Origin of the sequence: Nocardia sp. A7 (genome assembly GCF_046549215.1) — a bacterium.
In the GTDB taxonomy this organism is placed as follows: domain Bacteria; phylum Actinomycetota; class Actinomycetes; order Mycobacteriales; family Mycobacteriaceae; genus Nocardia.
In genome coordinates, this window is record NZ_JAJPWE010000003.1 from 799,679 (window position 1) to 857,349 (window position 57,671).

Sequence of the window (57,671 nt, forward strand, 5' to 3'; positions counted from 1 at the left end):
GGCTCCGGGCGTAACTCTGGGCCTGGTCAGCATGGTCGCCATCGTCGGAGGGCACTTCGCCGGATACACCTATGTCCGGCCCGCCCTGGCCGAACTACTCGGCGCGGGTCCGGCGATGATCCCGGTGCTGCTCGCCCTGTTCGGCGTCGGTGGCCTGGTCGGCAACTTCGTCCTCGGCGCACTCGCCGACCGCCACCTCGGGGCCCTGCTGCTGGCGGTGCCGACGGCGATCGGCCTTTCACTGCTCGCGATCATCGCCTCCGCGACATTCGCCCCGCTCGCCTACCTGGCGGTGGTGGTCTGGGGCGCCGCGTTCGGCGGCATCCTCAACCTCGTGCAGGTGTGGGTGTCGCGGGTGCTGCCCGATCGGATGGAAGCGGGCAGCGGGCTGATCGTCGGCGGTTTCCAACTGGCGATCATCCTCGGCTCGGCGGTCGGTGGCCGGGGTGTGGACGGCATCGGCCTGGCCGCTACCTACGCTCTCGGTGCCGTCGCCGCGGTGCTCGGTGGTGTGCTGATCCGACGCTCACTCACCCGAGCGGGGCACTGACATCTGCCGACGCGCTGGTCGCACGCCGCCAATCCGTCGGCGTGCGGCCCGTGTGCCGCCGGAAGGCCCGCCCGAATGCGGTCTCCGAGCGATAGCCGAGGCGGCGGGCCACCGCACCGACCGGCACAGCGCGGTCGGTCAGCAGCAGTTGCGCCCGCTCGATCCGTAATTTCGTCAGGTACCGGCCCGGCGTGAGACCGGTCGCCGCCTGGAATCGGGTGGCGAACCCGGACCGCGAGGCCAACGCGATCTTCGCCAATCCCTCGACGGTCCACTCCTGTCCCGGATCGGCATGCATCGCGGCGACCGCCTGCGCCACCCCGGGCTCGTTCACCTTCAGCAGCCATCGTTGGGGCGCGCATCCGCGGGCATGCCAGGACTCGATCGCCATCGAGGTGATCAAGGTGACCACCCGATCACCCTGGACACCGAACGGGTCGGGGCACTGCTCGACCAAGTGGCGGAACATGGTCGCGGCCAGCGGCGTGTGGTCGACGAATCCGGTCAGCAGCAGTCGTTGGGGCAGCGCGGTCATGGCGCTGCCGGTCCCGACGGGTTCCAAGAGCACCCGAAGCACCCGGCCCGCGGACAGCGCGTTGATCGCGAACCGGTCTGTGCCGGGAACGAACAGGAAGTCACCGCTCGCCAGATCCTCTGTCGTGCTGAGCCCTTCGACACGGACCAGCCCGTCCAACACAACGAGTGCGCTCGGCTGGGTCATGAACTCCCACTGACCTGCCGTCAGCGTGAACTCGTCGCGTCCGGCGAACCGCCACTGCACACCGGCCAGCACATCATCGAGGCTGTGCGCACTGTCGGCCCGCGTCACTGTGCACCCCTCCCGATGGAACTCCGTGCCGTTCAACGGTACCGGTCGGCGGCGATGTTGTCGGTGTCCATTGATAGCTTCGGGCAAAACCGAGGGAAGGAAGTTGTTGTGGGGGTGATCATGTCGTTCACCAGGGTGAGCGCGGCGGATCTGGAACTGGCGATGATGCACAAAGATTGTGCGGCGGAGCTTGTCCACGGCTTCACACGGCCGGAAACCGATCCGGACGGGTACCTGGACAAGTCGTGGGCGGGGCTGAAATACCTGCTGGAAGCGGCGGATACGGGTATCGACCTGTTCTTCACCGCGACGCCGTTGGCCCTCGACGGGTACAGCGGATGGAATCCGGAGGATGTCGCTCGCACCGCGGAGCTGCTGAGTAAGACGTCATTCGACAAACTGGCCGCACACTACGACCCGGTCGCGATGGACGCGATCGGCGTCTACCCCCAGATCTGGATCCGCGACGGCAACGACGGCCTCGGCTATCTCCGGCGGTACTACGCCGGCCTGGTCGAGGTGTTCGCGCACGCCGCTCGTCATCGGTCCGGGCTCCTGCAGAGCTTCGGCTGATCCCGGCAGCGAAAAGCCCGCCCCCTGATTTTCAGGGGGCGGGCTCAGTCGTTCAGCTGGTTACTCGCCGGAGGCCGCGGCTTCGGGCGCGGTGCCCTCGGCTGCGCCGGTGAGGACGACCTCGGGCTTGTCGTCGGTGGCGGAAGCCTTGGTCAGCTTCGTCTTGCCGGTGAAGGTGAACTTGGCATCCTCGCCGAGACCCTCGCCGTTCCAGTTCTCGACGTCGACCAGGATGGTCTGGCCTGCGCCGATCTCGCCGAAGAGGATCTTCTCCGACAGCTGGTCCTCGATCTCGCGCTGAATCGTGCGACGCAGCGGACGAGCGCCGAGAACCGGGTCGAAACCACGCTTGGCGAGCAGGCTCTTGGCCTGATCGGTCAGCTCCATGGCCATGTCCTTGTTCTTCAGCTGCCTGCCGACACGGGCGATCATCAGGTCCACCATCATCACGATCTGTTCGCTCGTGAGCTGGTGGAAGACGATCACGTCGTCGATGCGGTTGAGGAACTCGGGGCGGAAGTGCTTCTTCAGCTCGTCGTTGACCTTGAGCTTCATCCGCTCGTAGTTCGAGCCCTCGGCGTTGGACTGGGTGAAGCCGAGCCCGACTGCCTTGGAGATGTCGGAGGTGCCCAGGTTCGAGGTGAAGATCAGCACGGTGTTCTTGAAGTCGACCGTACGACCCTGACCGTCGGTGAGACGGCCGTCCTCGAGCACCTGCAGGAGCGTGTTGTAGATCTCCTGGTGCGCCTTCTCGATCTCGTCGAACAACACCACCGAGAACGGCTTGCGCCGCACCTTCTCGGTGAGCTGGCCGCCCTCCTCGTAGCCCACGTACCCGGGAGGGGCACCGAACAGACGAGAAGCGGTGAAGCGGTCGTGGAACTCGCCCATGTCGATCTGGATGAGCGCGTCGTCGTCGCCGAACAGGAAGTTCGCCAGCGACTTGGCGAGCTCGGTCTTACCGACACCCGAGGGGCCGGCGAAGATGAACGAGCCCGACGGACGCTTCGGGTCCTTCAGACCGGCGCGAGTGCGGCGGATCGCCTTGGAGACGGCCTTGACGGCATCTTCCTGGCCGATGATCCGCTTGTGCAGCTCGTCCTCCATGCGGAGCAGACGGGTGGTCTCCTCCTCGGTGAGCTTGAAGACGGGGATGCCGGTCCAGTTGGCGAGCACCTCCGCGATCTGCTCGTCGTCGACCTCGGCCACGACGTCCAGGTCACCGGAACGCCACTGCTTCTCGCGCTCGGCACGCTTGGCGACGAGCTGCTTCTCCTTGTCGCGCAGACGCGCGGCCTTCTCGAAGTCCTGCGCGTCGATAGCGCTTTCCTTCTCCCGGCGCGCGTCGGCGATCTTGTCGTCGAAGTCGCGCAGGTCCGGCGGAGCGGTCATCCGGCGGATGCGCATGCGCGCGCCCGCTTCGTCGATCAGGTCGATCGCCTTGTCCGGCAGGAACCGGTCGTTGATGTAGCGGTCGGCCAGGGTGGCGGCGGCCACGAGTGCGCTGTCGGTGATGGAGACCCGGTGGTGCGCCTCGTACCGGTCGCGCAGACCCTTGAGGATGTCGATGGTGTGCTCGACGGTCGGTTCGCCCACCTGCACCGGCTGGAAACGGCGTTCCAGGGCGGCGTCCTTCTCGATGTACTTGCGGTACTCGTCGAGGGTGGTGGCACCGATGGTCTGCAGCTCGCCACGGGCCAGCTTCGGCTTCAGGATCGAGGCCGCGTCGATGGCGCCTTCGGCAGCACCCGCGCCGACGAGCGTGTGCAGCTCGTCGATGAACAGGATGATGTCGCCGCGGGTGTTGATCTCCTTGAGCACCTTCTTGAGGCGCTCTTCGAAGTCACCGCGGTAGCGGCTGCCCGCGACCAGGGAGCCCAGGTCGAGGGTGTAGAGCTGCTTGTCCTTGAGGGTCTCGGGGACCTCGCCGTTGACGATGGCCTGTGCCAGGCCCTCGACGACCGCGGTCTTACCGACACCGGGCTCGCCGATCAGCACCGGGTTGTTCTTGGTGCGGCGGCTCAGCACCTGCATGACGCGCTCGATTTCCTTCGAGCGGCCGATAACCGGGTCGAGCTTGCCCTCGAGCGCGGCCTGAGTGAGGTTGCGGCCGAACTGGTCGAGCACCAGCGACGTGGACGGAGTGCCCGCCTCGCCGCGCGGACCGGCGCCCTCGACGGGCTCCTTGCCCTGGTACCCGGACAGCAGCTGGATGACCTGCTGACGGACACGGTTGAGGTCGGCGCCGAGCTTGACCAGCACCTGGGCCGCGACGCCCTCGCCCTCACGGATGAGGCCGAGCAGGATGTGCTCGGTACCGATGTAGTTGTGGCCGAGCTGCAGCGCTTCGCGCAGGCTCAGCTCCAGCACCTTCTTGGCACGCGGGGTGAAGGGGATGTGACCGGACGGCGCCTGCTGGCCCTGCCCGATGATCTCCTCGACCTGGCTGCGCACACCCTCCAGCGAGATGCCAAGGGACTCCAGCGACTTCGCCGCCACACCCTCGCCCTCGTGGATCAACCCAAGCAGGATGTGCTCGGTGCCGATGTAGTTGTGGTTGAGCATCCGGGCCTCTTCTTGGGCCAGGACAACGACACGCCTCGCGCGGTCGGTGAACCTCTCGAACATCGCTCCCTCACTCTCCTGCTCCGACATTCTGGCAACAGACGCCGCAGTATGCTCGATACAACCTAGGGCGTCGGACCGACAACTTCGCCGTCAGCCTGCCATGAAGCCCGGGGGTTGCGGCCCCCGCCATCCACTCTAGTTGGCAGGGGATTCCGCCGCCGCCGGTCCACCCTAATGGGGACCGGCGACAACATGGTCACTCACTCACAACGCGCACGTCGCGGCATTCGTTTCCTGTGCAGTTTTGCCTGTAGCGAAATCGTGCCAGCGGGGCTCAACCGGTGAAGGGTGGGACGAATTCGCAGGGCACCGCGGCCTGTCTCGCCGGATCGAGGGCGTTGAGGACGTGACCGGCCGCGCGTGGACTGCCCGCGATGGCCAGGTGTTCGGAGTAGTCCTGCGCGCAACCGTCCTGCACGACGATCGAGGTGGTCCTCGGTCCGGGGACAAGGCCCGAGGTGTGCGGGACGACCAGCTCGTCGATGGCGGAGACGATATTGGTGTAAGTGACGCGCGGGTCGTACACACCGTCGGCGTTGAGCGCGATCATGAAGGGCGAGCCGGTGAACATCTGCCCGCAGGCCTGACACAGCGACGAACTGACCGCGTCGAAGGCCGGGCCCGCGCCGAGCGCCCGGCTGAAGTGGGCGATATCGCCCGCCCCGAACGCGTTGGTGCCGAGCCAGGGCGGCGCGATCCCGACGAGCTTGCCGACCTTGTCCGCGCCGCCGAGCCGCTTGATGTAGTAATTGCCGACGATGTTGCCCTGCGAATGGGCGATCAGGTCGACCCGCTCGGCGCCGGTGCGGGCCAGCACACCGTCGACGAAGGCGGACACCTCGGCGGCGCTCTGCTCGATGGGCCGCATGCCGCCGATCGCCGAGACGGGCCACGGAAGGCCGTAGGCGCCGTAGGTGAGGCTATAGACGCAATAGCCCTCGTTGGCCAGCAGCGGGGCGTACACGCCCCAGTTCGTCTGTCCTCCGCCGCCGGTGCCGTGCAGCAGGACCACCGGGTCGGGGTGCTCGGGCGAGGGGACACAGTTCGGGTCGTTCGCGCCGGGCAGCGAGCCGCCCGGGTTGGTGAGTTCCGGGGGGATGCCCGCGAAGAAGTTGTAGTCGACCGGGAGCGGCTGGGCCGACGCGGTGGCCGGCAGCCAGGCGAGCGCGGCCGCCGCGGCCAGCACCAGAAGCGAATTGCGTCGCATGAACGACTCCTCACTAGAACGTGTTCCACTCATCATGGAACACGTTCTAGTGATCGCGTGGCGCTACCGCACCGAAATCATCGACGCTGCTGCGCGCCGTACGGCGTACCGAGGCTCAGGGCCGCGGACTGCTGCGAGAACTGCTGTCCGGCAACGGGACCGCCCTGCTGCGCGGACGTCTGCGAGAAGGCCTGTCCGGCAGTCGCTTCGGCGGACTTGCCGTGTTGCACCCCGGCGACGAACATCGCTGCGCACAGCACCAGGAACGCCGCGGTGGTCAGGACCGTGCGGGCGAGGTTCCAACGGACCCACGCCGCCTCGTAATCCGCGCGGACAGCGGCAGTGTCGACGATCGACGCGGGATCGCCCGCCGCGTCCAGTGCCTCGTTGAGCGGTACGTTCAACGCCGCGGTGACCGCGAACGCGATCACGCTGAGCGCCACGGCGATTCCGATCCAGATCAGCGTCGAGCGCTGGTCCTTGCCCAGGTGCAGCACCGCGGCCAGCGCGGTGAAACCGACCGTGCCCATGAAGGCGAACATGAACCAGGGGTTGATGATCACGATGTTGACCTTCTGCATGACCTCGATCAGCGTGCGGTCGGAGGTGCGCGCCAACGCGGGCATCACCGAGATCGCGTAGGCGAAGAACACGCCCGCGACGAGTCCGGTGCTGAGCAACGCCAGCATCATGGTGGCCATCCGAACTGCGAACATGCGATGTCTCCTGACTCGTGGTCCGGAGCGTGAAATCCCGCTCCGGTGATACGAGTAAGTCAACCGCCCAGCGCGGATTCACGACATAGTTCAGGCGCTCACCGACCTAAGCGAAGGTCCACACCTGTGAAGTCTCGGCTCTACCCGTTCTCGGCCGCCTCGATCTGGACTGACCAGAGGGTGCGACGAAGGAGTGCCCGCCGGGAGGGAAGATCGAGGCCGACAGGCCGAGAACCCGCGGCGCCCGCGCCGCCAAAATTACAGCTCGTGGTCGGAGATCATGCCGCTCTGCATGGCCAGGGCCGCCAATCGGGTGCGCTTCTGGTTCTGCGGCAGATTTTCCACCCCGAACTTCGCGAACAGGGCGCGCAGGTGGGTTTTGATGGCGTCGATGGAGAGGAACAATTCCTCGGCGATCTGCTGATTCGACGCGGGCGTCGCGAAACCGGTGCCGTGTTTGTACGGACGGCACAGCGCGATCAGCACCGCGCGCTGGGTATCGGTGAGTGAGCGCATCGTGGGGATGGACCCGGAGGCAGTATGGGTCGCGTCGTCGACGACCCCGCCGAAATCGAAGAAGTGCACGAGCGTGGTCCCGACCCGAATCCGGTCGCCGGGACTCAACCGGCGCCGACCGACCAGCCGCTCGCCGTTGACAAAGGTGCCGTTGCGCGAAAGACCGTCATCGACGATGGTCCAGTGGGCACCGAGATGTTCGACGGCCGCGTGCAGACGCGAAACCTCGGCGTCCCACGCGAGCACGACGTCGGCCTGCACATTGCGCCCGATGGTGACGCGCTGCTGCCCGGCCTCCAGGGCCAGTTCATGCTGCTTGCCGGTGTCGTCGGTGTACCGCAGGAATGAACTCACCGCGCTACACCGCCAGATACCCGAAACACCCTGTGCACGAACATCAGTCTACGTCCCCTCGTCACCCGCGGGGGCAGGCAGGCGGGGCCGCGAACCGCGCGGCGCCCGCCCGGCCGATACTCAATTCTTGCCGACCGCTTTGTTGTAGGCGTCGGTGATTTCCGCCGAGATACGACCGCGGGCCGAGACCTTGTGACCCTTACTCCGAGCCCATTCGCGAATTGCGGCGCTCTGTTCACGGTCCATGGAAACACGGCTCTTGCCCTGCGGCGCGGGTGCACCGGCAGCCTTCACCCGGCGACGGCCACTCACACGGCGGGCGTTGGCGACCCACTCGTCCAGGCCTTCACGCAGGCGCGCCGCATTTGCGTCCGACAGATCGATCTCGTACGACACCCCATCGATAGCGAACTCGATGGTCTCGTCCGCGATGGACTCACCGTCGACATCGTCGATCAGGCTAACGGTGACCTTCTTTGCCATGAGATGAACGTCCTCTCGAAATCGTCAAGCCTGCCTCCAGGCCGAATACCCGAGGCAAGAATACCCCGAAATGCGAAATTTCCAACATGGGGACTTCGCCCCATGAATTCACTGGTCAGCGACTAGTGGGTCGCACAATCGGGAACAGGATCGTTTCCCGGATTCCCGAACCCGTGAGTGCCATCAACAAGCGATCGATTCCCATACCGGTTCCGGTGGTCGGCGGCATACCGTGTTCCATCGCGGCGAGGAAGTCTTCATCGAGCACCATAGCTTCGTCATCGCCCGCCGCGGCCAACCGTGCCTGGTCGACGAAGCGTTCCCGCTGGATCACCGGATCCACCAGTTCCGAATAGCCCGTTGCCAACTCGAACCCGCGAACATAGAGGTCCCACTTCTCGGTGACGCCGGACTTGCTGCGATGCTGACGGGTCAGCGGTGAAGTCTCGACCGGGAAGTCGCGAACGAAAGTCGGGGCGTAGAGCTTGTCGCCATACGCGTGTTCCCATAGTTCTTCGACCAGTTTCCCGTGACCGTAGCCCTTGCCGGACGGAATTTCCAGACCCACCCGATCGGCGAGCGCGAGCAATTCCTCGACAGTGGTTTCCGGAGTCACCTCGACACCGATCGACTCCGACAGCGAGGGATACATCTCGACGGTCGTCCACTCGCCACCGAGATCATATTCAGTGCCGTCGGCAAGTGTCACCAGAAGGGTGCCGAATGCCTCTTGCGCGACTTCCTGGATCAATTCCCGGGTCATCGTCGCCGAGTCGTCATACGTGCCGTAGGCCTCGTAGGTTTCCAGCATCGCGAACTCGGGTGAATGGGTCGAGTCGGCGCCTTCGTTGCGGAAGTTCCGGTTGATCTCGAAGACCTTCTCCAGGCCACCGACCACGCAACGCTTGAGGAACAACTCCGGCGCGATACGCAGGAAAAGGTCCATGTCCAGCGCATTGGAGTGGGTGACGAACGGGCGGGCGGCAGCGCCACCGTGGATGGTCTGCAGCATCGGGGTCTCGACCTCGAGGAACCCGCGGCGCTCGAGCGCGTTGCGCAGCGCACGGACCACATTCACGCGGGTCCGGGCCATTTCCCTGGCCTCGGGACGCACGATCAGGTCGACGTAGCGCGCGCGGACACGCGATTCCTCGTTCATCTCCTTGTGCGCCACCGGCAGCGGGCGCAGCGACTTGGCCGCCATCGACCAGGAATCGGCCATCACACTCAATTCGCCGGTGCGCGAGGAGATGACCTCGCCGTGCACGAAGACGAAGTCGCCGAGGTCGACATCGGACTTCCAGGCGGCCAGCGCGTCGGCACCGACACCGTTGAAGCTGATCATCGCCTGCAGCTTGGTGCCGTCGCCCTCCTGCAGCGTGGCGAAGCACAGTTTGCCGGTATTCCGGACGAAAATGACGCGGCCCGCGACACCGGCCTGCAGACCGGTCTGGGTGTCGGCTTCCAGATCCGGGTAGGCGGCACGGATTTCGGCCAGTGTGTGAGTGCGTGGCACCACCACGGGGTAGGCCTCACCGCCCTCCGTGAGCAGCCGCTCGCGCTTGTCCCGGCGAATCCGCATCTGCTCGGGAACATCGGTGTCCACAGCAGAAGTGGCGGCGCGGCCGGGCGCGGCAGGGTTAGGAGTGCTCACGTTCGACAACATTAGCGGTCGGTGAAAAGGCTTTTACTACTCCCCCAGCTCACCGCCCCACCCGCCCACGAGTTGTGAAGTGCCTCACTGATTTCGCGAGGACCTGGGTAACTCCCCCACCTGAATTTTCGTCGGCGGCGGGGGAGCTACAGCGAAGCCAGCGCGTCCACCTCGCGGGCGAAATGTGGGACGCCGACGCCGACGGTCAACAAACCCGCCGACTTCAACGCCTGGTAACCGCCGACCACATCGCTGGCGCGGTGCAGGCCCAACTCCTGCAACGCGGCCGCCGCCAAACTCGACGTGTACCCCTCCGAGCAGAAGATGATCCATTCCACCTCGTGATCGACGGCGAGGGACAACCGCGCCGACGAGGTCGGATCCAGCCGCCATTCCAGGACATTGCGCTCGATCACCAGCGCGCCAGGCAGCGAACCTTCGCGTACGCGCTGGGCGGCGGGCCGGATGTCGACCAGAATCGCGCCACGCTCCAGCGCGGCGGCCACGTCGTACACATACACCCGGTGCAATCGCGCGCGAGCGTTCTCGAGCATCTGATCAATCGTCAAACGGCTCATCACAGATCACCTTCGGGCTGGTCGGTGAGGACGGTTTTGGTTCGGCGCAGCGTGCCGTGGCCTGTCACTTCGTAATAGGACATCGCCGACAACGGCGGGGAATAGGCGTGCACGCTCAACGTGGGATCGAGCGGGCCGACGGATTCGGCGGCGGGCGCGCGCACCACGTCGTGCACCCAGCCGATCGGAAACGACGCCTGATCCCCCGCGGCGAGCGTGCGCCCGCGTAACTCCGTGCCATTCCAGCGGTATTCCGAAAGAGCACCGCTGAGCACGGTGAGGGCGCCGAGCGAGCCGGCGTGATCGTGCAAATCGGTGAATTTGCCCGGCGTCCAACTGATCAGCCAGACGTCGACCTCGTCGTCGTGGGAAAGGCGGGTCGCCCAGCGTTCTTCGGTCGGCCAGATGCCGTCGGCGGGCAGGAGGTGGTCAAAGCGGCCGGAGAGAACGTCTTCGGCACCTTCGTCGGTGAGTCGCAGCAGGTCAGCGGGACGCAACCGGGTGGGCAGTGCCGAGGAGATCGCCCGGTCGAGCGGGGGCGTCGCGGAGTACTCGTCACGTGCGGACGGGAGGGAGAGGACAGAAGTACGCATGAGCGCATCTCCAGGAGGTGAGAAATCGGTCGAGGGAAACGTCAGCCTCGAACGGTCGAGGCAGATTAGCCTCGACAACACTCCTGGGTGCGCGCACGGAAGATCACGAGCGATATCCTAGCAGACACTATTTCTTGTTGCGCTCGTAGACGTGGCGCAGGCCGGTCAGCGTGAGATGCGGGACGTGGGAGTCGATGGTTTCCGATTCCGGCACGATCAGCGGTGCGCCCGCCCCCGTCGCAACCACGGTGACATCGGCGCCCGCGAACGCGTCGAATTCGTCACGAATGCGGTCGACCAGCCCGTCGACCAGTCCGGCGAAGCCGAAGATCGCGCCGGACTGAATGCACTCCATGCTGTTCTTCCCCACCACCGAACGCGGCCTCGCCAGCTCGACGCGGCGCATCGCACTGCGTTCCACCAGTGCTTCGGCGGAGATCTCCACACCGGGCGCGATCACGCCGCCGAGGAATTCGCCCTTGGCCGAGACCAGGTCGACACAGATCGCGGTGCCGAAATCGACGACGATCGCGGGCCCACCGAAGCTACGGAAAGCGGCGAGGCAGTTGACGATGCGGTCGGCGCCGACTTCCTTCGGATTGTCGACCAGTAGCGGAATGCCCGTCCGCACACCGGGTTCCACCAACACGTGCGGTACGTGCGACCAGTACCGCGCGAGCATGGCGCGCAGTTCGCGCAGCACCGGCGGCACCGTGGACAGCGCCGAGACGCCGACGATCTGGTCGAGGTCGTCGCCGACCAGACCGCGCACCTGCATCGCGAACTCGTCGGCGGTGATCAGCGGATTGGTGTGAATTCGCCAGTGCCGCACCAGTTTCGCGTGTTCGCCACTGCCGGAGAACAGGCCGAGTTCGATACTGGTGTTGCGGACGTCGATCGTCAGCAGCATCGTGCTAGCCCCCCGCCGCGCTCAGGCGAACGACAGGGAACGCGGTGAGGTGAGACCGGAGCCCTCCGGTGCGTGCGCGGGGTCGCTACCCAGCTCCACCGGACGGTTGCGGTCGTCGACGAAGACCACCTTCGGGTCGTAGTCGCGGATCTCGGCCTCGTCCATCTGGCCGTAGGCGATGAGGATCACCAGGTCACCGGGGTGCACGAGGTGGGCGGCGGCACCGTTGATGCCGATCACGCCCGAACCACGCTCGCCGGCGATCACATAGGTTTCGAGCCGGGCGCCGTTGTCGATGTCGACGATGCACACCTGCTCACCCTCGAGCAGATCGGCGGCATCGAGGAGGTCCTGGTCGACGGTCACCGAGCCGACATAGTGCAGGTCGGCATGGGTCACGGTGGCACGGTGGATCTTCGACTTCATCATGGTGCGCAACATCGTTGTCGCCTTTCAGTGCGTCTGCGAGGCAGGGAGGGAGTTCGCGTCGGGGTGCCCGTCGATCTGGGCGCCGAGCACGACGGGGGCGTTGTCGATCAGGCGGGTGTCGCCGACTCTGGCGGCGACCAGCAGGCGGGCGTTGCCCGCGGTGGGTGCCGGACCCAGGTTCGAGTCGCGCAGTTCGAGGTAGTCGACATCGAGGCCCTCGACCGTGTCCAGCACCGCGCGGGCGGTCTGGACGACCGCGTCCGCGCCGAGGCCTGCGGCATGGCGGCCCGCGGCGAGCGCGGCCGACAGGGCGAGTGCCGACTCGCGCTGGGTGGCGTCGAGGAAGCGGTTGCGCGAGGAGAGGGCGAGGCCGTCGGGCTCGCGGACCGTCGGGTAGGCGACGATCCTCGCGTCCATGTTCAGGTCGCGCACCATCTGCCGGATCAGCGTGAGCTGCTGGTAGTCCTTCTCCCCGAAATACGCCTCGGAGGCGTGGGTGACATTGAGCAGCTTCGCGACGACGGTGAGCATGCCCGCGAAATGCGTCGGCCTGCTGCCACCTTCGAGCTCGGCACCGAGCGGACCGGGCTGGATCGTGGTCCGCATGCCGTCGGGGTACATATCGGAAACACTCGGGGCGAAGACCAGATCGACACCCTCGGTGCGGAGCAGTTCGAGATCGGCGTCGAGGGTGCGCGGGTAGGCGTCGAGGTCTTCGTTCGCGCCGAACTGCAGCGGGTTGACGAAGATCGAGACGATCACGACCTGATTGTTGAGCTTGGCCTGACGGATCAGCGCGAGGTGACCCTCGTGCAGCGCGCCCATCGTCGGCACGAAACCGACCGTGCGACCGGCCCCACGCAACGCCTTGGCGACCGTGTCGAGCACCTCGGGGTTGTGGTGCACGGTCAGCACGCCCGCCTTGAAAGCGCCGGTGGCGCGGGCGCCGCCCTGGTGGTGATGCACTTCTCGGGGTTCCATCAGTGGCCTTCCTTGGCAAGCAGCTCCAGCAGTGCCGGATCGGTGTCGGCGAGTTCGGCGGTGCGCAGCGAGTTGGCGCGGTAGGCCTCGGCCAGGCGGTCGTCGACCTGGGCGAGTGCGGCGAGGTGGGCGGCGACGGCGTCGACATCGCCGCGGGCGACCGGGCCGGTCAGCGCGGCCTGGCCGCGGCGCAGCGCGTTGTCGAGGGCGGCCGAGGCCAGCGGGGCGAGCAGACGTTCGGGCAGGCCGCCGGGCTGGTCGTCGACCAGCGGCTGACCGAGCAGGCCGGGGCCCGAAAGGGATTCGCGCAGCGCCGCGACGGCGTCGACGATGACCGTGACCAGGTGATTGCTGCCGTGGGCAAGGGCCGCGTGATACAGCGAGCGCTGGTCTTCTTCGACGCGGACCGGTTCGCCACCCATCTCGATCACCAATGCCTGTGCGATGGCGTACCCGACCTCGTCGGCGGCGGTGACGCCGAAACAGGCGTTGGTCAGGCGGGCGATGTCCTCGTCGTGGCCGGTGAAGGTCATGGCGGGGTGGATGGCGAGGCCGAGCGCGCCCTTTTTCGTCAGTGGCTCGAGAATCGCGACGCCGTTCGCGCCCGAGGTGTGCACGACGATGGTGCCGGGGCGGACCACGTTCGCACCGGCGAGGCCGCGGACCAGACCAGCCAGTTCGGCGTCGGGGACCGCCAGCAGGAGCAGTTCGCTGCGCTGGGCGATCTGCTCGATCGGCAGGACCTCGGCTTCGGGCAGCCGGGTACGAGCGCGATGCACCGAGACATCGGAGATCGCGGCGACACCGAAGACCACGTGGCCGGCTCGCTCGAGCGCGACACCGAGTGCGGAACCCACTCGTCCCGCCGAGACGATTCCTACCGTCAGTCGTGCGGGCGCTGGGTCGACACTCGTGTTCGCGCCATCAGGGTTGACACTTCTCGAGGTCAACGTTGTCCTCTCGATTGCGTTCCAGTCCCGCGGTGCGGGTACCAGACGTTACGAGTCGAGGATAGAGGTGTTTGCGCACAGGACGCCATCGCCCCACCCAGTGACATAGCTCTCCCGCCTCTCCGCGTCTTCAGGCCAGAGCTAGGTGGGTGAGCTGTGGCGTTGGCGGCCGGCGGTCAGGAGGTGGGGTGCGTTTGCTCGTGCCCGGGGAGTTACCGATGTTCTTGCGAGATCAGTTGTCGCTTCAGCGGGAGGATTCCGATTCGAGGTTGGCCATGATGTCTGCCACCGAGAGGCGGGTGGTGCCTTCGGTTTCTGCGCGGCGGCGTCGGCGGGTGCTGGTGCCGACGGCAGGGGCCTTTTCGGGGCGTTTGGCCGGGGGCTGGGTGGGGGTCGGGTCTGCGGGGGCTGTGGCGACGGGAGCTGGGGCGGGCTCGGCCGTGGGCACAGGGGCTGGGACGGGCTCGGCCGGGGCTGGGGCGGGCTCGGCCGGGGCTGGGACGGGCTCGGCCGGGGCGGCGGGAGCTGGGGTCGACGGCTTGACGGTGGCTTGGGGGCCGGTGGTGGGCTCGGTCGGGGAGGCTGTGTCGGTCACCTTGCGGGTGTTCGGCGAGGACAGGCGTGGCGGGGGTGTCTTGGTGGACGACTTCGGCGTCGTGGGGGCGGGCTCGGGGGTCGATGCCTGCTGGGTTTCGGCGTACTCGTCGAGCTGGACGGCCGAGGTCTCGGCGGTGACCGGGTCGTCGTAGGGGTCGGCGAAATTGGCCGAAACCGGTTCCATGAAGACGGGTTTCAGTGCGCTGGGCGGTTGCTGCCACGGACCGAACCAGGCGGCGGTGGCATCCTCGGGGCTAACGTCGAAATCGTGGTCGGGCTCGTCGAAGGCATTGAAGCCACCGGCGGGCAACGCGTCGATCCGCACGGCGTCGGCCTGCAGCGCGGGCTGCTCGTCGGGCAGTGCGCCGTCGAAGAGGACCTGCAAATTCTGGCGAAGCAGGGTCAGCTCCGCGCGCAGTGCGGCGATTTCGGAGGTGTCGGCGCCCACTTCGGCGCGGACCCGCGCCTCGACACCCATCTCGTACTCACGGCGCGCGTTGATCTCGCGCTCTAGCTGCAACTCGTACACCGTCTGCAGATCGCGCACCTTCGCCTTGTCGACAGCCGCGTCCTTGCGGTACCGGGTAGCCGCGAGCGCGCCGATCACCGCCGCCCACAGGGCCGCTACCAGGCCGATCCTGACGTATTGGACGTTTTCGCTGAAGATCAGGAAAACGCTGGCCGTCAGACCGAGGAGGATGAGGAAACCGACGAAGAATTTTCCCGCGTCGTCCCGCCGTCGTCGGGGCGCCGTGCTGCGGGAGGGTGAAACCATGAGGGCCAGGGTAGCCGGAATCGGCTGGTGGGCCCACCAAAGGTGCCAGTGATTCCATTCGCAAGTTGCTACGTAGTAGCGGGGTCGTCCGTCGGGTCCTCGGGTGCCCGGCAGCAATACTCCAGCCACAATGCCGCAGCAACCAGGGCCGAACCGGCCAGTAGGCCCACCACCGCACCCGGCGAATCGGCAGCAGCCGCGGTCACGGTCCCGCGCTGTGGGAATACCCACAGCAGGAAGCCAAGCCACACACCGGCGGCCAGCGAACCCACCTGCAGCGACGCCTTCGCCAGCGCCACACCTCTGGCGACGTTGATCGGATGCATCTGGCCCGAGCCGTCACCGATCTGCTCGTCGGCGATCTTGGCCTTGATCGCGAATCCCAGCGCCGCCTCGATCGCGGCGACCGGCAGCAGCGAAGCACCGGCGGCCACCGAGATCGACGGGAAGCTGGAATAGGCGAACCGGGTGGCGATCCAGGCGACCGCGGCGGCCACCACCACGTTCAGCGCCAGGTCGAGTACCCGGGTGGGTTTCAGCACGAGCGGGCGCTCTCGTCGCCGAGCACCAGGTCGGTGCGGATCACACCGTCTCTTTCGGACCGGTCGATCTCGGCGAGCAGCTCCGCGATCGGGCGGGCGGTGCCGTCGACGAGGAGTTGCGCGGACGGTTCGACGGCCAGCCACGGGATCAGCACGAAGGCCCGGTTGTGGGCCTGCGGGTGCGGGAGGATCAGGGCGGGGTCGGTATGGCGGGCGATCGACGCGGCGGTGTCGTCGGCGCACTGGACCACGTCGACATCGAGAGTGCGCGCACCCCAACGGATTTCACGGATACGGCCGGCGGACTGCTCGAGTTCTTGACCGAAGCGCAGCCACGCGTAGTCGTCGAAGGCTGAATCTTCCGCGACGACAACAGCATTGAGGTAGTCGTCCTGGTCGACGCCACCCCACGGCGCGGTGGTGTAGACGGGCGACACCGCAATGGTCCGCTCCCCCAGCGCATTCAGCACGCTGCGCAGGTGCGCGAGCCGATCACCCAGATTCGAGCCGATCGACAGCACCGCGCGAGTCATCGCCGCGACTCCGGCGCCACCGTGCGATACCGGGTCGCCACCACCCGCACGTCTTCGAAGGTGTGCGGGATCGGCGCCGACGGCTTGTGCACCACCACCTCCACCGCCTCGATCCGCGGGTCGGCCATCACGTCGTCAGCGATCTCGGAGACGACCGTTTCGATCAGATCGCGCGCCGGACCGGTGACGATGCGCACGGCACGCTCGGCGAGGGCGCCGTAGTCGACGGTGTCGGCGAGGTCGTCGGAGGCGGCGGCGGCCGCGAAATCAACCCAGACCGTCAGATCGACGACGAACTCCTGGCCGTCCTTACGTTCGAAATCGAACACACCGTGTCGACCGAACGCACGCAGCCCCCTCAGTTCGATCCGCGACGACGCGGGCCTACCGGCAGGTGGCGGCAGCAGATGCGAGTTCATCGGACAGCTCCTCTGGCGGCGGTCGATCGGGCTACGGCGGCTCGCTGCCATGCGTCGGCGACGGCGATCGCGTCCAGGGAAGCGCGGACGTCGTGCACTCGGACGCCCCAGGCGCCGTGGGTGGCGGCGAGGGCGGAGAGGGTGGCGGTGGCGGTTTCGCGGCCGTCGGGGGGACGGGGGCCGGATTCGTCGGCCAGCAGGCCGCCGAGAAAGCGTTTGCGGGAGGCGCCGATCAGGATGGGGAGGCCGTCCGCGAGCAGTTCGGGAAGGGCGGCCAGCAGTTCCCAGTTGTGGTCGGCGTTCTTGGCGAAGCCGAGGCCGGGGTCGAGGATCAGCCGTTCCGGGGGCACGCCCGCGGCGACGGCCAGGTCGACCTGGGCGGCGAGTTCGGCACGCACCTCGGCGACCACGTCGTCGTAGTGGTCGGCGGGGCCGGTGTGGCGGTAGTCGGCGGCGGCACGCCAGTGCATGAGGATCCACGGCACGCCTGCTTCGGCGACGACTTTGACCATATTCGGGTCGGCGCGACCGCCGGAGACGTCGTTGACGATCGAGACACCCGCCTCCAGTGCGGCTGCGGCGACCTCGGCGCGCATGGTGTCGACACTGGTCGGCACACCCGCGGCGACCAGCCCGCGGATGACCGGCGTCACCCGGGCGACTTCGGCGGCGGGATCGACCCGATCGGCACCCGGCCTGGTCGATTCACCACCGACGTCGACGATATCGGCGCCCGCCTCGTACAGCTCGACGCCGTGCGCGATCGCGAGCTCGGGATCGAGATAGCGACCACCATCGGAGAAGGAATCGGCGGTCACATTGACGACGCCCATGACCACGCACGAGCGCTGGTCACGGGCGGTCACCGGTAGCTGGCTCATTTGCGCAGGATCAGGTCCAGCGCCTCGGATCGCGAGGCGGAGTCGGTTTGCAACTGGCCGCGCACCGCCGAGGTGGTGGTGCTGGCGCCCGGCTTGCGGATTCCCCTCATGGCCATGCACAGGTGCTCGGCCTCGATCACCACGATCGCGCCGCGCGGATCGAGCCTGCGCATCACCGCGTCGGCGATCTGGCTGGTCAGCCGCTCCTGCACCTGCGGGCGCTTGGCGTACAGGTCGACGACGCGGGCCAGCTTCGACAGCCCCGTCACCCGACCGTGCGCGCCGGGGATGTAGCCGACGTGCGCGACGCCGTGGAAGGAGACCAGGTGGTGCTCGCAGGTGGAGAACATGGGAATGTCGCGGACCAGCACGAGTTCCTGATGACCCTCGTCGAAGGTGGTCGCCAGCACCGCGTCGGGCTCGGTGTAGAGCCCGGCGAACATCTCCCGATAGGCGCGCGCCACCCGGGCGGGCGTGTCGAGCAGGCCGGGTCGGTCCGGGTCCTCGCCGACCGCGATCAGCAGTTCACGCACCGCGTTCTCGGCGCGCACCTGATCGAACGGCGAACCGGTCGCCAGCGCCGTCAGCACCGACGGACCGGTCGCACCCAGCTCACCTGCCGGATCGAGATCCTGCTTGTTGGCCGACACTTCTCCGCACCTCCATAATATTTGCGGCTGGCGCCGCGGATTCTCGGCCCTGTTCCCCGCCTCTTCCCTCCCTCCGGGTACTCCTTCGTCGCACCCTCCGGTCAGTCCAGAGGCGGGCGGGCCGAGAACCAGAGCCGAAAGAGCCGGCGATTACCCGACGTTCGACGGCGAGGCGTAGTCCGAGAACCTGTGCCGAACGCCGAAGTTATCCGGCGTTCGACGGTTGAGCGTAGTTGGCCATCGGTCACTGGCGGCCGTTCGGCCCTTCCCAGTCCTTGTGCTCCGGATCGGCGTCGCGCACCGGCGGCTGTGGCTGGGCACCCCAGGGGTGGAACCCGTCGTCGGCGTGCCGCGGCTGCTGCTGCTCCGGCCTGCCCCAGGCACTGCCCTGGTCCTGCGGCGGTTGGGGCTGCTGTTGCGGCGGCTGCTGTTGCGGCTGCTGCTGCCGAGGTGCCTGCTGCTCCTCGCGCGGCGGCCAGCCCGGGGCCGACCAACCGGCCGGTGCGCCGTAGTCGGGCCGTGAACCGTGCGTTCCCGACTGCCGCGGGAACGCCTGGGTGGGCGCGGCGGGCAACGGGTAACCGGCGGCGGGCGGCGCGGGCTGGCCATAGGGCTGACCCGGGTACCCGTTGGGCTCGACCGGCGGTGCACCGTTGGGCACCGGCACCGGCGCGGGCTGCACCGGCGGCCACGGCTCGCCGCGCTCGACGGCCAGCTCGCCCGGCGTCTTCACCGGCGGCTTGTCCGACGGGTGCCGGTCACCGAAATCGTTGAACGCGGTGATCCGCGGACGCTTCTCGACCCCGGCAAGGACCTTCTCGAGATCCTTGCGGTGCAGCGTCTCGCGCTCGAGCAGCGCGGTGGCCAATGCGTCGAGCTGCTCGCGGTATTCGCTGAGGATGGACCACGCCTCGGTGTGCGCGGCCTCGATCAGGTTGCGCACCTCCTCGTCGATCTCGCGGGCGACCTCGTGCGAGTAATCGGGCTGCACGCCCATCGAGCGGCCGAGGAACGGGTCGCCCTGCTCCTGGCCGTAGCGAACCGCGCCGAGGCGGGCACTCATGCCGTACTCGGTGACCATCCCGCGGGCGATCTTGGTGGCCTGATCGATATCGGAGGACGCGCCGGTGGTCGGCTCGTGGAACACCAGTTCCTCGGCCGCGCGGCCGCCCATCGCGAAGACCAGCCGGGAGATCATCTCCGAGCGGGTCATCAGGCCCTTGTCGTCCTCGGGCACCGTCATGGCGTGACCGCCGGTGCGGCCACGGGCCAGGATGGTGACCTTGTAGACGGGCTCGATATCGGGCATCGCCCAGGCCGCCAGGGTGTGGCCGCCCTCGTGGTAGGCGGTGATCTTCTTCTCGTGCTCGCTGATGATGCGGCTCTTGCGGCGCGGGCCACCGATCACGCGGTCGACCGATTCCTCGAGCGATTCGCCGGTGATGACCGAACCGTTCTCGCGGGCGGTGAGCAGCGCGGCCTCGTTGATCACGTTGGCCAAATCGGCGCCGGACATGCCGACGGTGCGCTTGGCCAGCCCCTCGAGGTCGGCGTCCTGGGCGATCGGCTTACCCGCCGAGTGCACCCGCAGGATCGCGCGGCGGCCGGCCAGGTCGGGATTGCCCACCGGGATCTGCCGGTCGAAACGGCCGGGACGCAGCAGCGCGGGGTCGAGGATGTCGGGACGGTTGGTGGCCGCGATCAGGATGATGTTGGAGCGATCGCCGAAGCCGTCCATCTCGACGAGCAGCTGGTTCAGCGTCTGCTCGCGCTCGTCGTGACCGCCGCCGAGGCCAGCACCGCGCTGGCGGCCGACCGCGTCGATCTCGTCGACGAAGATGATGCAGGGACTGTTCTGCTTGGCCTGCTCGAACAGGTCACGCACACGCGAGGCGCCGACACCGACGAACATCTCGACGAAGTCCGAACCGGAGATCGTGAAGAACGGCACCCCGGCCTCGCCCGCGACCGCGCGGGCCAGCAGGGTCTTACCGGTTCCCGGCGGACCGTAGAGCAGCACGCCCTTGGGGATCTTCGCGCCGAGTGCCTGGTAGCGGGCCGGATTCTGCAGGAAATCCTTGATCTCGTACAGCTCTTCGACGGCCTCGTCGGCACCGGCCACGTCGGAGAACGTGGTCTTGGGCATGTCCTTGGTCAGCAGCTTGGCCTTGGACTTACCGAAGCCCATCATGCCGCCGCGACCACCGCCCTGCATGCGCGACATCACGAAGATGAACAGGCCGACCAACAGCACCATCGGCACGATGAAAAGCAGCAGCTGGGAAAGCCAGCTCTCCTGCTTGACCACGGTGTCGTACGGCGCGCCGGAATTCTGCACGGCGTCGAGGACCTGCGCGGAGTTCTCCCCACCACTGGGGTACTTGGCGACGATCTTGGCGTTGTTGCTCGTGGCTTCGTTGCCGTTGTTCAGTTCGATGCGGAGCTGCTGCTCCTTGTCATCGATCTGCACGTTCTTGACGTTCGCTTTGTCTTCGAGCTGGGCAAGCGCAACGGAGGTGTCGACACTCTCCCAGCCGCGCGTGTCATCGCTGAGAAAGCTGAACAGCCAGATCATGAGCATGATGCCCGAGATGATCGCCAAAGTGCGAAACACTGTCTTGCGGTTCATAGAGCGTCGGCCGGACGGCCCAGTCCTTTCCGGTTATTTCTCCGGGTGTGCCTAGCGAAGCGTCGAGATCGGCGGGTTTCGGATGCGGACATGCCACGTTACCGCGTACGGTCTAGTTCGATACATCGCGCAGTTCGGCTGCTGGTGCAGTTGCACTGGTAAACGGCCGGAGAACGCAAGAGGTTCCCGAACGCTCCGACCGGGTTGTGGCAAGTGGCCACAATCATGTCATGCCCGCCTTATCGTGGGCGACGACACAACTACAGCGCAGGGGGTACAGCCATCGTCGAGCTACGAACACCCACAGCGATTCTGCGCCACGGCGGTGGACGGCTCGTCGTCCTCCGACCGGGTACCGACGGCGAACGTGTTCTCGACGTTCCCATTGCCGACCTGCTAAAAGTGCGCCTCAATCGGCGCGCCGACGAAGCGGTCGTGATCGAGATCTATCTCCGTTATCCCACCGCGGTCCTCACCGGCGTGCCCGCCGACCGCACTCCCCTTCCTGTGCTCATCGCCGAGCACGATGTGCCTGCCGCCCTCGGCATCGTCGACCGGATCAACGACCAGATCATGACGACCCAGCGCATCGACGTGGCCGCGCCGGATCTCACCCCGCCTGCCCCCGAGTGGGGCAAGTCGGGGCCGACCCGCGCCGACGTCGAGCGCGCCGTGCGCCGGATGGCGCCGCGCAAGGACGCCCGTACCGCGGTCACCGCGCTGAATCGGTACGTCACACCCGACGAATACGTCCTGGAAACAGCCATCGCCGTTGCCGCGCCGCCCGCGGGGTCGGGCACCGGCCTGCTCGCGGCGACCACCACCAGGGTGCTGTTCATCTCGATCGGCAGCGGCGAACGCTATGCCTTCGAATTGGCGGTGGCCGCGATTCTCGGCGCCCGCACCGTCGAGGGTGCGCGTTCGGCGCCCGGCGAGGTCGATACGCGCCACGGCGGCTCCGGCATCGACATCAACGACGGCAATCGCACATTGCATTTCGCGGGCGTGGATCGCGCCGACACCGAGCGTGTCACCTGCGCGGTGAATTTCGCCGTGCGCAGGCAGGCCGCCGACGGTGCACCTGGGCCTGCCGATCCCGGTGTCAACCAGCTCTACGCGGAGTGGGAATTACTGGTCGAGCGGCATTCGCTCGGCATGGTTGACGACACCCAGTTCCAGCGCTATGGCCGCGGAATTCTGCGCAGCCTGTAAGTACCGGTAGCCGGACCGAATTCTCAATTCGGTTCGGCTGCTTCGGTTTCCGCTTTCTGCTCCGGCTCGTTGAGTTCGATCCGACGCCACGGGCTGGTGGGCCGGGTCCACAGGCGCACCAGTTCCATCCGCCGGTCGACGCCGCCGTTCTTCAGCTCGGCGAGGTCCTCGGTGGCCTGCCAATAGGTCCAGCCGGTGAGGTAGGCGTCGCCGAACTGGCGCCAGTTGCGGTAGCGGCGCTGCGCGGGAACGAGTGCTCGCATGCAGTATTCCCACGCCACATCGGCGTCGATATAGCCGGCGGTGAACGCCATGCGGGCCACCGCGACGACGCGGGCCAGATCCCAGGCGTGGATGTCATTGGGTAGCGGGCGCGACAGGTGGTCGGTGAAGCCGATCTTGATGGCCTGGGCCCAGATGTCGTAATCGCGAACCAGCGCCTCGGGGTTGTCCATCCCCCGAAACGAACCGACCTGACGCAAGAACGCGCGCTGTTTGTCGGCCCGCTCACCGAAACGGTCGCGCTCGCTGGCATTGACCGAGGCCATCACCAGCGGATGAACCAGCGAATACAACGGTGCGTGCATGCCTTCGAGCAGCTGCTCCATCGAGGCGCGGGCTTCGGTGCCGTCGGTGATGCCCCATGCGCCGGTGAGGGTGTCGATGGCGAGTTCGCGGCGGTCACCGAGCGGGTGCTCGCGTTCGGGGCCGAGCAGCATCGCGTCGTGGAAGGCGTCCCAGCGCGTGGAGTAGAAGGCACCGAGCGCGAGGGCGCGCAGTTCGTCGTCGCTCACGCCAGCGCCCGACCAGTGATCTTCTTCGCGCTCGTCTAGTTCCGGGTAGGGAAAAGTGGTCAGCGCTGGTACTCCCCTGGCAGCCATGCGGCCGAGTCTAGTGCGGTGACTGCCATCACGGGTGGCCTGTGAATCTCGCGTGGGTCACGAGAATTTCAGATCACCTGTTTCTTCGCCTGTCACGTCATGGCAACCAGGACTATGGTTCTGACATGTGTAGAAATATCACCGTCTTGCGTGGTCTGGAGCCTGCCGCCACCGAGCAGGAGATCTACGCTGCCGCCTTGCAATATGTGCGCAAAGTCGGCGGCATCTCCGGCCTGAGCAGCGCCACCAAACCCGCCGTCGACAAGGCCGTCGCGGCCATCGCCGCGGCCACCACCGCGTTGCTGACCGAGCTGCCCGATCGCCGGGTTCCACCGCCTACCGAGCCGCCGTTGCGGCGGATCGCGGCACGCGAGAACGAGGTCGGCGAGCCCACCCAGTGATCGGCACCAACCACTAACTGCAACGTGTTCTAATCAGACTGAGCAGGCACGCCACCTCCTGGTCGCGCCGCGATAGTCGGTGAACCGGATTCAGCAGACGCCCGAGGAGAACGACCAGTGAGCGAACTCGACCAGACCACCGCGGTGATCGAAGTACACAATCCCGCGACGGGTGAACTCGTGGGAACGGTGCCTGACATCGCGCCGGACGAGGTGGCGGCCGCGGTTCGTGAACTGCGCCTCTACCAGCCCGAGTGGGAGGCGATCGGGCCCGCCGGTCGTAAGCAGTGGCTGCTGAAGATGCAGGACTGGCTGATCGACAATACCGAGCACCTGGCCGCGGTCCTGCAGTCCGAGACGGCCAAGCCGCGGGTCGACGCGCTCATCGATCCGGCGTTCGCGGTCGACATCCTCGGCTACTACGCGCGCCGGGCGGGCAAGTTCCTCGCCGACGAGCACCCCTCCCCGCACAGCCCGCTCGCGCGGGTGAAGTCGCTGACCGTCGCCTACCGGCCGTATCCGGTGGTCGGCGTGATCACGCCGTGGAACTTCCCGCTCGCGATGCCGGCGATCGACGTGTTCCCCGCACTGGCCGCGGGCGCCGCGGTGATCCTCAAGCCGTCGGAGGTGACGCCCCTGTCCGCGGTGGAGCTGGCCCGCGGCTGGGCCGAGATCGGGGCGCCGCCGGTGTTCAAGGTGGTCACGGGCGCGGGCGCGACCGGTGCGGCCGTGGTCGCGAACGCCGACTACATCCAGTTCACCGGGTCCACCGCGACCGGCCGAAAGATCGCCGCCACCTGCGCGGAACGGATGGTGCCCTACAGCCTCGAGCTCGGCGGCAAGGATCCGGCGATCGTGCTGGCCGACGCCGATATCGACCGCGCCGCGCACGGCATCGCCTTCGGCGGGATGTTCAACGCGGGCCAGGTGTGCATCTCGGTCGAGCGGGTTTACGTCGAGGCACCGGTCTACGACGAGTTCGTCGCCAAGCTGACCGACGCCGTCGCCGCCCTGCGTCAGGGCGCCGACGGCCGGGAGTCGAAGAACGATGTGGGCGCGCTGGCCAACGAGAACCAGGTGCTGATCGTGCAGCGCCACGTCGACGAGGCGGTGGCGGCGGGCGCCCGGGTGACCACCGGCGGCAAACGCACCGGCGTCGGCACCTTCTTCGAGCCGACCGTGCTCGTCGATGTGGACCATTCGATGTCGTGTGTCGCCGAGGAGACGTTCGGCCCAACGCTGCCGGTGATGAAGGTGGCCGACGAGGCCGAGGCGATCCGGATGGCCAACGATTCGATCTACGGCCTCTCGGCATCGGTCTGGACGGGCGACAAGGCCCGCGGTGAACGCGTGGCCAGGCAGTTGAACACGGGCGCGGTGAACATCAACGACGTGTTCTCGAACCTGTTCAACCCCGCGATGCCGATGGGCGGTTGGGGCCTGTCCGGGGTCGGTGCGCGCTGGGGCGGTGCGTCGGGCCTGCGGAAATACTGTCGCGTGCAGGCGATGACGAAGCCGAAGCTGCCGACCATGGGCAAGGAATTGTTCTGGTACCCGTCCGACATGAACAAGCTGGTCATCGCGGTCGCCGCGATGCGGGCCGCCGGTGCGCGCGGGATGCGCCGGATCGATCTGCCGTCGGTGTTGCGTCTCAAGAAGTAGCCGTTTCCGGCTGCGGCGCACCACTCGCGTCGCAGCCGGATTCATCACCCCGAAACTTGTTTGTGAGGAAGATCACTGCCTGCGGGGTCGAGTGGCGAGCGCCGTGGTCAGCGGCACCTTTCAGCGGGCGCGACAACGAGGCGGCGCGGCCCACCTGGGAGTTTCGGGCGTGAACGATGACGCGTTTTCCCTGGTCAGCCGCCCAGGTCCGCCGACGACTCATTGGGCCGCCGGCCGCCGTGAACAAAACACACTCCGATGGTGCAGCTCACCATGTCAGGCCATATGCTGTGCGATACCAACCTGGTGACTGTTTTGATCCACTTCCGCGAACTTCCTTGCCCGTTTTGGCTGGATTTTCCCGACCGATTCTGATAGCAAGGTGCTATGGACCCGCATTTGCGCGATCTGCGGTATTTCGTCGCCGTCGCTGAGGAACTGCATTTCACCAACGCCGCACAGCGGCTGCACATCGCTCAGCCGACGTTGTCGCGCCAGATCCGCCAGCTCGAACGCCAGCTCGACGTGGTCCTGTTCGACCGCAACCAGCGCAGTGTCGCCCTCACCGTCGCCGGTAAGGAACTGCTCGAAGGTGCCCGCAAGATCCTCGAGCTGTGGGAGGTGACCAACGTGTCCCTCCAGGAAGCAGGCGAGGTGCTGCGCGTCGGGATCCAGTCCGCGCTCGGCCGGGGTCTGCTCAACGACCTGGAGAGCGCAAGCGGTCACCGCCTCGCCCTGCACGCCGCGTCGTGGAACGACCCGTCCAGTGGACTTGCCGGTCGACAGGCCGACTTATCGCTGGTGTGGCTGCCGCTGCCCGACTCCAACCGTTACCGCTGGCAGGTGCTGCGCACCGAGCCGCGCTGGGTGCTGCTGCCCGAGTCGCACCCGCTGGCCGAGCAGGACAGCATCGACTTCGCCGATCTGCTCGACGAGCCGTTCGTCGCCCTGCCCACCGAGGCGGGCGCGGTCCGCGACTTCTGGCTGGGCAACGATGCCCGTGGCGGCAAGGCGGCCAAGATCGGCGCCGAAGCGGCCACCCCCGAAGACAAGCTCGAGGCCGTGAGTCTGGGTCTCGGCGTGTGCCTGCTGGCCGAGAACAATGTGCCGATGTACCGCTGGCCCGGCCTGACCGCGCGTCCGGTCGCCGGTCTCACCCCGTGTGAGCTGGCGGTGGCATGGCGGGCCGACGACACCCGTCCGACCATTCTGGAATTCGCCGGTCGCGCCGTCGATGGCGGTTTCTCCGAGCCGACACCGCAGCCGCAGCCGATCGCGGTTTAGCTCGACAGTTCCAGTTGGGCGGCGAGGCCGAGCAAGGTGGCCTCGCTTCCCGGCGGGCCGACCAACTGCGCGGCCAACGGCGTGTGCGCCTCGGGATGGGTGCCCATCGGCAGCGACGCCGCGGGCCAGCCGAGCAGATTCCACAGTCCGGTGAACGGCGCGTAGCGCGCCGAGGACACGACGTTCGCGACCCAACCGCGCCCACTCCACTGCCTGGCCTTCGGCGGCGGCGCGGCGAGCGTCGGCGTGATCACGACGTCGAAATCCTCGAAGAATTCGAGGAGTCTGGCTTCGGTCCGGTCGATCTGGCTGGGCCGGACCAGGCCGAGGCGCTGGATCACTCTGCCGATCGCCAGATGCCGTCGAGTGCGGTGCTGGAGCAGTTCGGGATTCGGCAGCGCGTCGGCGTCGGCCAGACCCGCGCTCGGCCAGCGCAGCAGCATCAACAACGCCGTATCGCCGTAGGGCAGTTCGACCGGCTGCACCTCGTGCCCGGCCACCGCCGCGCGCGCACCCGCGGTGCGCGCCGCCGCCGTCCAGTGCCGATCCATTCGGACGAGCCGCGACGGCGGAGCCACGGCCAGTCCGATGCGTAGTCGCTGTGGCTTACGCAGTTCGGCCAGGTCGGAGCGGCCTGCCAACACCGAAAGCGCCAGCGCCGCGTCCGACACCGTCGTCGCGAGGACACCGTTCTCGGCCAGTCCCGCCCAGGAATCGGCGCCGATCTGCGCGGGCACCACGTGTCTACCCGGCTTGATTCCGAACACTCCGCAGGCGGCGGCGGGCACCCGGATCGAGCCGAGTCCGTCGTTGCCGTGGGCGATCGGCACCAGTCCGGCGGCCACCGCCGCTGCCGCCCCACCCGAGGAACCGCCGGTCGACCGGCCGACATCGCGCGGATTGCGGGTGACACACCCGAGCGAGTCGGTGCTCGCCCAGAGCCCGAGCTCGGGCATGGCCGTCAGCCCCACAACGATCGCGCCCGCGGCCCGCAACCTGGCCACGACGGGGTGATCGACCGTCGCCGGTTCCGCGGAGGTCGCCGCCGAACCCGCGCGAGTCTGCTCCCCCGCGACCGCGATGTTCTGCTTCACCGCCACCGGCACACCGGCCAGCGGCAGCTCGTCGAGGTCTGGTCTGGCGGCCAGTTCCCTGGCCTCGGCCCTGGCCTTCTCGGCCCGCACCACGGTGAACGCGTTGATCTTGCGATTCTCCGAGGCGATTCGAGCGAGCGCGTCGGCGGTGACGTCAGCGGGCGTGATGGTGCCCGCACGGACCCGGGCGGCCAGTGCCGCAGCGGGGCCGCCGATGGGGTATTCAGGAGCGGGTGGTGGAGACGAATCCATCGTCACCTCAGCGTCCGTCACGCCGTCGTCGTCGACGGACTCCCATGCTACCGCTGTGAGGTCTTCGTTCATCTGCGGATTCGCCCCCGTCGCACGGTCGTCGAAATTCGGGTGATCAGCTCTAGAGGCGCAAGTTATCATTTCAAGTACGGCTCTCCGGCGATGGCGGCGGGTGTGGCGGAATGAATTTCGCACCGATCCGCGCGAAACCTTAGGTCGGTTGATGAGCGATAGCACCGCAAGCGGGCAACAACCCGACGCGACACCCGGTCGGGCCACGAATGTGCGCGTCGACATGGTCGAGGCGTTCGCCGCCGCGTGGGGTACGGCAGACCGGCGCCCGCCCGAGATCGCCCAGTTCCTTCCCGACGCGGCCACCTTGCGCGCGCAAGCGCTGCACGAGCTGATCCGGGTGGACCTGCGCCATCGCTGGCTGCATCACGCGGGTACCGACATCACGCGCAAGCGGCTGGCCCACTACTGCGCCGAGTTCCCCGAACTCGATCGGGCGTCACTGCCCGCCGGACTGGTGTTCGAGGAATTCGTCATCCGCAGGCACAGCGGCGAGCGCGTCGATCCGCGCGATTGTCTGCGCGAGTATCCCGAGCAGGCGGCCAGTCTGCGCGGCCTGCTCAATACCGAGGATCTCGACCAGAGCACCCACCGCGCCGACAATTTCGACGCCACGGTGAACCATTCGCCGGACTCGACGCGTAGTACCCAGATGACCAGCCCGCAGCTCGACCTCACCGCGACCGCCACCTCGGCCGCGTCGGCGTCGACGGACGCACTCTCGAACCCCGGGTCGTTCGCGCCGCTCGACCGCATCGAAATCGGCCAGCGCATCGGCGATTTCGAACTGCTCACCGGGCTCGGTTCCGGCGCGTTCGCGCGCGTTTTCCTGGCCAGGCAGACCTCGATGCAGCGTCTGGTCGCGGTGAAGATCTCCGCCGACCGCGGCACCGAACCCCAGACGCTGGCCCAGCTCGACCACGACTACATCGTGCGAGTCTTCGACCAACAGCTGCTCGACACCGACTCGGCGCCCTCGGGTTCACGTCGCCTTCGCCTGCTCTACATGCAGTTCCTGCCCGGCGGCACCCTGCTCGGCCTGCTGCGCTGGGTCCGCGCGACCCCAGCCGCCGAGCGCAGCGGCAAACTGCTGCTCGACGCGGTGGACGCGGCCATGGAGGAGAAGGGCGAGATCCGCCCGACCGATTCGAGCGTGCGTTCCGAGATCGCCGCGCTGAGCTGGCCGGAAACGGTGGCGTGGCTGGGCAGGCGGCTGGCGGAGGCGCTCGATTACGCGTCCTCACACGGTGTCCTGCACCGCGATGTGAAACCGGCGAATGTGTTGCTCACCGCCGAAGGCGTCCCGAAGCTCGCCGACTTCAACATCAGCTTCAGCCGCACCGTCGAGGGCACCAGCCCGGTCTCCTACTTCGGCGGCTCACTGGCCTACATGTCACCCGAACAGCTGGAAGCGTGCCATCCCAGCCTCGGCCGCACCGCCGCCGACCTGGACACCCGCGCCGATATCTACTCCCTCGGCGTTGTCCTGTGGGAACTGCTCACCGGCGCCAAACCGTTCGACGACAACACCGCGGCGGCCGAGGGCCGTGGCGACGAAACCACCCTCGAAGCGATGCTCGAACGACGAACCGTCGGTGTCGACCCGGCCGCGCTGGACAGAGTGCCCGCGAACTGTCCCACTGCCCTGCGCCGCGTCCTGCTGACCTGCCTCGACCCGGACAGGTCGCGTCGCTGGGCCGACGGTGCGGTGCTGGCCAAACAGTTCGACCTGTGTCTGGATGCTCGTGCGCGCGACCTCGTCGACCCGCCGCCGAGCAGCTGGCGGATGCAGTGGCGAAAGTGGCCGTTGCTGGTGATGATCGTGGCGATCGGTGTCCCCAACGCACTGGCATCCTGGTACAACATCCAGCACAACCAGAATCTGGTGGTAAGTCGGCTCAGTGAGACCGCCCAGCAATCGTTCGTGGTGATCACCGCGGGCGTGAACCTGGTCTTCTTCCCGCTGGGCGCCGCGGTGCTCATCTACCTCGCCCGTTTCGTCCTGTCGGTGCCGCGCGGCCTTCGCCATGGCCGCCGCTACGACCCGCCGACCCTGCGCCGCACCAGACACGACACCGTGCGCCTCGGCGACCGGGTCGTGATCGTCGCGTTCTCGCTGTGGGCGACATCTGGGCTCACCTTCCCGATCGCCCTGCAATTGGCCTCGGGTGATGTCCCCGTTCGTGCCGTGGTCCATTTCCTGGCATCCCTGCTGGTCTGCGGCGCGATCGCCGTCGCATACCCGTTCTTCCTCGTGACGTTCTACCTGGTCCGCTGCATCTACCCGATCTTCCTTCGCCACGGTGAGATCAGCACCGACGACAGCACCTGGCTCCGTGAGCTGAGCCGCCGCTGCACCTGGTACCTCGCCGTGGCCGCCTCGGTCCCCCTGCTCGCCGTAGCGGGGGTCACCTTCCTCCCGCCCGGCGATATCCCGGCGGTGATCGTCGCCGTTCGAGTGCTCTGTGTCGGCGGCATCGTCGCTTTCATCGCCTCCTACCTGCTCTTCCGCGCCCTCGAAGCCGACTTGAAAGCCCTGGAACGCGTAGTCAGCTGACGATGCCCGGCACGGATGAACTTCCGTGCGGGTCCGCCCGTATCCCCCGTCGTGAGCTCGACAGTCATCACCGAGGCGACCCGCCCCTCGCTCGACCGCACCGCCACCACGCACCCCACCGATCGGCACGGGCTCGACCGCTTCGAGGCGGGCGCGCGCATCGGCGACTTCGAGCTGCTGACCGAGCTCGGCTCCGGCGCGTTCGCCCGCGTCTTCCTCGCCCGGCAACGGTCGATGCAGCGTCTGGTCGCGGTGAAGATTTCCGCCGACAGCGGCACCGAGCCACAAACTCTGGCCCAGCTCGACCACGCCTACATCGTGCGCGTCTTCGACCAACTGGTGCTCGACCCACCGGACGACGGCTCACCCCGACTGCGCCTGCTCTACATGCAATTCCTGCCCGGCGGCACCCTGCTCGGCCTGCTGCGCTGGGTGCGCGCCACCGCACCCGCCGAACGCAGCGGCCGACTGCTGCTCGACGCGATCGACGCGGCAATGGCGGAGAAGGGCGAAATCCGTCCGGCGGATTCGAGCATCCGCCGCGAGATCGCCGACCTGAGCTGGCCCGACACCGTGGCTTGGTTGGGTCGCCGCCTGGCCGCCGCATTGGACCACGCGGCGGATCGCGGTGTGCTGCACCGTGATGTGAAGCCGGCGAACGTGCTCCTCACCGCCGAGGGTGTGCCGAAACTCGCCGATTTCAACATCAGTTTCAGCGAAACCGCCGACACCAGCCCACTGTCGTATTTCGGTGGGTCGCTCGCGTACATGTCGCCGGAGCAGCTCGAGGCCAACCATCCAGGCCATGACCGCAGCGCCGCCGACCTCGACGCACGCTCCGATCTCTTCTCCTTGGGCGTGCTGCTGTGGGAATTACTCACCGGCACAAAGCCATTCGATGACACCGGCGCCGACGACCGGAACCTGGACGACCAGACCAGACTCGAAGCGATGCTCGCCTCCCGAAGCACGGGCGTGAGTAAGCCTGCGTTGCGGCAACTTCCGCCGAACTGCCCGCCCGCCCTGCGCCGGGTGCTGCTGCGCTGCCTGGAACCGGAGCGATCCGACCGCTGGGACGACGGAGGCGTCCTAGCCGCACAGTTCGACCTGTGCCAGGACGCGCACGCGCGCGATCTGGTCGATCCACCACCGAACAGTTGGCGAATCAGATTGCGGCCATTCCTGTTTCCCCTGCTGACATTGTCGATCGCCATCCCCAATTTGCTCGCCGCGATCTTCAACGCCCAGCTGAACACGGCACTGATCGTGGACCGGCTCGCTCCGAGTACCCGCGACACGCTGCTGAGGGTCGCGGGTGTCACGAATCTATTGTTCTTCTCCATCGGCGCCGTGACATTGATCTACCTGGCCAGACAACTCCTGATAGTTCCCCGGCGGCTGCGTGCGGGCAGAAGCTGCCGCCCCGGCGCACTCGACCGCGCCCGTCGAGATTCCCTGCGGTTGGGCAACCAGGCCGTGGCGGTGGCGTTCGGTCTGTGGCTGTCGGCAGCTGTCGTGTTCGCGACCACGATCGGCCTGGTGGGCGATGGTCTGACCGTCCGGACCGCACTGCACTTTCTGCTCACGGCGGCGATCTGCGCGGCCATCGCGATGACCTACCCGTTCTTCCTGATCACGCTCTATCTCACGCGCTGCGTCTACCCGTTGTTCCTGCACCACGGCGAAGACTTCCGCAGCGATGGAAAGGCGCTGACAGGACTGACCATTCGATGTCACCGGTACTTGATGGCGGCGGCGTCCATCCCTCTTCTCGCAGGGATCGGCGCGACGTTCTTGCCGGTCGAAGACCTGTCAACGACAATCACCCCACTCCGCGCTATCTGCGTGGGCGGGGTGATCGGGTTCGTCACGTCCTACGTGCTGTTCCGGATCGTCGAAGCCGACATCCGCGCTCTGCTGCGGGTCGTCGGCTCCCGGACGACGGACTAGGAGTAGACCGCAGGGTTGAGGGTGCCGATGTAAGGGAGGTCGCGGTAGCGCTCGGCGTAGTCCAGGCCGTAGCCGACGACGAATTCGTTGGGGATGTCGAAGCCCACGTGGGCGACGTCGACGGGGGTGCGCAGGGCGTCGGGCTTGCGGAGCAGGGTGACTACTTCCAGCGAGGCCGGGTTGCGGGTGGACAGGTTGCGCTTGAGCCAGGACAGGGTCAGGCCCGAGTCGATGATGTCCTCGACGATCAGGACGTTGCGGCCCGCGATGTCCTTGTCCAGGTCCTTCATGATGCGCACGACGCCCGAGGACGAGGTGGACGAACCGTAGGACGACACGGCCATGAATTCGAGCTGGGTGGGGATGGGCAGCGCTCTGGCGAAGTCGGTCATGAAGAAGATCGCGCCCTTGAGGACGCAGATCAGCAGGAGGTCACCTTCGGGGGAATCGGCCGGGTATCGCTTGGCGACGAGCTCGGCCAGTTCCTCGATCTTGGCTTTGATCTCGTCTTCGGTGATCAGCACCGATGCGATGTCGTCTCCGTACACGGAAGTGGGTGTCCCTTCGTGGCATCAAATGCGCGGCTGTGCTCGCACCGCCAGCGTGCCATGTTCGCGCGTCACGACCAACCTGTGGTCCCTCGACCCGCCTCCCACCGCCACCCCGCCCTGCCCCCGCCAGTTGCCCACCAGTTCGTCGATCGCTTGTAAATGGGCGTTCATGAGCCCGGTCACGCCCTGATCCGCGAGCCAGGCCCGCATCGCTCTGCGACGCAACGCGGGCGGCGCAGTGGCGAGGATCTCGATCGAGAGGGTGGGTCGATCGCTGCCGGCCGGGTCGGGCGCGGCGGCGCGGGTCCGTGCCGCCCGCAGCAGGTCGTCGGCGTAGGCGTCGAGAACGGTGCCGTCGGCGCGGAGTTGGTCGGCGGTGCGGGCCAGCGCCTGTGCCACGCCGCCACCGAGCACCTCTTCGAGCAGCGGCAACACTTCATCGCGCACGCGAACCCGGGTGTAGGTGGGATCTGCGTTGTGCGGGTCGTGCCATGGTTCGATCCCGAGATCAGCACACATCCGCACCGTCTGTGTCCGCCGCACCCCGAGCAACGGCCGCCCCCACGGCGAATTCCAGGCCACCATCCCCTGGATGGACCGTCCGCCCGACCCGCGCGCCAACCCGAGCAGAACAGTCTCGGCCTGATCGTCGAGCGTGTGCCCGAGCAACACCGGCCGCCCGTCCCGCACCGACTCCAACGCCGCGTATCGAGCCACCCGAGCCGCCGCCTCGAGCCCCCCCGCACGCCCCACGTCAACAGGCACAACCATCGCCCCCACACACCCGAGCCCCAACGCCTGCTCGACCGCCCGATCGGCCACCTCCCCCGATCCCTCTTGCAATCGATGATCGACCACCACCGCGGTCACCTCACCCGCCTCGACAACAGCGGCAGCCACCAACGCCAGCGAATCCGCCCCACCGGACAACCCAACGACCACCTGCCCGCGCCCACCCCGCGCGGCGACCCATTCCCGCACCCCACGGCGCACGGCGAGCACCGCCGCGGTTTCCGGCAGGCGTACCTCCCGGGGCGGCTTCATCAGCCGAGCACCCGGCGAATCCATCGCTCGGGATCATCGACCTCGTCCAGCAGCGGCAGTGTGTCCGCGTCCGTCCACACCGTGTTGAACTCCGCGACCCCCACCCGTTCGACCACCGCGTCGACGAACTTCTTCCCCCGCACGTACTGCGCGACCTTCGCGTCCACCCCGAGCAAGGCCCGCAGCAGCCGCTGAATCGGGTTCGACGGCCGTTGCCTGCGTCGATCGAAGGCCGCCCGGATATCGGCGACGGTCGGCACCACGGCGGGACCGACAGCATCCATCACGTGATCGGCGTGTCCTTCTAGCAGGGTGCCCAGCATCAGCAGCCGATCCAGCGCCTCTCGCTGCGGCGGTGCCTGGGCCGCGCGCAACAGCCCGACCACCCCTTTGCTGTTCGGGTCGTCGGCGTTGTCACCGTTGCGCCGGGACCGCACCTCACCGAGCAACCGGGTGAGCATCTCGCTCATCGGTTCCTCGCCGACCTCACTCAAGATGTCCACGTTGGAGCGCATATACCCGGCGAGCCAGGGCGCCGACGAGAACTGCACCCGATGAGTCACCTCGTGCAGGCACACCCACAGCCGGAAATCGCTCGGATCGACACCGAGCGCCCGTTCGACCCCGAGAATGTTGGGCGCGACCAGCAGCAATGTGCCGTCCTCGCCGGTGAACGGGTCGTACTGCCCGAGAATCGCAGTGGACAGAAACGCCAGCATCGTCCCGGCCTGCACGCCCGCGGGTTTACCGACGAACTTGCCCGCCTCCGCGGATTCGGTGCCGGTGAGCACCGCCATCGAATCGGCGGCCGCCGAGATCCAGCCCGGCCGGTCGACGATCCGCGCCTCGGGCACCGGCCGATCGTCGAGCAACCCGCTGACCTCACGCACCGGCAGTTCGGCCAGCACCGAGGCCGACGCCAGCTCGGCGACGACCTGCTCCGCCGTCTGCCGGGACGCGCGCGGCCCGGAGGGAGCCAGCAGCGCCCCGGTCCGCGCGGCCAGCCGCCAGTCCACCGCTCCGCTGAACCCGGAACTCTTGCGCTCGGTCTTATCGGTCATAACCACCCGTTCTCTACGAGCATCCGCAGTTGCGCAGGGCACCCGCCACCGCGTCGAGCGCCGGCCTGCTCTGCTCCGGCAATCGGTCGTTCGACATGAGCGCGAAGGTGAGCACCCGCCCGTCACGGTCGAGTACATATCCCACCAACGCGCTGGCCACGCTCAGAGTTCCGGTCTTGGCGCGCACCCACCCCGCGCCCTGCCGGTTCTGGGTGACGAAGCGCGGCGCGAGCGTGCCGGTGCCGCCCGCGACCGGCAGGTCGTCGAGCATCGGCGCGAGGGCCGCTGCGCGCGGGTCGATTTCGGGCCTTGCCTGCGTCCCGGCGGGCACCACGGCCGCCGTGCCGGTCGGCTTTGCCGCGGTCGCGACGATCGAATCGAGCAGCTTCGGCGACACCCGGTCGTCGACCGAAAGTCCACTGTTGTCGGCCAAATGCAGTCCGGTGACATCGAATCCGGCCGCCGACAGCGCCGCCGAGGTCGCCGCGACAGCACCGGCGAACGACGCCTGCTGCCCCGACGCCACCGCCAGTTCACGCCCGATGGTCTCGGCCAGCACATTGTCGGAATGAATCATCATGTCGTGCAGGCGAACTCGCAGCGGAGCGGATTCGACCTTCGCGACCTGGACCCCGTTCTGCGCGGCCGGACCGACCCGCACGGCACCCGGATTGATACCGAGCTCGGCGGCAAGCGCGCGGCCTGCATCGAGCGCGGGGTTCGCGGTGCGGGGGGAATAGTCGGCCGAGGGATCGAACCGGCCGCCGTCGATCATGATCGGTTCGATCGGGGCGATCGACCCCTCCGGAATGTCGATCGGGTCCCAACCCGAAGCCATGGTCGGCCCCGCGTAGGCGGACGTGTCGACCACGATCGTGTTCGCCTGCCTGCCAGCGGCCCGCACCTGCGCGGCCAGATCCGAGATCCGCGCGCCGTCGGTGTAGTAGCCGCCCGCGGCCTGCGTGGTCAGCGTCGGATCCCCACCGGCGACCAGCACCAGCTCGCCCGGCGCACCGGCGAGCACCTTCGTGACCACCCGCTGATCGTCGGGCAATGTCAGCAATGCGGCCGCGACCAGCATGATCTTCGCCGTCGATGACGGAATCATCGCCTTGGTCGGCTCCTGACTCCACAGCACCGTCCCGCTGCTCGGATCGGTCACCTGCCCGGCGAACGCACCGAGATCGGGATTGCCGACCACCGGAGCGAGCGCCGCGGCGATCCCCGCCACCGTCGGTGCGGGCGCGTCCGATCGGGCGGGCGCCACCTCGGGAAACACCTGACCGGTGTCGGGCGGCGGAGCCACGGTGAGCCCGCCGTGCCGGAATTCCGGCGTCCACGGCTTCGCGATCGCCGCGAAGCCACCCGCGATCACCAGCAGCGCGACGACCACCGCCGCCAACCAGATCCAGCGGGACCTGCGGCGCCCCTGCGCCTGGGATCCCGGATTACTGCCGCCTGCACCGACCACGACCGTGTCTCCCTAAAAGCCGCCCGACACGCCTCGACTGCGCGACTACAGCCGCCTGCCGCACCGGTGTACCAGCACACCACACTATCCTCGTTGCGCAACGGTTCCCCAGAACGATCTGGCGATTCGGCACAGACAGCACTCGAACGAACAAGGAGATGGCGTGGAGTTCGACGTCACCATCGAGATTCCCAAGGGTTCTCGGAACAAGTACGAGGTCGATCACGAGAGCGGCCGGGTGAAGCTCGACCGGTACCTGTACACCTCCATGGGCTACCCGGCCGACTACGGCTTCATCGAGAACACCCTCGGCGAGGACGGCGACCCGCTCGACGCGCTGGTGCTGCTGCCCGAGTCGGTGTTCCCCGGCGTGATCGTCGAGGCCCGTCCGGTGGGCGTGTACCGCATGACCGACGAGGCCGGTGGCGACGACAAGGTGCTGTGTGTCCCCGCGGGCGACCCGCGCTGGGACCACATCCAGGACCTGGGCGACGTCTCGGAGTTCGAGCTGTCGGCGATCAAGCACTTCTTCGAGCGCTACAAGGATCTCGAGCCCGGCAAGTTCGTGCAGGGTTCGGAGTGGCTGGGCCGCGCCGAGGCCGAGAAGATCATCGACGAGTCGTTCGCTCGTCTGCTGGAAACCGGCCACTGAGCTGGTTGAACAACGAAAAACGGGAAGTCCGGATGGTTTTCGGACTTCCCGTTTTTGTTTTTCAGTACCAGATGTAGAGATCCCAGCCGTCCCAGCTCTCGGTGCACTCCCAGTAGTAGCCACCGGTGTACGGGTCTTCCCCGGCCGCGCGGCACTGGTAGAGCTCGTAGTACGTGCCGTAATAGGTCCCGTACGGCGCGGCGGCCGCACTGCCCGCCCCGACCGCCGACACCCCGGCGACGGTCGCGACGGCCAGCAGTGCGGCGGCGATGGTGGATTTGATGCGCATGTTGTCTCTCCTGATGCGTGCTGTTCCGACTTCTCGAAGTTATTGCGGCGCACGGGTTCGAACAGCCACCCCTAGGGGTAGATTCGCTCTCCCCTTGGTTTCTTCACCTACCCCACCCCCGGTTGGTAGTGCAGGCACCACCTTCGATTCGGGTGTGCGCGGCATAGGCACGGCACCCGCCCGTTCCTAGGCTCGAATCATGCAGCTCAACACCACTTTTCCGAAGAAGTCACTGCGTGCCGTCGCCGCCGGAACAGGATTGCTCGCACTACTTGCCGTCACGGCATGCGGCCCCGAGACCAGCGCCACCGCCACACAACCTGATCGGCCCGAGATCCGGCAGGCGCTGGAAGCGGTGGTGCAGGCCGGGTTCCCCGGCGCCCAGGCAGTGATCACCACCGCGGCCGACGAGCAGACCATCACCGCCGGGGTCGGTGATATCGATACCGGCGCACCGATTCCCGACAACGCGCACGTCCGAATCGGCAGCAACACCAAGAGTTTCGTCGCGACCGTGGTCCTGCAGTTGGTCGCCGAGGGCAAGGTCGAACTGGACGCCCCCGTCGAACGGTACCTACCCGGCGTGGTGCGGGGCAGCGGCAACGACGGCAACCGCATCACCGTGCGTCAACTGCTCCAGCACACCAGCGGTCTACCGGACTACCTGGCCGGTGGCGATCCCAACCTGCGCGCCGACCCCGGCACCCAACAGATCGCACCCGACCCGGAAGTCATTCGTCTGCGCCACTTCTCGCCTGCCGAACTGGTCCGCATCGCGATGACGATGCCGCCGCGGCACGAGCCCGGCGCCCGCTCGGTCTACACCAACACCAACTACATCCTGCTCGGCATGCTGATCGAGCAGGTCACCGGCCGCCCCGCCGCCGACGAGATCAGCACCAGGATCATCGAGCCACTCGGTTTGCGCGACACCTACTTTCCCGCTGCCGGCGACATCGGTGTGCGCACACCACACCCGCGCGGCTACCAGCACATCGACGGCACCCGTATCGATTTCACCGACTTCGATCCCTCCTGGGGCGATACCGCGGGCGCGATGATCGCCACCGGCTCGGATCTGAACCGCTTCTTCCTCGCCTTGCTCGACGGCAAGCTGCTGCCCGCCGCGCAACTCGAACAGATGCGCCGAACGGTGATCTTCGACCGAATGCCCTCGGCTGGTTACGGTTTGGGCCTGGTCGAGCAGACCACCTCGTGCGGCAAGAAGACCGTCGCCCACGGTGGCAGCATCCCCGGTTTCGACACCCGCACCGGTGTCACAGCCGAAGGCGTAGCGATAACCATCACCGTGAACGAGCTGCCGACCAGCGAGGAACAGGCAGAGGTTGTCGAGAAGGCCTTCGATACCGTGGTGTGCGCCTCGTGAGAAGCGCGATCATGGCCGTCGCGATCTCCGCATTGACCGCTGGATTGCTCACCGCTACAACGGCATCGGCTGATATCAGCCCGCTCGATCGCTTCGGCGACCAGTCGCTGACCTGGCAGCCCTGTGATGATTCGCGCCTCGATCCGGCGGGCGCTCAGTGCGCGGATGTGATCGTGCCGGTGGATTACTCGGCGCCACAGGCGGAAACGATGACTGTTTCCATCTCCCGGCTGCCCGCTACGGACCCGGCGCAACGTCGCGGTGTGCTGATGTCCAATCCGGGTGGCCCAGGCGCTCCCGGTCTCGACTTCATGATCGATGTGCGCAACGGGATGAGTTCCGATGTCCGTGACCGCTACGACCTGATCGGCATGGATCCGCGCGGCATCGGCCGCTCCACCCCCGTGAACTGCCGCTGGCAGCACGGGTTCGGGCTGGAGTCCGCCGGCATCGACGGCGTCGGCTTCGCCGAAAGCGTTGCCCAGCAGGCCGAACTCGCCGCGCTGTGCGCCTCGAACGAGGGGCCTCGGCTGCGCCACATCACCACGCGCAACACCGCCCGCGATATGAACGTCATCCGCGCTGCCCTCGGCGAGGAGCGGATCAGCTACTTCGGCACCTCCTACGGCACCTACCTGGGCGCGGTCTTCTCTCAGCTGTTTCCCGAGCGCAGCGACCGGTTCGTCCTCGACAGTGCCGTCGACCCCGAGCACTACGGATCGGTCGGGATGATCCGTGCTATGGGCTCGGTCAACGAGGCGGCCTTCGACCGGTGGGCCGACTGGGTGGCCACAGCCGACAACGAGTTCCGTTTCGGCGCGGATCGCTCCGCTGTCAGGTCGACCGTGCAGGACATGGTCCGCCACGCGAACGACCGGCCGATCCGGATCGGCGAGTTCATCGTCGACGAACACAGCCTCCCGATGGTGCTCTACCGCGGGCTCGACGACCCACGCAACTATCCGCTGCTGGCACGTCAGATCCGCCAGCTCGCCGACGCCGCCGACGGCATCGAGGTGCAACCCGAATCCGAACTGGCCGCCGCGCTCGCCTTCATGCTCACCGCGCAGCCACGCGATTACTCACCTGCGTCGGCCGTCCTGTGCGGCGATGTGGAAGTTCCGCGCGATCCGGCCTGGTACTGGCGCAATATCGAGGCGAGCCGCGCAGATCAACCACTGTTCGGCGCGTTCGCGAACAACATCCCGCCGTGCGCGTTCTGGGCGCCCCCGGTCGAGCAACCGACCGTGATCGGCAATGCGGTGCCGAGTCTGCTCGTTCAATCCACCGGAGATACCCGCACCACCCACGCGGGCGCACAGGTCATGCACCGCGTACTGACCGGGTCACGCATGGTGACCTTGGAAGACGTTCCAGTGCACTGGATCTACGGCAATTACCCGAACACCTGCATCGACTCGACGGTCAACATCTATCTTCGCGACGGCACGCTGCCCGACACCGACCGGACCTGTCAGGACGACCCGGGCCGCGAGTCCAGATAGGCCAATACGGCGAGGACGCGGCGGTGGCCCGATTCGTCGGCGGCGAGACCGAGTTTGGCGAAGATGCTGCGAATGTGTTTGAGCACAGCCCCTTCGGTGACGACAAGGCGCGCCGCGATGGCGGAGTTGTCCTGGCCTTCGGCCATCAGCGCCAGCACTTCGCGTTCCCGGGCTGTCAGCGTGGACAGCGGGTCGTCGACCTTGCGACGCACCAGCAGTTGCGCGATCACTTCCGGGTCCATCGCGGTGCCGCCCGCGGCGACGCGGTGCAGGGATTCGAGGAAGCGGTCGACCTTGCCGACCCGTTCCTTGAGCAGGTACCCGACGCCACCGCCACCGTCACCGAGCAGCTCGGAGGCGTAACTGTCCTCCACGTAGGAGGACAGGACGAGCACCGGCAGCCCGGGGTGGACGGTCCTGGCGTGCACCGCGGCGCGCAGGCCGTCGTCGGTGAAGGTGGGTGGGAGCCGCACATCCACGACCACCACGTCCGGCCGGTCGGCGGTGACGACAGCGAGGAAATCGTCGGCATTGTCGACGGCGGCGACCACGTCGATCCCGGCCGTCTTCAACAGCAGGGCGAGGCCTTCCCGCAGGAGGGCGTCGTCCTCGGCGATCACGACCCGCACGGCAACTCCACCCGCACCACAGTAGGCCCACCGGTGGGGCTGCTCAGCGCCATCTGTCCGTCGAGCGCCTCGGCCCTGCGCCGGATGCCGGCCAGACCACCGCCGTCGGTCACCTTCGCGCCACCCACGCCGTCGTCGCGGATCTCGACGGTGAGCAGATCGGGCGACCCACCCAGTTCGATCGACAGTGTGTCGGCGCCGGAGTGCTTGGTCGCATTGGCGATGGCCTCGGCGATCACGAAATACGCGGCGGCCTCCACCGCCATCGGTCGCCGGGTGATGCCGTTCGTCTCGAGCACGCACGGGATCGGACTACGCGCGGCCAATGCCGAAACGGCGCTGTTCAGGCCCCGATCCGAGAGCACCGGCGGGTAGACACTGCGCACCACATCGCGGAGTTCGGCCAGTGCCGCCGAAGCCGTGTCCTGGGCGGTCCGCACCATCCGATCGGCGGCATCGGCATCACGATCGCGCAATTGCTCGGCGAGTCCGAGTTGCATGATCACCGCCGCGATCCTGGCTTGGGCGCCATCGTGCAGATCGCGCTCGATGCGTCGCAGCTCGGCACCGTGCGCGTCCAACGCGGCGGCTCTGGTCGCGGTCAGTTCGGCGACCCGATCGGCCAGCAGGGCGTTCTCGTCCGGTGCGAGCAACGCCGCGGCCACCCGGGCCTGGACATTCGCCGCCTCGGGCGCACGCAGTGCGAGCGCGCCGTAGACGATGCCGACCGCCGCGCTCACCACGGCGGCGGTCGGCGAATCGATGACGATGCCGCCGCTCGACACGGTGGCGTCGGCCAGCGTCCGCCAGTAGAGGGGAAGGGCGACATGCTGCAACGCGCTCAGCGGCAGTGCCACCGCCAGCGCGGCCAGTGGCAATCCGATGATCGCGTGCAGCCCGAGCCAGGCGAGATCACGCCGGTTCGCCGGATCGGCGGCCAGCGTCGCGAGCTGCCGACGCAGGTCGCCGGTCAACGGCTGATAAGCGGCCACGATCGGCGTGCCGAGCCGTTTGCCCGCCCTGCGCTGTTCGAGCCCCAGCAGCGGCCGGATCAATTTGACCGCTTCCGGCGCGGCGGGAATCCCGATCCCGATCAGGCTCGCCGCCGCGACCACCGCCAGCGCGACCACCGCGATCAACGAGGCGAGCCCGGTCAGTCCGCCGACCACCAGATAGCCGACAGCGGCGGGCAGACGACGTAACCGCCGCCGCACACCGCCGCTGCCGAATCGACTCACCTGATGATCATGCCGGGGGCGCGGCCGCCCCTGGACGACCACCCGCGCCAGGCCGGTCTCCGGTGGGAACGCTGGACTGCGCGACCGTGTCGGCCAGCGCACCCGCCGCTTCGGCGGCCTTGGCATCGCCATCGGCCTGGATTCCGCCCGACATCCGCAGCGGAACCTCCTTCCAGAACAACACCAGCAGCAGTGCGATCAACGCCACCGCGGACGCGACGAGGAACACCGTCGACATCGAGTCGGCGAAGCCCACCTGGAAGGGCTTGGCGAGGTCGGGGTCGAGTTGCTGGATGATCGAGCTGTCCTGCAGCACGGTGCCCGCGGCCGACGTGTCGTGGGCGAGCAGACCCTTGGCGAGGGCGGCGTCGGCCGGGTTGGTGCTCTTGGCGCCCTCGAGCACGGCCTGCTGGTAGGCGGGGTCCGCGGCCGACTGCTGCATTTCGGCGGTGATGTTCGGGGTGAGCAGCGAGAACAGGATCGACAGGAAGACCGCGGCGCCGAGGGTGCCACCGATCTGGCGGAAGAAGGTCGCCGATGCGGTGGAGACGCCCATGTCCTTGGGCGGCAACGCATTCTGCAACGCCAGGGTCAGCGGCTGCATGAGGTTGCCGAGGCCGAAGCCGGTGGCCGCCATGAACAGCATCGCCAGCCACAGTGGGCTGTCGGCGTCGAGCAGATGCAGCAGGAACAACCCGAGGGTGAGCATGACCGAGCCGATCACCGGGAAGGCTCGGTAGCGGCCGGTTTTCGAGATCAGTCGGCCCGACAGGATCGAGCCGGTCATCATCCCGAGCACCATCGGCATCATCTGCAGACCCGCTTCGGTCGGCCCGGCGCCACGCACCACCTGCAGGTACTGCGGCAGCAACAACATGCCGCCGAACATCGCCGCCCCGACGACGAACGAAATCACCACGCCGAGTGCGAAATTCACGTTGTTGAAGATCCGCAACGGGATCAGCGCCGCATCGCCCATGAACTTCTCGATCGCGACGAACCCGACGAGTCCGAGCGCGCCGATCACATAACAGATCACCGAATACGTACTGCTCCAGCCCCATTCGCGGCCCTGTTCGGCCACGATCAGCAGCGGAACCAGTCCGATCGCCAGCACCACCGCCCCCGCGAAGTCGATGCGATGGGTGGCGTGCGGCTTGCGCGGCAGTTGCAGCACCCGGGTCACCACCACCAGGGCCAGCAGCCCCAGCGGCACGTTCACCAGGAACACCCAGCGCCAGCCCGTGATGCCGAGGATGGTGTCCTGCCCGGCCAGCAGACCGCCGAGCACCGGCCCGAGCACACTCGAAATGCCGAATACCGCAAGGAAATAGCCCTGGTAGCGGGCGCGTTCACGGGGCGCGATGATGTCGCCCATGATGGCCAGCGCCAGTGACATCAGCCCACCCGCGCCGAGGCCCTGGAAGGCCCGGAACGCGGCCAGCTGATACATCGAGGTGGCCAGCGTGCACAGCAGCGAACCGACGATGAACAGCCCGATTGCCGCCAGGAAGAACGGCTTTCGGCCGAACATGTCCGACAGTTTGCCGTAGAGCGGGGTACTGATCGTCGCCGTGATCAGGTAGGCCGTGGTGGCCCATGCCTGCAGCGAATAGCCGTCGAGGTCGTCGGCGATGGTGCGGATGGAGGTCGACACGATGGTCTGATCGAGCGAGGCCAGCAGCATGCCGAGCATCAGCCCGGACAGGATGGTCAGGATCTGGCGGTGGGTGAAGCCGGCGGGGGAATCCACCGGGCGCGCCGCTGTGGTTGTCACGTGTCGTTCTCCGTCGAGGTAGTGCTCAGAGCGTGCGGCCGGGCGAGCAGGGCCGGGCGAGCGTGGTCGTAGTCGGTCACGAAGCGGGTGAGCAGGCCGGCGAAACTCGCCCGGTCGGCCGCCGACCAGTGCTCGGTGATGATCGTGACGGCTTCCTGTCTGCGCGCGCGGATCCGGGCAGCGACGTCGCGGCCCTCGTCCGTGGCTTGCAGCACGGTCGCGCGCCCGTCGTCCGGGTCGGCGGTGCGGACCACCAGTCCCCGGCCCACCAGCTGGGCAACCTGCCTGCTCACCGTCGACGCGTCGGAGTGCACCGCCTCGGCGAGCGCGCCCGACCGCATCGCGCCGTCGCAGACCAGCCGGAACAGCACGATGAAGCCGGCCGGGTCGATCCCCGAGGCGTCGTTCATCTGGGCCAGCGAGCGATCGCGCAGGCGATGCAGCCGGACGAGCTGGGAGGCGATTATGTCGATCGCCTGCTCGATCTCGCTCATCTCTCACCTTTACTTGCATCATACAATTAGTTGTGTGATGCAAGTATGTAGGCAGAACGGTCGCCGGGGCAACCGTTTGAACTACCTTTACTCGCCCTTGAACTCCGGCGCGCGCTTCTGGAACACCGCCGTGATCGCCTCGGTGAGGTCCTTCGACGGCAGGAACGCCGCGTTCCACGTCGACACATAACGCAAGCCCTCGGCCACCGCCGGGCTGGTCCGCTGCTCGAGCACGTCCTTGATGCCCTTCACCACCAGCGGCGGGTTGCCCGCGATCTCCTGAGCCATCGCGTGCGCGGCGGCCAGCACGGCATCCTGATCGGCGAACACCTCGTTCACCAGCCCCATCCGCTCGGCCCGCGCCGCGTCGATGTCCTTGGCGGTGAACGCCAGCTCACGCAGATTGCCCTCGCCGATGATGCCGGGCAGCCGCTGCAGCGAACCGATGTCGGCGACGATCGCCACCTTCGCCTCACGCAGGCTGAACTTGGCATCCGCGCTGGCCAGGCGAATATCAGCGGCCGCGATCAAGTCGAGCCCACCGCCGATGCACCACCCCGACACCGCCGCGATCACCGGCTTGGTGCACTCGGCCAGCGCCGTCACCGAGGCCTGCATCCGGCGGACGTCCTTGAGGAACTCCGTGCGCGGCGCCGCCTTCGCGTCGTCGGCCAGCACCGGCGCCAGCATCCCCCCGGTAGCGGCCAGGTCGAGCCCGAACGAGAAGTGCTTGCCCGACCCCGTGATCACCACGGCACGGACCTGCGGGTCCACATCGAGCTCAGCGAAAACCTCCGGCAGCTCGCGCCAGAAGTCAGGTCCCATCGCATTGCCCTTACCCGGCCCGGTCAACGTGACCTGGGCAACGTTGTCGGAGATCTCGACGGTAAAAGCCTTCCATTCACTCATGGGGTGATTATCGCCTGGGCGGGTCGCGTACCTGGGCCCGCACCCCTGGCGAATTCGGGGTTACTCGAAATTCGCACTCCCCCCGCGCATTTCCTGCAATCGACCTACTCTGGATGACATGCGCAGGTCGTCATTGCCGCCGGTCGCATGCCGGGTCGCGGAAACACTCATCGCCCGCGGGCATCACGGCGTCATCGTCTGCCCCGAGACGCCGGCCCTCACCGCGGCCGATGCCGCTCGCGCCATGGGTGCCCAATCCACCGCCATCCTCACCGCCCAGGTCTTCCTGCTCGACGACGACCCCGTCCTGCTCCTGGTAGCCGACCACCACCGCGTCGACCTCGCCCGCACCGGCAAACGTCTCGAAGGCACCCTGACCCCCGCCCCCACCGCCCTGGTCGAACGCATCACCGGCCAACCCATCGACGGCACGGCCCCGCTCGGCCACCCCACCAACCTGCCCACCTGGGTGGACACCGCCCTCGCCGCCCACCCCGAAGTCTGGGCGGCCGGTGGTCACCCGAACACAGTGTTTCGCACCAACTTCCGCGAATTGGTCCGCATCACGGCAGGCCTGCCGATCGACATCGACTAAAGCTAGGCGCGATCGGTGTAAGGGTTGATCAGAGTCGTTGGGGTATGAGCGGTCTCGAGTACACCCTCCGGGAAACGGGGACCTGCTGCGTAGTATCTGGCACGAGTGCGGCCCACTGGCACTAGTACCTCGCGGCGCACCATCTCACGTAGATCGCGTTGCGCCTGTTGTGTATTGAGCCCTTCCGCCTGCTCGTACCTGGTCCGACGCACGCGACCCGCCATGGCCACATCGTGCAGCGCGGACACGATGCGTTCATCGGAGCCTGCCGCCCGCAAGTAGTCCGAGGCCCCGTCCCACACCCGCCGTGAACGCTCGACCCGCGCGTGCACGGTCTGCGCCTGCTGGTGATAGGCGGTCAGACTGAAGCGGATCCACTCAGAAACATCCTGATCAGGCCTGTACACACTGCCCCGCCGCCCGAGTACCTGGTAGTACTCCCAGGTATTACCCGGCCTCCCGAGCCAGGCTTCGATGGAAGAGAACTCCGGCGCGATGACACCTTCGCGCGCGATCATCAATGTCTGTAGCGACCGCGACATCCGACCGTTCCCATCAGCCCAGGGATGAATCGACACCAGATGCAGATGCGCCATCGCGGCAGAAATCAGTGAATGTGTCGCCGTCGGCGTATTCAGCCAATCGACCAGCTCACCCATGAGAGCAGGGACCTGCTCGACATCAGGGGCAGTGTAGGCGGCGATACTCGGATCGCGGGCGTCGGTGACATAGACCGGGCCACGTCGCCACTGCCCCGCGGGCTTGCGAGTCGAGTGCCGGTGCCCCTGCAGCATCCAGTGCAGGGCATTGAGAAATCCCGCGCTGTATTCGAAGTCCTCGACGTCGTGCAGCGTCTGTATATAGGTCATCATCCGCGCGTAAGCCGAGGTCTCGGCACGATTCTCGTCCGAGACCTCGACGTCACGCTCGCCGGCGAGCAGGTCCTCCACGTCGACCGTCGAGACCTTGAACCCCTCGATCGAGTTGGACGCCGACACCGCGTCGGCGGTCAGGAACTTCCGCAACCCGCCTACCCAGACCACCGGAACACTCTGCAGTTCATACCGGAGGGACTCGCGCATCCGGTCGACCTCGGCGAGCACCACTTCGTCGTCCGACGACAGCTTCGGCGTAGGAAACAGCATCCCCCGATGATGCATTGACGCAATCATTACGTCAACAGCCACTGCGGGTGAGTTGAATCAAACGGACACAGCGGGTGCGGGAACGACCGGCGGGCGTATGTTGGGGCCGGTGGGCGATGTGCAACCTTCTGAGACCGGACTGGTGGTTCCCGACGATCTGAGCGGGATCACGGCTGAGCAATATCGGGCATCCATGCGGCACTATCCGGCCGGCGTCACCGTGGTGACGCTCGGAGCGGAGAGCGGGCCGGTCGGATTCACCGCGACCTCCTTCGCGTCGCTCTCGCTGGAACCGCCCCTGGTGTCCTTCAATATCGCCCACACCTCATCGAGCATCGACGCCTTGCGAGCCGCCGACTCGGTGGTGATCCACTTCCTGGGCGAACACCAACACCACCTAGCCCACCGCTTCTCCCGCACCGCCGCCGACCGCTTCACCGACCGCTCTCTCTGGACCACCCTCGACACCGGCGAACCAGTCCTGCACGGCACCCCCATCTGGCTCCGCACCACCCTCCACAAACTCATCGACCTCGGCGACCACACCCTGGCCGTAGGCCTGGTAACCCGAGTCCACGACCAAACCGAAGAGTCCCCCTCAGCAGCCCCACTGCTCTACTACAACGGCAAATACCACCGCCCGACAGCCCTCGACACCTGAGACCGGCGTCATCGTTCAGCCGATCAGGCAGGGGGCTGCGCCTTCAGGGGAAGAGGTGGTGAGGGGGCGGGTTTCGGGGGTGGGGTTCCAGTGGCCGTCGGTGGCGGCGTAGGTCCAGGTGGGGCCGTTGGTGATCAGGGTAGTGACCGCTTCGATCAGGCGGTCTACGTCGGCGGCGGTGGTACCGAGGCCGATGCTGGCTCGCAGGGCCGCGTCGAGGCCGAGGCTGGTGAGGAGGGGGTGGGCGCAGAAGCGGCCGTCACGCAGGCCGATGGCGTGTTCGGCGGAGAGGTAGGCGGCGACCTGGCCGGGGGCGTAGTCGGCGATGGTGAAGGCGACGATGCCGACGCAGTCGGGGCTGTCGGACCAGATGTTGACCAGGTCGACGCCGGGGATCGCGGACAGGCCGTCGCGGAGCCGATCGGCCAGGAAGCGTTCGTGGGCAACGAGTTCGGTGGGGTCGATGGCGGCGAGCGCATCGCAGGCGGCGGCGATAGCGGCCGCGCCCAACACATTCGGCGAACCGGCCTCGTGCCGCTGGGGCGCGCAGGCCCATTCGACCGCTGTCACACCGACCTCGCGCACGGCACCACCACCGGCGAGGTACGGCTCACCCTGGTCCAGCCAGTCCCGCCGCCCGACGAGCACGCCCGAACCGAACGGGGCGTACAGCTTGTGCCCGGAGAACGCGAGGTAGTCGATCCCGCTCTCGCGCAGGGAGATCCGTCGATGTGGGGCCAGCTGAGCGGCATCGACCAGGATGCGCGCACCACACAGGTGGGCGATGGTCGCGAGGCGTTCCAGCGGCAGCACTTCACCGGTGACATTGGACGCCCCCGTCACCGCAAGCAGCGCGGCAGGCTTGCTGCACAGCTCGGCCACAACGCGCTGAATCGTCTCCTCGACGGTATTCGCGGCCCGAACAACCCGACGACCGTGCTTGGTCCACGGCAAAAAGTTCGCGTGATGCTCGATATCGAGGACCACGGTCTCCCCCGGCACGCACCCGGCCAGCAGGTTCAGTGAATCGGTGGTGTTGCGCGTGAACACCACGACCTGGTCGTCGTCAGCATCGAGGAACCGGGCAACCGAACCACGCGAGGCCTCGTAGCACTCGGTCGAGATGCGTGAGGCGTACCCCGCACCCCGATGCACGCTGGCGTAGAACGGCAACAACTGCGAAATCCGGTCGGTGACCTGCTTCAACGCGGGCGCACTCGCCGCGTAGTCGAAGTTGGCGTAGGTGCTTGTACCGCCCTGAACGAGCGGAACCCGCAGGTCAGCACCGGAAACAGCGGCGATGGCACAGGTGGGGTCGATTACAGCAGTCATGACGAAATCCCGTCGGCTCAGGGACCCGCTCAAAAGAGGTGGCCCGCGCTTGCCGCGCCCAATTCGGACGTCAGCCTGGTCGTCACCCGGAGCACCCCACCGCGGAGGAGGGTTGCCGACCAGCAAGCCGGGGCTGAACGCTGGTACTCGTGACCTGCAACGAGAGTGGCAGACGACCGCCGGACCTGTCAACCACCCTCGTTTTCGAGGCACGCCCGAAGCGAAGGGAATCGCCCATGACCCGGCGTGGCGGAACTAGCATCCGACGAAGGGAATTGCTGCGCTGAGGGCTCGGCAGATCAATGTGGCGCTGCGGGTGGGGTCCGATGTCAAACCGGTACACAAGGGGTGAACTTTGCCCGTGATGGACGCCGTACGATCGAGTGAAGCGAAAACCGTCCACGCATATGATCGGAAGAAGACCATGTCACACGCCTTGAGCTCCACTTCGGCGGACGTGAGCGCCGATCTGCCCGACGAATTCGTCCACCTGGCCAGGTTGGCGTTGGCCGGGCGTGAGCAGGATGTCGCGATGTTCGTGCGGCGGGCCGCGCGGCGACACCGCCATGCCAGTCCCGAGCTGGCCGACGCGTTGATCGCGCTGCTGCGACAGAACCCCACGCGCGCCAATCCCCTACGCGCGGAGGTGGATACGCCGATTCCGGTCGACGGGGACAGCAGACTGCCGCTGCTGCGGGTGACCGCGCCCGGCGCCACCGCCGAAGTACCGATTCTGGCTGCCGAAACCTACGCCGTGCTCACCCAGATCGTCGACGAACGCAAGCAGGTCGACCGGCTGGCCGCCGCCGATCTCACCCCGGCGAGCAGCCTGCTGTTCGTGGGTCCGCCCGGTGTCGGCAAGACGATGGCAGCGGCTTGGCTGGCCCACCAATTGTCTTTGCCACTGGTGGTTCTCGACCTGGCGACCATCATGAGCAGCCTGCTCGGCAAGACCGGCACCAACCTGCGCCACGCCATCGATTACGCCAAGCAGCGGCCGTGCGTCCTGCTGCTCGACGAGCTCGACGCCATCGCCAAACGCCGCGACGACGATCGCGACGTGGGCGAACTGAAGCGCCTGGTGACGGTGCTGCTGCAGCAGATCGACGACTGGCCGACCGGCGGCGGCCTTGTCATCGGCGCGACCAACCACGCCGACCTGCTTGATCCGGCCGTGTGGCGGCGCTTCGAGGTGAGCGTGGAGTTCGCATTGCCCGAGGCGGAGCAACGCTGCGAGGCGATCCGCCGGTTCGCGGGCCAGCCGCTGCCCGACGGTGCGGTAGATGCGGTCGCGCTCGCGTCGAAAGGGCTGTCGTTCAACGACATAGAGCGAACCATGCTGCGGTTGCGCAGGCGCTGTGTGCTGGAGGACCAGCTACTACCCGGCTTGATGGCCGAGCATTCCGCACGACTAGTAGCTGAACTTCCCAAAACGGATCGGTTACGGCTCGCACAGACGCTGACGGGCGTGTCAGGCTTGTCTCAGAGACAGATCAGTGCGCTCACGGGGGTCTCGCGTGACACCATCCGTGGCTTCACACATCGACGGGAATAACGTGGCAGCTGGGGGGATTTCGGGTGGCGGGACCGCGATTTCTGATCGGCTTCGGTGAGCGACTGACCACGCCCATCTCCCCCAGCAGGTCCGGTGGTTCGCCGCAGCCGCCGTACACGGTCGAGCAGGCGCGGGCCCGGCTCGCGCCGATGTTGAGCGCAGCGACCGCGAGTGCCGACTCGTTGCCGAAAACGGCCTGCCCGGAGGACGAGACCGTCGCCGCGGTCACCCTGCATCCGCAGTACCTGTCCAAAAGTGGCTATCCCACCAGACTTCTCACGTCGATGCAGCTGGATCCACTGGGCAGCAGGCCGGTGGCGATCGCCCCGGAACACGGCACACCACGGGCCAGCACCCTGCTGTTCCTGGCGACGACTCGCGTCAATCTGCAGTTGCTCGCGGCGCGGATCCGCGCCGACGCACCGCTGGGCGGCGCCGAGAACGGCATCGTCAGCCTGGCGGAATTCCGCCTCAACAATCCCGAGGACAGGCTCAGACTCGCGACGGCGCCGCGCGATTCGGAGACGGTCGCCGAATTGGTCCTGCACTCCGATCGCGACATCGCCCTCCAGGGCCTGCTCGACTTCTCCCGCGACCTCGACCTCGACGTGGCGATCGACCGCAGACTCGACAACGGCGGCCTCGCCTTCGTCCCCGTCACCGGCACCCACGCCGCCATCGCCGCGCTCGCCGACTACTCGTTCACCAGGGTAATTCGCCGCATGCCCCGCATGCGAACCCAACTCGGACGTGACACCTTCACCAGGACAAGACTTTCCACCTTCCGGCCGGTCCTGCCGACCGCCGAACCGACCGATCGGGAACTCACCATCGCGGTCTTCGACGGCGGTCTGCCCACCGAAACCCCGCTGACCCGCTGGGTCGACACCCACACTTTCGTCGACAGCGCCGCGCCGCAGCGCAACTACCTCGATCACGGCCACCGCGTCACCTCAGCGCTGCTGTTCGGCAGTGTCGACCCGGTCCATCCGGTTCCGGTCCCCTACGGCTATATCGACCACTACCAGGTGCTCGACGAAAACACCGACGACGACCAGTGCGAGCTGTACGCGGCGATCGAACGCATCGATACCGTGCTGCGCCAACGCAAATACGAGTTCGTCAACGTCAGCATCGGCCCAGAGCTGCCCATCGAAGACGACGAGGTACACGCCTGGACCGCGTTCTGGGACGACTACCTCAGCGACGGCACCACCCTGGCCACCATCGCGGTCGGCAACAACGGCGAAGCCGACAAGCCCAGTGGCAATGCGCGCGTGCAGGTTCCGGCCGACAGTGTCAACGCGCTCGCGATCGGATCGTCGGATCGCGTGGGAGCCCAATGGAACCGCGCGCCGTACTCCGCGATCGGTCCCGGCCGCTCCCCCGGCACCGTGAAACCCGACCTACTCGCCTTCGGCGGCAGCGATCACGAACCGTTCCACGTCGTCGGCCCGGACGGCACCGCCGTACCCGACTCCGGCACCAGCTTCGCGGCCCCGATGGCGTTGCGCGCCGCACTGGGCGCCCGCACCCTGTTCGGCCCGAAACTCGGCGCGCTCGACCTGAAGGCGCTGCTCGTGCACACCGCCGAACGACGCACCAGCTCACCGGATTCCGACTCCGGTCACGGCCGCATCGCCGCCACCCTGGCCGATATGGTCCTCTGTGGCGACGGCGAGGCCCGGGTCCTCTACCAGGGTGAACTCACCCCGGCGAAGTACCTGCGCGCCCAGATCCCGCTGCCGGCGGCGCTGCCCGCCGGCATGGTCCGAATTCGCGCCACCCTCGTCTACGCCACCCCGGTCGACCCCGCCGATCCCGGCAGCTACACGCGCAGCGGTCTCGACGTCACCTTCCGCCCGCACGACGAGAAGTTCGCCGAACCGACCAGGATCCACCCCGATTCGGCCCCGTTCTTCCGCGCCACCGAGCTCGACCCCGAGGCTGTCCTGCGCCGCAACGCGCACAAGTGGGACACGGTGCTGCACGCCGAGCGGAGCAAGCGCGTCAACAGCCTGCGCAACCCGGTCTTCGACATCCACCACAACGCGCGGGAATCGGGGCACCCCACCGCCACCGCGCAGCCGATCCGCTATTCGATGGTGATCACCGTGCGCCACGCCAAGGTGGACGACCTGTACGAGCGGGTGCTGAGCGCGTACGTGACCCAACTGGAGGCATTGCGCCCGACGATCGAGATCCCGCTCGATGTCTGAGTTCCCGGCGGAGATCTTCGTCGACCCGATCGCGGCGCGGCGGCTGAGTTGTCAGAGCGTGTACCGGCTGCAACACCTCGGCGCGCGGCTGTTTCCGTGGCAGGAGGAGACGTTCACCGAACTCCTGCTCGGCCACCTGACGGGCGTGGACTACCGCATCGACGCACCCTGCCCCGATTGCGTGCCGCCGCGACGGTGCACGTCGTGGGGCTCGGCCTCGCAGGCAACCGGATCGGGCGGGCTGAGGCTGCTCACCAGACCCGAGGAAGGTGGTAATCGGGGGCGCGGAAGACGTGGAGTCGGCGCGGATTTCATCTACAGCGTGCGGGAACCTTCGGGTATCAGCGAGGTGCGGTTACTGATCCAGGCCAAGCGGGCCAGACGCGGGGAACCGATCAAATCAGCGGCGCTTCCTGCCGCGCAGCGAGCCGACTTGCGCGACGCCGCACAGCATTTCGGCGCGACCGCGTATTACCTGTTCTACGCCGAGTCCGAGTCGGCGCACATCGGCCATCTCACCCGCTGCGCCGAGCACACCAGCCCCTCGGACACCTCGATCGTGATCGTTCCCGCGCAGGTCCTCACGCGCGTGTTCGACGACGAGAAGCGTGGTTCGATCGCGGCGGACCTCGTCTTCGCGCTCGGGCGCACCCTGCTGTGCCTGGACGGTTGCGCTCCCGCGCCGGGCCTGTCGGCCTTCGACCGCGTGCTCGGCTTCGTCCGCGAGGACAACCCCGACTACCAGCCCGTCGATCCCGAAACGAGACTGCCCGGCACACCCGCCGTCACCGTCATCGGCACCCGCGCCAAACCACCCCGCCGCCCGCCGTCGCGTCGCGTGACCCGCGCGGGTCATCATGTCGGCGACGGCGAGATCCTGTGGGTCGATCTGAGCGCGGCGGACCGATGGGCGCGACAGTCCGCCCCCGCCGACTCCTCGCCGACGACAGCGCCGAGCTGGTTCGACGGCATCGGCGCTGACCAACTGCGCGAGCGCGCGCGAAAGTACTGGCGGCTCGCCGTGCACCGAGCCGTGTCGGTGCGCTACGTCGCGGCGTGGGCCGACGGTGAGGTGCGCGCGGTCTACCGGGTACTCGACGATTCCCTCGTCATCCACCACGATCACGGCGGCAAGGTCTCCTTCGATCTCGCCGAGCTCGACCCCGAATCGAACGCGCACGCCCAGGTCCTGCGCCGGGCTCAGGCCTATCAGGCGGCGCGTTCGCCACGCGCACGCAATGTCGTCGGTTATCCCTGACGGATTGCCCCGAGTTGCCTGCTCACGCGCAATTTCCAACCATCTACGAACCCCATGATGGAAACCCCAAATGATTGGGTAGCTCCACCATTTGCTAGAGTTCCCTCTCATGTCCACGAACACGAACTCCGTCCGCGGCCTGCCGCGCTACCCGGTGTACGCGCTCGGACGGCTCACCAAGGCGCTGCACGCCGAGATCGACGTCCCGTTGCGCGATCACTGGGTGCTCACCTTCATCGAGGAGAACGCCGACCTGACGCAGAAGAAGGTGGGCGACGCGCTCGGTATCGACCGCAGTGAAGTCGTCCGCCTGATCGACGCACTGGAGCGCGCTGACCTGGTAGAGCGCACCCGCGACGGCAAGGATCGGCGCAAGTACCGGCTGCGGATCACCGAAGCCGGGCGCAAGCAGTGCAAGCGCACCGACAAGCTGATCGCCGAGGCGACCGCGCGCGTGCTCGGCCGCCTCGACGAAGACGAACAGCGGACGCTGCACCGACTGGTGGTCACCGCGCTCGGCGAACCGCCGGAATCACCGTCGTGAACAGCGCGGACGGCACGCCCTTCGCTGCCGTCCGACATCACCCGCACCGAGTACCGTTGGCATCTGGTGACCATCCTGTTTGCCCTCCGGTAACCCGCTCATGAAACAACAGATACCACCGATGGGGGTCAACCGATGAGAGGTGGACTGAGCACAATGCTCGAGCCACACACTGAGGTACCGGCGGTCCTGCGCGACCCGTTGCTGCGCGCGGATCTCGCCGCACCGCCGCGCACCCTGGTCGACATCCTGACCAGCACCGCCCTCGCCCACCCGGACGCGCCGGCCATCGACGACGGCACCGTCGTGCTCAGCTATATGGAACTTATCGCCACGATCGAGGCCAGGATGGCCGAGCTCACCGAGGCGGGCGTGCGACCGGGCGACCGGGTGGGCGTGCGGATGCCCTCCGGCTCCGCCGCGCTGTACGTGACGATTCTGGCCGTGCTCTACTGCGGCGCCGCCTACGTGCCCGTCGACGCCGACGATCCCGAGGAACGCGCCAAGCTGGTCTTCGGCGAGGCTCGGGTGAGCGCGATCGCGACCGCCGACGGTATCGAGTCGGCGACCACCACCGAAGGCGAACACGACTGGAACACCCTGCCCACCCCCGCCGACGACGCGTGGATCATCTTCACCTCCGGCTCCACCGGCACGCCCAAAGGTGTCGCGGTATCGCATCGCAACGCCGCCGCCTTCGTCGACGCCGAGGCCCGCCTGTTCCTCCAGCAGGCTCCGATCGGCCCCGGCGACCGCGTACTGGCCGGGTTGTCGGTGGCCTTCGACGCCTCCTGCGAGGAGATGTGGCTGGCCTGGCGCAACGGCGCCTGCCTGGTCCCCGCCCCGCGCGATCTGGTGCGCACCGGTGCCGACCTCGGCCCGTGGCTGATGCGCCGCGAGATCAGCATCGTCTCCACGGTGCCGACGCTGGCCGCGACCTGGCCCGCGGAAGCACTGGAATCGGTGCGGCTGTTGATCTTCGGCGGCGAAGCGGTGCCACCGGAACTGGCCGAACGATTAGCGGGCGCCGACCGCGAGGTGTGGAACACCTACGGCCCCACCGAGGCAACCGTGGTCGCGTGTGCCGCGCTGCTCACCGGTGAGATGCCCGTGCGCATCGGCCTGCCGCTCGACGGCTGGGACCTCACCGTCGTCGACCCGCAGGGCAACCCGGTGGCCGAAGGCGAAACCGGCGAACTCGTGATCGGTGGCGTGGGCCTGGCCCGCTACCTCGATCCAGCCAAGGACGCGGAGAAGTACGCGCCGCTGCCCTCGCTCGGATGGGAACGCGCTTATCGCAGTGGCGATTTGGTGCGCAACGACCGCGAAGGTCTGATCTTCCTCGGCCGCGCCGACGACCAGATCAAGATCGGCGGCCGTCGTATCGAACTCGGCGAGCTCGACAACGCGCTGCAGCACCTGCCGGGTGTCAGCGGTGCGGCGGCCGCGATCCGAACCACCAAGGCGGGCAACAAGATTCTCGTCGGCTACCTCACCGGCGCCGGGCCCGACTTCGATCTGAAGAAGGCCAGAGAGATTCTGGCCGAACAGCTTCCGGCCCCGCTGGTGCCGCGCCTGGCGATCGTCGCCGACCTGCCGACACGCACCTCCGGCAAGGTCGACCGCGACGCACTGCCGTGGCCGCTGCCCTCGACCGACGAACCGGCCGAGACCGGGCTGTCCGGCACCGCGGCGTGGGTGGCGAACCTGTGGGACGCGATCCTCGGCGCCCAACCCACCGATCTCGACGCGGAATTCTTCGATCTGGGCGGCGGTTCACTGTCGGCGGCGCAGCTCGTCGGCGCGCTGCGTGAGCGGTACCCGCACGTCACCGTCGCCGATCTCTACGACCACCCGCGTCTGGGTTCGCTGGTCGAACTCCTCGACGGCAGCGCACCGGTCGCGGCCGTGGACGTGCGTGTCGTGCGGCCGACGCCGCTGCGCGCGCAGATCATCCAGGTGCTTGCCACGATTCCGCTGACCACCCTGACCGGATTGCAGTGGGTCACCTGGCTCACGGTCGTGTCGGGCATCGCGGGCTGGTCGGGTTCGCTGCCGTGGCTGCCACGCCTGTCGTGGTGGTGGATTCTCCTGGCGTTCGTGCTGTTCATCTCGCCGATCGGCCGGATGACGATCTGCGTGGTCGGCGCTCGAATCCTGCTCGCCGGACTTCGCCCCGGTTCCTATCCTCGCGGCTCGGGCGTGCACCTGCGTCTGTGGGCTGCCGTCCGGCTGTCCGAAGCCAGTGGGGCCGAAAGCCTGTCCGGCGCACCGCTGATGGTCCCGTTCGCGCGCGCGCTCGGCGCCAAGATCGGTCACGGTGTCGACCTGCACAGCCTGCCGCCGGTCACCGGCATGCTCGAACTCGGCGACGGCGCCAGCGTCGAACCCGAGGTGGACCTGTCCGGCTACTGGGTCGACGGCGACATCGTGCACATCGGCGGCATCACCATCGGTGACGGCGCGGTGATCGGCGCCCGCTCGATCCTGTTGCCCGGCACCAAGATCGGCAAGAAGGCCGAGATCGCTCCCGGTTCCGCCGTCTCGGGCAAGGTCAAGGGCGAACAGGAATGGGCGGGTTCACCTGCCGCCAAGACCGGCAAGTCGCGGCACCGCTGGCCCGACCACTCCCCGGAACGGGCGCGGCACTGGCTGGTCGTGTTCGGTCTGTCGTCGATGGTGCTCGGCGCGATGCCCGTGTTCGGCCTCGCCGTCGGCGGCACCTTCATCGCCTGGTGGATCCGCGAGGAGACCACCATCAGCGCCGCCGCCGTGGGTGGTTTCGCCATCCTGCCGCTGGCCACCCTGCTCAGTCTCGGCGTGTACGCCGTGGCCACCGTGCTCGCGGTGCGCCTGCTCAGCATCGGTTTGCGCGAGGGCTACCACCCCGTGCGCAGCCGGACCGGCTGGCAGGTGTGGGCCACCGAACGTCTGCTCGATTCCGCCCGCACCTTCCTGTTCCCGCTCTACGCCAGCCTGCTCACCCCGGTCTGGTTGCGGCTGCTCGGCGCGA

General features: G+C 67.5%; 52 protein-coding genes and 1 riboswitch (2 of these 53 running past the window's edge). Of the genes, 18 read left to right on the plus strand and 34 right to left on the minus strand.

The window, feature by feature from the left end; all coding sequences use genetic code 11:
• Positions 1–550 carry the end of an MFS transporter gene (locus ACLJPD_RS21600; protein ID WP_410874422.1) on the plus strand. It extends 641 nt beyond the left edge of the window, so the window shows 550 of its 1,191 coding nt (coding positions 642–1,191); its start codon lies off the left edge, out of view; the stop codon is at positions 548–550.
• On the opposite strand, the gene ACLJPD_RS21605 is transcribed toward ACLJPD_RS21600, so the two are convergent.
• Positions 531–1,379 (minus strand): helix-turn-helix domain-containing protein, encoded by an 849-nt coding sequence (locus ACLJPD_RS21605; protein WP_410874423.1) that lies wholly within the window; start codon positions 1,377–1,379, stop codon positions 531–533. The genes ACLJPD_RS21600 and ACLJPD_RS21605 overlap by 20 nt on opposite strands.
• A 108-nt stretch (positions 1,380–1,487) precedes the next feature.
• On the opposite strand from ACLJPD_RS21605, the gene ACLJPD_RS21610 reads away from it, so the two are divergent.
• Entirely contained in the window at positions 1,488–1,952 is a 465-nt protein-coding gene (locus tag ACLJPD_RS21610) for a YfbM family protein (protein WP_410874424.1), read from the plus strand.
• A 60-nt stretch (positions 1,953–2,012) separates the two neighbouring features.
• On the opposite strand, the gene ACLJPD_RS21615 is transcribed toward ACLJPD_RS21610, so the two are convergent.
• From ACLJPD_RS21615 to ftsH, 19 genes are all read right to left on the minus strand, one after another.
• Complete coding sequence (locus ACLJPD_RS21615) at positions 2,013–4,580, minus strand: ATP-dependent Clp protease ATP-binding subunit (protein WP_410874425.1); 2,568 nt, start codon at positions 4,578–4,580, stop codon at positions 2,013–2,015.
• Positions 4,581–4,854: 274 nt separating this feature from the next.
• A complete protein-coding gene (locus tag ACLJPD_RS21620) occupies positions 4,855–5,787 on the minus strand; it encodes an esterase/lipase family protein (RefSeq protein ID WP_410874426.1) in 933 nt (310 codons plus the stop codon).
• A 77-nt stretch (positions 5,788–5,864) separates the two neighbouring features.
• Positions 5,865–6,503, minus strand: coding sequence for a DUF1772 domain-containing protein (locus tag ACLJPD_RS21625; protein WP_410874427.1), 639 nt, complete (start codon positions 6,501–6,503; stop codon positions 5,865–5,867).
• A gap of 258 nt (positions 6,504–6,761) precedes the next feature.
• Positions 6,762–7,373: an FHA domain-containing protein gene (locus ACLJPD_RS21630; RefSeq protein ID WP_410874428.1), complete on the minus strand. Its 612-nt coding sequence runs from the start codon at positions 7,371–7,373 to the stop codon at positions 6,762–6,764.
• Positions 7,374–7,493: 120 nt separating this feature from the next.
• On the minus strand, positions 7,494–7,856 hold the full coding sequence (locus ACLJPD_RS21635) for a histone-like nucleoid-structuring protein Lsr2 (protein WP_410874429.1): 363 nt from the start codon (positions 7,854–7,856) through the stop codon (positions 7,494–7,496).
• 115 nt (positions 7,857–7,971) lie between these two features.
• Complete coding sequence (lysS, locus tag ACLJPD_RS21640; protein ID WP_410874550.1) at positions 7,972–9,438, minus strand: lysine--tRNA ligase; 1,467 nt, start codon at positions 9,436–9,438, stop codon at positions 7,972–7,974.
• Between the two features lie 218 nt (positions 9,439–9,656).
• On the minus strand, positions 9,657–10,088 hold the full coding sequence (locus ACLJPD_RS21645; RefSeq protein ID WP_410874430.1) for a rhodanese-like domain-containing protein: 432 nt from the start codon (positions 10,086–10,088) through the stop codon (positions 9,657–9,659).
• Positions 10,088–10,681, minus strand: a complete 594-nt coding sequence (locus tag ACLJPD_RS21650) for a cysteine dioxygenase (protein ID WP_410874431.1) — start codon at positions 10,679–10,681, stop codon at positions 10,088–10,090. The genes ACLJPD_RS21645 and ACLJPD_RS21650 overlap by 1 nt, the downstream gene beginning before the upstream one ends.
• A gap of 127 nt (positions 10,682–10,808) precedes the next feature.
• Positions 10,809–11,591 carry a type III pantothenate kinase gene (locus ACLJPD_RS21655; protein ID WP_410874432.1) on the minus strand — a complete coding sequence of 261 codons (783 nt, stop codon included), beginning with the start codon at positions 11,589–11,591 and terminating at the stop codon, positions 10,809–10,811.
• Positions 11,592–11,612: 21 nt separating this feature from the next.
• Positions 11,613–12,032, minus strand: coding sequence for an aspartate 1-decarboxylase (gene panD, locus ACLJPD_RS21660; protein WP_410874433.1), 420 nt, complete (start codon positions 12,030–12,032; stop codon positions 11,613–11,615).
• A gap of 12 nt (positions 12,033–12,044) precedes the next feature.
• Positions 12,045–13,001, minus strand: coding sequence for a pantoate--beta-alanine ligase (gene panC / locus ACLJPD_RS21665; protein ID WP_410874434.1), 957 nt, complete (start codon positions 12,999–13,001; stop codon positions 12,045–12,047).
• The gene (locus ACLJPD_RS21670; RefSeq protein ID WP_410874435.1) at positions 13,001–13,951 is read right to left on the minus strand and encodes a Rossmann-like and DUF2520 domain-containing protein; all 951 of its coding nucleotides are present in this window, start codon (positions 13,949–13,951) and stop codon (positions 13,001–13,003) included. The genes panC and ACLJPD_RS21670 overlap by 1 nt, the downstream gene beginning before the upstream one ends.
• A gap of 244 nt (positions 13,952–14,195) precedes the next feature.
• Positions 14,196–15,323, minus strand: a complete 1,128-nt coding sequence (locus ACLJPD_RS21675; protein ID WP_410874436.1) for a DUF6779 domain-containing protein — start codon at positions 15,321–15,323, stop codon at positions 14,196–14,198.
• Positions 15,324–15,391: 68 nt separating this feature from the next.
• The gene (locus ACLJPD_RS21680; protein WP_410874437.1) at positions 15,392–15,865 is read right to left on the minus strand and encodes a DUF3180 domain-containing protein; all 474 of its coding nucleotides are present in this window, start codon (positions 15,863–15,865) and stop codon (positions 15,392–15,394) included.
• On the minus strand, positions 15,859–16,398 hold the full coding sequence (folK, locus tag ACLJPD_RS21685) for a 2-amino-4-hydroxy-6-hydroxymethyldihydropteridine diphosphokinase (protein ID WP_410874438.1): 540 nt from the start codon (positions 16,396–16,398) through the stop codon (positions 15,859–15,861). The genes ACLJPD_RS21680 and folK overlap by 7 nt, the downstream gene beginning before the upstream one ends.
• Positions 16,395–16,817, minus strand: a complete 423-nt coding sequence (gene folB / locus ACLJPD_RS21690; protein WP_410874439.1) for a dihydroneopterin aldolase — start codon at positions 16,815–16,817, stop codon at positions 16,395–16,397. Before folB ends, folK begins: the two co-directional genes overlap by 4 nt.
• Positions 16,814–17,698, minus strand: coding sequence for a dihydropteroate synthase (gene folP, locus ACLJPD_RS21695; RefSeq protein ID WP_410874440.1), 885 nt, complete (start codon positions 17,696–17,698; stop codon positions 16,814–16,816). Before folP ends, folB begins: the two co-directional genes overlap by 4 nt.
• Positions 17,695–18,348 carry a GTP cyclohydrolase I FolE gene (gene folE / locus ACLJPD_RS21700; protein ID WP_410874441.1) on the minus strand — a complete coding sequence of 218 codons (654 nt, stop codon included), beginning with the start codon at positions 18,346–18,348 and terminating at the stop codon, positions 17,695–17,697. The genes folP and folE overlap by 4 nt, the downstream gene beginning before the upstream one ends.
• Positions 18,349–18,592: 244 nt before the next feature.
• Positions 18,593–20,977, minus strand: coding sequence for an ATP-dependent zinc metalloprotease FtsH (gene ftsH, locus ACLJPD_RS21705; protein WP_410874442.1), 2,385 nt, complete (start codon positions 20,975–20,977; stop codon positions 18,593–18,595).
• Positions 20,978–21,379: 402 nt separating this feature from the next.
• On the opposite strand from ftsH, the gene ACLJPD_RS21710 reads away from it, so the two are divergent.
• Positions 21,380–22,189, plus strand: a complete 810-nt coding sequence (locus ACLJPD_RS21710) for a hypothetical protein (protein ID WP_410874443.1) — start codon at positions 21,380–21,382, stop codon at positions 22,187–22,189.
• Between the two features lie 23 nt (positions 22,190–22,212).
• Here ACLJPD_RS21710 and ACLJPD_RS21715 read toward each other — a convergent pair whose 3' ends face one another.
• A complete protein-coding gene (locus ACLJPD_RS21715) occupies positions 22,213–23,070 on the minus strand; it encodes a DUF1266 domain-containing protein (RefSeq protein WP_056819050.1) in 858 nt (285 codons plus the stop codon).
• A gap of 125 nt (positions 23,071–23,195) precedes the next feature.
• Here ACLJPD_RS21715 and ACLJPD_RS21720 point away from each other — a divergent pair, with 125 nt between their 5' ends.
• The 3 genes from ACLJPD_RS21720 (at position 23,196) to ACLJPD_RS21730 (ending at position 26,417) form a co-directional block, all read left to right on the plus strand.
• On the plus strand, positions 23,196–23,471 hold the full coding sequence (locus ACLJPD_RS21720) for a DUF2277 domain-containing protein (protein WP_410874444.1): 276 nt from the start codon (positions 23,196–23,198) through the stop codon (positions 23,469–23,471).
• Between the two features lie 117 nt (positions 23,472–23,588).
• The gene (locus tag ACLJPD_RS21725) at positions 23,589–25,133 is read left to right on the plus strand and encodes an aldehyde dehydrogenase family protein (protein WP_410874445.1); all 1,545 of its coding nucleotides are present in this window, start codon (positions 23,589–23,591) and stop codon (positions 25,131–25,133) included.
• A gap of 387 nt (positions 25,134–25,520) precedes the next feature.
• Positions 25,521–26,417: a LysR family transcriptional regulator gene (locus ACLJPD_RS21730; RefSeq protein WP_410874446.1), complete on the plus strand. Its 897-nt coding sequence runs from the start codon at positions 25,521–25,523 to the stop codon at positions 26,415–26,417.
• Here ACLJPD_RS21730 and ACLJPD_RS21735 read toward each other — a convergent pair.
• The gene (locus tag ACLJPD_RS21735; protein WP_410874447.1) at positions 26,414–27,835 is read right to left on the minus strand and encodes an amidase; all 1,422 of its coding nucleotides are present in this window, start codon (positions 27,833–27,835) and stop codon (positions 26,414–26,416) included. The genes ACLJPD_RS21730 and ACLJPD_RS21735 overlap by 4 nt on opposite strands.
• Before the next feature lie 151 nt (positions 27,836–27,986).
• Between ACLJPD_RS21735 and ACLJPD_RS21740 the strand changes: the two genes are divergently transcribed.
• Positions 27,987–30,392, plus strand: a complete 2,406-nt coding sequence (locus ACLJPD_RS21740) for a protein kinase domain-containing protein (RefSeq protein WP_410874448.1) — start codon at positions 27,987–27,989, stop codon at positions 30,390–30,392.
• Between the two features lie 51 nt (positions 30,393–30,443).
• Entirely contained in the window at positions 30,444–32,342 is a 1,899-nt protein-coding gene (locus ACLJPD_RS21745) for a serine/threonine-protein kinase (protein ID WP_410874449.1), read from the plus strand.
• Here the strand turns inward: ACLJPD_RS21745 and hpt are convergent.
• The 4 genes from hpt to ACLJPD_RS21765 are packed head-to-tail and all read right to left on the minus strand — an operon-like array spanning position 32,339 to position 36,469.
• A complete protein-coding gene (gene hpt / locus ACLJPD_RS21750) occupies positions 32,339–32,890 on the minus strand; it encodes a hypoxanthine phosphoribosyltransferase (RefSeq protein WP_410874450.1) in 552 nt (183 codons plus the stop codon). The two genes, ACLJPD_RS21745 and hpt, sit on opposite strands and share 4 nt — an antisense overlap.
• 24 nt (positions 32,891–32,914) lie before the next feature.
• On the minus strand, positions 32,915–33,937 hold the full coding sequence (tilS, locus tag ACLJPD_RS21755) for a tRNA lysidine(34) synthetase TilS (RefSeq protein ID WP_410874451.1): 1,023 nt from the start codon (positions 33,935–33,937) through the stop codon (positions 32,915–32,917).
• Entirely contained in the window at positions 33,937–34,998 is a 1,062-nt protein-coding gene (locus tag ACLJPD_RS21760; RefSeq protein ID WP_410874452.1) for a zinc-dependent metalloprotease, read from the minus strand. Before ACLJPD_RS21760 ends, tilS begins: the two co-directional genes overlap by 1 nt.
• 13 nt (positions 34,999–35,011) lie before the next feature.
• Positions 35,012–36,469 carry a D-alanyl-D-alanine carboxypeptidase/D-alanyl-D-alanine-endopeptidase gene (locus ACLJPD_RS21765; RefSeq protein ID WP_410874453.1) on the minus strand — a complete coding sequence of 486 codons (1,458 nt, stop codon included), beginning with the start codon at positions 36,467–36,469 and terminating at the stop codon, positions 35,012–35,014.
• A gap of 163 nt (positions 36,470–36,632) precedes the next feature.
• Here ACLJPD_RS21765 and ACLJPD_RS21770 point away from each other — a divergent pair, with 163 nt between their 5' ends.
• Complete coding sequence (locus ACLJPD_RS21770) at positions 36,633–37,121, plus strand: inorganic diphosphatase (protein WP_410874454.1); 489 nt, start codon at positions 36,633–36,635, stop codon at positions 37,119–37,121.
• 61 nt (positions 37,122–37,182) lie between these two features.
• Here ACLJPD_RS21770 and ACLJPD_RS21775 read toward each other — a convergent pair whose 3' ends face one another.
• Positions 37,183–37,410: a hypothetical protein gene (locus tag ACLJPD_RS21775; RefSeq protein ID WP_378631491.1), complete on the minus strand. Its 228-nt coding sequence runs from the start codon at positions 37,408–37,410 to the stop codon at positions 37,183–37,185.
• 199 nt (positions 37,411–37,609) lie between these two features.
• Here ACLJPD_RS21775 and ACLJPD_RS21780 point away from each other — a divergent pair, with 199 nt between their 5' ends.
• Together ACLJPD_RS21780 and ACLJPD_RS21785 are read left to right on the plus strand one after the other, a co-directional pair.
• Positions 37,610–38,797 (plus strand): serine hydrolase domain-containing protein, encoded by a 1,188-nt coding sequence (locus ACLJPD_RS21780; protein WP_410874455.1) that lies wholly within the window; start codon positions 37,610–37,612, stop codon positions 38,795–38,797.
• Positions 38,794–40,302 carry an alpha/beta hydrolase gene (locus ACLJPD_RS21785; RefSeq protein WP_410874456.1) on the plus strand — a complete coding sequence of 503 codons (1,509 nt, stop codon included), beginning with the start codon at positions 38,794–38,796 and terminating at the stop codon, positions 40,300–40,302. The genes ACLJPD_RS21780 and ACLJPD_RS21785 overlap by 4 nt, the downstream gene beginning before the upstream one ends.
• On the opposite strand, the gene ACLJPD_RS21790 is transcribed toward ACLJPD_RS21785, so the two are convergent.
• The 5 genes from ACLJPD_RS21790 to ACLJPD_RS21810 form a co-directional block, all read right to left on the minus strand.
• Positions 40,272–40,931 carry a response regulator gene (locus tag ACLJPD_RS21790; protein WP_410874457.1) on the minus strand — a complete coding sequence of 220 codons (660 nt, stop codon included), beginning with the start codon at positions 40,929–40,931 and terminating at the stop codon, positions 40,272–40,274. The genes ACLJPD_RS21785 and ACLJPD_RS21790 overlap by 31 nt on opposite strands.
• Positions 40,919–42,169: a sensor histidine kinase gene (locus ACLJPD_RS21795; protein WP_410874458.1), complete on the minus strand. Its 1,251-nt coding sequence runs from the start codon at positions 42,167–42,169 to the stop codon at positions 40,919–40,921. Before ACLJPD_RS21795 ends, ACLJPD_RS21790 begins: the two co-directional genes overlap by 13 nt.
• Positions 42,170–42,176: 7 nt before the next feature.
• Positions 42,177–43,946 (minus strand): MDR family MFS transporter, encoded by a 1,770-nt coding sequence (locus ACLJPD_RS21800; protein ID WP_410874459.1) that lies wholly within the window; start codon positions 43,944–43,946, stop codon positions 42,177–42,179.
• Positions 43,943–44,440 (minus strand): MarR family winged helix-turn-helix transcriptional regulator, encoded by a 498-nt coding sequence (locus tag ACLJPD_RS21805; RefSeq protein WP_410874460.1) that lies wholly within the window; start codon positions 44,438–44,440, stop codon positions 43,943–43,945. The genes ACLJPD_RS21800 and ACLJPD_RS21805 overlap by 4 nt, the downstream gene beginning before the upstream one ends.
• A gap of 87 nt (positions 44,441–44,527) precedes the next feature.
• A complete protein-coding gene (locus ACLJPD_RS21810; protein ID WP_410874461.1) occupies positions 44,528–45,349 on the minus strand; it encodes a crotonase/enoyl-CoA hydratase family protein in 822 nt (273 codons plus the stop codon).
• A gap of 118 nt (positions 45,350–45,467) precedes the next feature.
• Between ACLJPD_RS21810 and ACLJPD_RS21815 the strand changes: the two genes are divergently transcribed.
• Entirely contained in the window at positions 45,468–45,944 is a 477-nt protein-coding gene (locus tag ACLJPD_RS21815) for a YbaK/EbsC family protein (RefSeq protein ID WP_410874462.1), read from the plus strand.
• Between the two features lie 2 nt (positions 45,945–45,946).
• On the opposite strand, the gene ACLJPD_RS21820 is transcribed toward ACLJPD_RS21815, so the two are convergent.
• Positions 45,947–47,089, minus strand: a complete 1,143-nt coding sequence (locus tag ACLJPD_RS21820) for a Fic family protein (RefSeq protein WP_410874463.1) — start codon at positions 47,087–47,089, stop codon at positions 45,947–45,949.
• A 97-nt stretch (positions 47,090–47,186) separates the two neighbouring features.
• Between ACLJPD_RS21820 and ACLJPD_RS21825 the strand changes: the two genes are divergently transcribed.
• Positions 47,187–47,750 (plus strand): flavin reductase family protein, encoded by a 564-nt coding sequence (locus ACLJPD_RS21825; protein ID WP_410874464.1) that lies wholly within the window; start codon positions 47,187–47,189, stop codon positions 47,748–47,750.
• Positions 47,751–47,765: 15 nt separating this feature from the next.
• Here ACLJPD_RS21825 and ACLJPD_RS21830 read toward each other — a convergent pair whose 3' ends face one another.
• Positions 47,766–49,082 carry an aminotransferase class V-fold PLP-dependent enzyme gene (locus ACLJPD_RS21830; protein WP_410874465.1) on the minus strand — a complete coding sequence of 439 codons (1,317 nt, stop codon included), beginning with the start codon at positions 49,080–49,082 and terminating at the stop codon, positions 47,766–47,768.
• A gap of 40 nt (positions 49,083–49,122) precedes the next feature.
• Positions 49,123–49,237: riboswitch (SAM riboswitch) on the minus strand.
• Between the two features lie 281 nt (positions 49,238–49,518).
• On the opposite strand from ACLJPD_RS21830, the gene ACLJPD_RS21835 reads away from it, so the two are divergent.
• From ACLJPD_RS21835 to ACLJPD_RS21855, 5 genes are all read left to right on the plus strand, one after another.
• Positions 49,519–50,637: an AAA family ATPase gene (locus ACLJPD_RS21835; RefSeq protein ID WP_410874466.1), complete on the plus strand. Its 1,119-nt coding sequence runs from the start codon at positions 49,519–49,521 to the stop codon at positions 50,635–50,637.
• A gap of 23 nt (positions 50,638–50,660) precedes the next feature.
• Positions 50,661–52,856, plus strand: a complete 2,196-nt coding sequence (locus ACLJPD_RS21840; RefSeq protein ID WP_410874467.1) for a S8 family peptidase — start codon at positions 50,661–50,663, stop codon at positions 52,854–52,856.
• Positions 52,849–54,114, plus strand: coding sequence for a hypothetical protein (locus ACLJPD_RS21845; protein ID WP_410874468.1), 1,266 nt, complete (start codon positions 52,849–52,851; stop codon positions 54,112–54,114). Before ACLJPD_RS21840 ends, ACLJPD_RS21845 begins: the two co-directional genes overlap by 8 nt.
• A gap of 109 nt (positions 54,115–54,223) precedes the next feature.
• Entirely contained in the window at positions 54,224–54,658 is a 435-nt protein-coding gene (locus ACLJPD_RS21850) for a MarR family winged helix-turn-helix transcriptional regulator (RefSeq protein WP_410874469.1), read from the plus strand.
• A 156-nt stretch (positions 54,659–54,814) separates the two neighbouring features.
• Positions 54,815–57,671, plus strand: partial view of a Pls/PosA family non-ribosomal peptide synthetase gene (locus ACLJPD_RS21855; protein WP_410874470.1) — the 5' portion only. The gene runs 1,055 nt beyond the window's last position; the window shows 2,857 of its 3,912 coding nt (coding positions 1–2,857); it begins with the start codon at positions 54,815–54,817; the stop codon falls past the right edge of the window.

Excerpts from the sequence above, each read along its gene's own strand:
- ACLJPD_RS21615 (WP_410874425.1), bottom strand. The coding sequence starts at position 4,580 with ATGTTCGAGAGGTTCACCGACCGCGCGAGGCGTGTCGTTGTCCTGGCC.
- ACLJPD_RS21620 (WP_410874426.1), bottom strand. The coding sequence starts at position 5,787 with ATGCGACGCAATTCGCTTCTGGTGCTGGCCGCGGCGGCCGCGCTCGCC.
- ACLJPD_RS21625 (WP_410874427.1), bottom strand. The coding sequence starts at position 6,503 with ATGTTCGCAGTTCGGATGGCCACCATGATGCTGGCGTTGCTCAGCACC.
- ACLJPD_RS21635 (WP_410874429.1), bottom strand. The coding sequence starts at position 7,856 with ATGGCAAAGAAGGTCACCGTTAGCCTGATCGACGATGTCGACGGTGAG.
- lysS (WP_410874550.1), bottom strand. The coding sequence starts at position 9,438 with ATGCGGATTCGCCGGGACAAGCGCGAGCGGCTGCTCACGGAGGGCGGT.
- ACLJPD_RS21645 (WP_410874430.1), bottom strand. The coding sequence starts at position 10,088 with ATGAGCCGTTTGACGATTGATCAGATGCTCGAGAACGCTCGCGCGCGA.
- ACLJPD_RS21650 (WP_410874431.1), bottom strand. The coding sequence starts at position 10,681 with ATGCGTACTTCTGTCCTCTCCCTCCCGTCCGCACGTGACGAGTACTCC.
- ACLJPD_RS21655 (WP_410874432.1), bottom strand. The coding sequence starts at position 11,591 with ATGCTGCTGACGATCGACGTCCGCAACACCAGTATCGAACTCGGCCTG.
- panD (WP_410874433.1), bottom strand. The coding sequence starts at position 12,032 with ATGTTGCGCACCATGATGAAGTCGAAGATCCACCGTGCCACCGTGACC.
- panC (WP_410874434.1), bottom strand. The coding sequence starts at position 13,001 with ATGGAACCCCGAGAAGTGCATCACCACCAGGGCGGCGCCCGCGCCACC.
- ACLJPD_RS21675 (WP_410874436.1), bottom strand. The coding sequence starts at position 15,323 with ATGGTTTCACCCTCCCGCAGCACGGCGCCCCGACGACGGCGGGACGAC.
- folK (WP_410874438.1), bottom strand. The coding sequence starts at position 16,398 with ATGACTCGCGCGGTGCTGTCGATCGGCTCGAATCTGGGTGATCGGCTC.
- folB (WP_410874439.1), bottom strand. The coding sequence starts at position 16,817 with ATGAACTCGCATCTGCTGCCGCCACCTGCCGGTAGGCCCGCGTCGTCG.
- folP (WP_410874440.1), bottom strand. The coding sequence starts at position 17,698 with ATGAGCCAGCTACCGGTGACCGCCCGTGACCAGCGCTCGTGCGTGGTC.
- ftsH (WP_410874442.1), bottom strand. The coding sequence starts at position 20,977 with ATGAACCGCAAGACAGTGTTTCGCACTTTGGCGATCATCTCGGGCATC.
- ACLJPD_RS21715 (WP_056819050.1), bottom strand. The coding sequence starts at position 23,070 with ATGGCTGCCAGGGGAGTACCAGCGCTGACCACTTTTCCCTACCCGGAA.
- ACLJPD_RS21720 (WP_410874444.1), top strand. The coding sequence starts at position 23,196 with ATGTGTAGAAATATCACCGTCTTGCGTGGTCTGGAGCCTGCCGCCACC.
- ACLJPD_RS21730 (WP_410874446.1), top strand. The coding sequence starts at position 25,521 with ATGGACCCGCATTTGCGCGATCTGCGGTATTTCGTCGCCGTCGCTGAG.
- ACLJPD_RS21735 (WP_410874447.1), bottom strand. The coding sequence starts at position 27,835 with ATGAACGAAGACCTCACAGCGGTAGCATGGGAGTCCGTCGACGACGAC.
- ACLJPD_RS21740 (WP_410874448.1), top strand. The coding sequence starts at position 27,987 with ATGAGCGATAGCACCGCAAGCGGGCAACAACCCGACGCGACACCCGGT.
- tilS (WP_410874451.1), bottom strand. The coding sequence starts at position 33,937 with ATGAAGCCGCCCCGGGAGGTACGCCTGCCGGAAACCGCGGCGGTGCTC.
- ACLJPD_RS21760 (WP_410874452.1), bottom strand. The coding sequence starts at position 34,998 with ATGACCGATAAGACCGAGCGCAAGAGTTCCGGGTTCAGCGGAGCGGTG.
- ACLJPD_RS21775 (WP_378631491.1), bottom strand. The coding sequence starts at position 37,410 with ATGCGCATCAAATCCACCATCGCCGCCGCACTGCTGGCCGTCGCGACC.
- ACLJPD_RS21780 (WP_410874455.1), top strand. The coding sequence starts at position 37,610 with ATGCAGCTCAACACCACTTTTCCGAAGAAGTCACTGCGTGCCGTCGCC.
- ACLJPD_RS21805 (WP_410874460.1), bottom strand. The coding sequence starts at position 44,440 with ATGAGCGAGATCGAGCAGGCGATCGACATAATCGCCTCCCAGCTCGTC.
- ACLJPD_RS21810 (WP_410874461.1), bottom strand. The coding sequence starts at position 45,349 with ATGAGTGAATGGAAGGCTTTTACCGTCGAGATCTCCGACAACGTTGCC.
- ACLJPD_RS21815 (WP_410874462.1), top strand. The coding sequence starts at position 45,468 with ATGCGCAGGTCGTCATTGCCGCCGGTCGCATGCCGGGTCGCGGAAACA.
- ACLJPD_RS21820 (WP_410874463.1), bottom strand. The coding sequence starts at position 47,089 with ATGCTGTTTCCTACGCCGAAGCTGTCGTCGGACGACGAAGTGGTGCTC.
- ACLJPD_RS21825 (WP_410874464.1), top strand. The coding sequence starts at position 47,187 with ATGTTGGGGCCGGTGGGCGATGTGCAACCTTCTGAGACCGGACTGGTG.
- ACLJPD_RS21830 (WP_410874465.1), bottom strand. The coding sequence starts at position 49,082 with ATGACTGCTGTAATCGACCCCACCTGTGCCATCGCCGCTGTTTCCGGT.
- ACLJPD_RS21845 (WP_410874468.1), top strand. The coding sequence starts at position 52,849 with ATGTCTGAGTTCCCGGCGGAGATCTTCGTCGACCCGATCGCGGCGCGG.
- ACLJPD_RS21850 (WP_410874469.1), top strand. The coding sequence starts at position 54,224 with ATGTCCACGAACACGAACTCCGTCCGCGGCCTGCCGCGCTACCCGGTG.